22 protein-coding genes and 1 pseudogene (1 of these 23 running past the window's edge) are annotated in these 57,671 nt (G+C 47.2%); 17 read left to right on the top strand and 6 right to left on the bottom strand.

Annotation, left to right across the window (positions count from 1 at the left end; genetic code table 11):
* The 6 genes from DB520_RS24980 to DB520_RS25005 all read left to right on the top strand — a co-directional run.
* Positions 1-786: hypothetical protein (locus DB520_RS24980; RefSeq protein ID WP_157972246.1), on the top strand; the 786-nt coding region annotated here is incomplete at its 5' end.
* On the top strand, positions 776-1,696 hold the full coding sequence (locus tag DB520_RS24985) for a sulfotransferase family protein (RefSeq protein WP_114752524.1): 921 nt from the start codon (positions 776-778) through the stop codon (positions 1,694-1,696). The genes DB520_RS24980 and DB520_RS24985, both read left to right, overlap by 11 nt.
* The gene (locus DB520_RS24990; protein WP_114752525.1) at positions 1,693-2,805 is read left to right on the top strand and encodes a glycosyltransferase family 4 protein; all 1,113 of its coding nucleotides are present in this window, start codon (positions 1,693-1,695) and stop codon (positions 2,803-2,805) included. The genes DB520_RS24985 and DB520_RS24990 overlap by 4 nt, the downstream gene beginning before the upstream one ends.
* Positions 2,802-3,539, top strand: a complete 738-nt coding sequence (locus DB520_RS24995) for a sulfotransferase family 2 domain-containing protein (RefSeq protein ID WP_114752526.1) — start codon at positions 2,802-2,804, stop codon at positions 3,537-3,539. Before DB520_RS24990 ends, DB520_RS24995 begins: the two co-directional genes overlap by 4 nt.
* The gene (locus tag DB520_RS25000; protein ID WP_114752527.1) at positions 3,539-4,558 is read left to right on the top strand and encodes a DUF354 domain-containing protein; all 1,020 of its coding nucleotides are present in this window, start codon (positions 3,539-3,541) and stop codon (positions 4,556-4,558) included. Before DB520_RS24995 ends, DB520_RS25000 begins: the two co-directional genes overlap by 1 nt.
* A gap of 3 nt (positions 4,559-4,561) precedes the next feature.
* On the top strand, positions 4,562-5,869 hold the full coding sequence (locus DB520_RS25005) for a UDP-glucose dehydrogenase family protein (RefSeq protein WP_114752528.1): 1,308 nt from the start codon (positions 4,562-4,564) through the stop codon (positions 5,867-5,869).
* A gap of 1,207 nt (positions 5,870-7,076) precedes the next feature.
* Here DB520_RS25005 and DB520_RS25015 read toward each other — a convergent pair.
* A complete protein-coding gene (locus DB520_RS25015) occupies positions 7,077-8,783 on the bottom strand; it encodes a capsule assembly Wzi family protein (protein WP_114752530.1) in 1,707 nt (568 codons plus the stop codon).
* 53 nt (positions 8,784-8,836) lie between these two features.
* On the opposite strand from DB520_RS25015, the gene DB520_RS25020 reads away from it, so the two are divergent.
* From DB520_RS25020 to DB520_RS25035, 4 genes are all read left to right on the top strand, one after another.
* On the top strand, positions 8,837-10,894 hold the full coding sequence (locus DB520_RS25020; RefSeq protein WP_198675455.1) for a polysaccharide lyase family 8 super-sandwich domain-containing protein: 2,058 nt from the start codon (positions 8,837-8,839) through the stop codon (positions 10,892-10,894).
* A 595-nt stretch (positions 10,895-11,489) separates the two neighbouring features.
* Positions 11,490-29,879 (top strand): PKD domain-containing protein, encoded by an 18,390-nt coding sequence (locus DB520_RS25025; RefSeq protein ID WP_114752532.1) that lies wholly within the window; start codon positions 11,490-11,492, stop codon positions 29,877-29,879.
* Positions 29,880-30,166: 287 nt separating this feature from the next.
* On the top strand, positions 30,167-31,027 hold the full coding sequence (gene murB / locus DB520_RS25030; protein WP_114752533.1) for a UDP-N-acetylmuramate dehydrogenase: 861 nt from the start codon (positions 30,167-30,169) through the stop codon (positions 31,025-31,027).
* A gap of 25 nt (positions 31,028-31,052) precedes the next feature.
* Positions 31,053-32,357: an oligosaccharide flippase family protein gene (locus DB520_RS25035; RefSeq protein WP_114752534.1), complete on the top strand. Its 1,305-nt coding sequence runs from the start codon at positions 31,053-31,055 to the stop codon at positions 32,355-32,357.
* A gap of 271 nt (positions 32,358-32,628) precedes the next feature.
* On the opposite strand, the gene DB520_RS25040 is transcribed toward DB520_RS25035, so the two are convergent.
* Complete coding sequence (locus DB520_RS25040; protein WP_114752535.1) at positions 32,629-34,011, bottom strand: undecaprenyl-phosphate glucose phosphotransferase; 1,383 nt, start codon at positions 34,009-34,011, stop codon at positions 32,629-32,631.
* Positions 34,012-34,335: 324 nt separating this feature from the next.
* Here DB520_RS25040 and DB520_RS25045 point away from each other — a divergent pair, with 324 nt between their 5' ends.
* The 4 genes from DB520_RS25045 (at position 34,336) to DB520_RS25065 (ending at position 41,566) form a co-directional block, all read left to right on the top strand.
* Positions 34,336-35,724 (top strand): undecaprenyl-phosphate glucose phosphotransferase, encoded by a 1,389-nt coding sequence (locus tag DB520_RS25045; RefSeq protein WP_114752536.1) that lies wholly within the window; start codon positions 34,336-34,338, stop codon positions 35,722-35,724.
* Between the two features lie 184 nt (positions 35,725-35,908).
* Positions 35,909-37,306 (top strand): UDP-glucose 6-dehydrogenase, encoded by a 1,398-nt coding sequence (locus tag DB520_RS25050; protein WP_114752537.1) that lies wholly within the window; start codon positions 35,909-35,911, stop codon positions 37,304-37,306.
* A 459-nt stretch (positions 37,307-37,765) separates the two neighbouring features.
* Positions 37,766-39,601, top strand: coding sequence for a 3-keto-disaccharide hydrolase (locus tag DB520_RS26890; RefSeq protein WP_198675456.1), 1,836 nt, complete (start codon positions 37,766-37,768; stop codon positions 39,599-39,601).
* Between the two features lie 12 nt (positions 39,602-39,613).
* A complete protein-coding gene (locus DB520_RS25065) occupies positions 39,614-41,566 on the top strand; it encodes a c-type cytochrome (protein WP_114752539.1) in 1,953 nt (650 codons plus the stop codon).
* A 418-nt stretch (positions 41,567-41,984) separates the two neighbouring features.
* Here DB520_RS25065 and DB520_RS25070 read toward each other — a convergent pair whose 3' ends face one another.
* Positions 41,985-52,757, bottom strand: a complete 10,773-nt coding sequence (locus tag DB520_RS25070) for a non-ribosomal peptide synthetase/type I polyketide synthase (protein WP_114752540.1) — start codon at positions 52,755-52,757, stop codon at positions 41,985-41,987.
* Between the two features lie 89 nt (positions 52,758-52,846).
* Positions 52,847-53,533, bottom strand: coding sequence for a hypothetical protein (locus DB520_RS25075; protein WP_157972249.1), 687 nt, complete (start codon positions 53,531-53,533; stop codon positions 52,847-52,849).
* A 503-nt stretch (positions 53,534-54,036) separates the two neighbouring features.
* Between DB520_RS25075 and tnpA (DB520_RS25080) the strand changes: the two genes are divergently transcribed.
* The gene (tnpA, locus tag DB520_RS25080; protein ID WP_114752551.1) at positions 54,037-54,495 is read left to right on the top strand and encodes an IS200/IS605 family transposase; all 459 of its coding nucleotides are present in this window, start codon (positions 54,037-54,039) and stop codon (positions 54,493-54,495) included.
* 324 nt (positions 54,496-54,819) lie between these two features.
* Here the strand turns inward: tnpA (DB520_RS25080) and DB520_RS25085 are convergent, their stop codons facing one another.
* Both DB520_RS25085 and DB520_RS25090 read right to left on the bottom strand, forming a co-directional pair.
* Positions 54,820-55,224: a putative toxin-antitoxin system toxin component, PIN family gene (locus DB520_RS25085; RefSeq protein WP_114752542.1), complete on the bottom strand. Its 405-nt coding sequence runs from the start codon at positions 55,222-55,224 to the stop codon at positions 54,820-54,822.
* A gap of 1 nt (position 55,225) precedes the next feature.
* Positions 55,226-55,453 carry a hypothetical protein gene (locus DB520_RS25090; RefSeq protein WP_114752543.1) on the bottom strand — a complete coding sequence of 76 codons (228 nt, stop codon included), beginning with the start codon at positions 55,451-55,453 and terminating at the stop codon, positions 55,226-55,228.
* Positions 55,454-55,878: 425 nt separating this feature from the next.
* On the opposite strand from DB520_RS25090, the gene DB520_RS25095 reads away from it, so the two are divergent.
* Entirely contained in the window at positions 55,879-57,333 is a 1,455-nt protein-coding gene (locus DB520_RS25095; RefSeq protein ID WP_114752544.1) for a Gfo/Idh/MocA family protein, read from the top strand.
* A gap of 331 nt (positions 57,334-57,664) precedes the next feature.
* A pseudogene (tnpA, locus tag DB520_RS25100) lies at positions 57,665-57,671 on the top strand (IS200/IS605 family transposase); it runs 434 nt beyond the window's last position.

Below are 57,671 nucleotides of genomic sequence, written 5' to 3' on the forward strand. Positions count from 1 at the left end.
TCTCAATTTACTGTTGGATATTTAAGTGGTTTACGTTTATTTCAAGTTATAATACCTTTTTTCTTTCTTCCTTTTCTAACTAATCTCCAATTTAAAACATATTTTAGATATTTTATTATTTTTATATTTATTTTCTCTTTTTTTGCTTTACCTATTATTACATTAAGGAGAGGGCCTACTGTAGCTATATTTTTAGGATTGTTTGTTTATTTTATTTTTATTAAAAATAAGATTGTATTCGTAAAATACCTTTCTCTTTTGTTTTTTGTTTTAATAAGTTTTTATCTTTTTTTTAATGATATTATTTTAAGTCGATTTGAGCTAAGGCAAGATAAATTTGAAAGAACAATAGATATTGATTCTACCTTAAGTGAGGAAGATAGATTTAGGGAATATTCTGCAGTTTATAATTTAATTTCTAAAGATTTATATAGTCTTTTTTTTGGTACAAATGAATTATTCAATACTAGAAATAATTATGGTAGAGGCTTTTATGCTGATAGAAGGTTACATGTTGACTTTACTTTATTAGCGCATGGAAGTGGTATTTTAGGTTTATCTATGTATTTGTTTATTGTTATTTACCTGGTAAAAATTGGTAAAAAATTATCACATTTTAATAATAGTTTGTTTGGTAATAAATTGATTAGTGTTTATTATTCTTTGATTTTTGTTTCACTATTTGTTTCACTATCTGGTGGGATAGAGTCAATTTCATATAGATGTTTATTGTTTATGAGTTTAGGTGGTATATATGGAACTTTAAAAAGTTATTATGAAAATTAGAAAACCTAATTTATTTATTATTGGTTCTGTAAAGTGTGGGACCACTAGCTTATTCAATTTTTTGCAGGAATCTGAAGATGTTTTTTTTCCAAAACAAAAGGAACCGCATTTCTTTATCCAAAACTTTCAATGTTTTCCATTTTCAGGACCGGATGATTTATGTTTTTATGAAAGATATGCTAAGAATATCGAAGAATATGAAAAACTTTTCCTCAATGCAGGCAACAATAAGATCGTCGGTGAGGCTTCAACTATGTACTTATCAGTTCCTTCTACTGCCCATAGGATTAAAGAATACAACCCAGAGGCTAAAATCATAGCAGTGATTCGAGATCCCGTATCAAGGGCTTATTCTCATTTCTTACACCATGTTAGAGATGGAACGGCTTTTACCAAAGATTTTTCAAAATGGATTGAGATGGAAGAATCCGGTAAATTGAATGATTGGGCACCGCATAGGCGGTTGATTGAGATTGGTATGTATGGTAAACACCTTCGGCAGTATTTTGACTGCTTTGATAGAACTCAAATTCTGGTAATTAAATTTGATGACCTGATAGGGTCTCCTAGCTCTACACTAATTAATGTATGTGAGTTTTTGAATATTTCGTCGAAAATAGCACGTATTAAGCTCCAAAAGCACAATGCTTCTGGAATGCCCACAAATCCTGCCTTTCATAATGCTTATTTAGGTAGTTTAAGGTTCATCCGCAGGAATCTTCCATGGCTTTCCTATTCTCCTTTAGGGAAGCTTAGGAAAAAATTTGATCAATATTATAGAAATAAGTTTTTGTCTAAACCTGTGCTTCAGGGAGAATTGAAATCCAAGTTGGCCGAAATTTATAGTCATGATATTGATATTACGGAATCAATTACTGGGTTAGACTTAAGTAACTGGAAAATTAAATGAGGATTTGCATAATTACCAACAGTTTTCCTACAAAGGCCAATCCTTTTAACCAGATTTTTGTAAAAAAGTTTCAAGATGAACTTGTAAAGCAAGGCATGGATGTCCAACTTTTTTATAATCCTATATTTAGGATTTGGGGAAATGCCAATAAAGTTAAAAATTTTTTTGCTAATTTATTAAAGTACGTATTCTTTTTTTTTAGTTTCATCCCCTTCTTATTAAAAAATGGATTAAAGGTGGATGTATTTTTTACCCAGGGAATTATATTTTGTACTTTGGCTGCTGTTTTGTATAAAAAGATTTCTGGAACCCCTGTAGTTTGTTATGTTCATGGTGGTGATTTAAATCGGCTTTATAGAAAGAAAAACCTAAGCTTTAAAATTCTTAAGTATTCATTAGATAATTCTGATTATATAATAGTAAACAGTATAAATATTTATAATAAAACTATATTAGTTACAAATAATATAAATATCAAAATAATTTCTCCTGGTGTTGACTTATCTGTAATGAAACCACTTATGGACTTAAATTCCCTTAAAAAGAAATATTCAATCCCTTCAGACAAGAAATTTTTTCTTTTAGCTGGTAACGCAATCAAAAGAAAGGGTTTTGACTTATTTTTGGGAGCCATATCAAAATTAGAGCCATCAATAACTTCTCGGATCTTTGTAGTTATCTTAACAGATGGCCCGGAAAAAGAGTTATATAATAAGATTATTGCGGATAATGGGCTCTTAAAATTTACTTCATTACGAGGGAAAGTATTTCCTCAAGAGTTGAACGATTATTATAATATGGCTGATTTCTTTATTTTTCCTTCAAGACAAGAACCCCTTGGTTTAGTGGGGTTAGAAGCAATGACCTCAAAGACCATTGTAATAGGTTCAAATGTGGGTGGTATTCCGGAATTTGTTATTCCAGGTGTTACCGGACTATTGTTTGAAAATGGAAATGTTGATTCATTGGCAGATTGTATAATAAAAGTATTGAAACCCGAGTTCAATGCTTCCAACTATTTTGCTGAAATAGAAAAAATGATTTTTAAACATTCTCTTTCGAATAGTGTAAAATCTTTTATTCAAATTTTTAAGACTGTAAAGAAATGATCATCAGCCACGAACATAAATTTGTCTTTGTCTGCCTTCCCCGCACGGGTACCACGGCCATAAGAAAGGAACTTTGTGAGCAATACGGTGGCACTCCTATTCTTTATAAACATGCCTCCTATGATGTCTTCCTCAGACAAGCAAATAAGGCTGAAAAAAACTATAGGGTAATTGCCTCTGTACGTAACCCCATGGACCGTACCGTAAGTCTTTATTTTAAATATTTATCCAACCATGACCAGATTCAACAGGGCCAAATCAAAGAAATAGGAGATAAAAACCTTTTTCAGCGCTCCCTGCTTTTCCTTGCCAATAAAATCTTGGCCAAAAGAGCTTCTGCTGTGGCAAGTGGGGGGCTTGATTTTGCCACTTTTTTCCTGAAATTCTATTCTACTCCCTATTCCGATTGGCATTTTCTGTATTGGGATAGGTATGATCAAATAGTCCGCTTTGAACATCTTTCGGACGATTTTCATCAAGCATTGGAAAATATGGGTATCATCCCTAAAAGACCCCTTCCTATCGTCAATAGAACCAAAAAAGAAAACAAACCCTTTTGGGAATATTACCGGGGATTGGAACAAGAAGCGGTGAATACTTTTGACATGGCATTTCGTAAATTTGGCTATTCCTTCCCCCCTCATTACCCTTCTCCCAATTGGAGCAACATGGATAGCATCCGCCATCGGGTTTCCTTTCGTCTTAAAAAGTTTTATTGGAAATATATCCGCTGATGAAGATCCTTATTGATATCAAGCATCCTGCCCAGCTTAACCTTTTTAAGCATCTGGCCACCGCCCTGAAAGAAATAGGGTGGGAGGTGCTTATCTGTTATTTGCAGCGAGGAAAGTTGCCCAAGATCATAGAAAAGGAATACCCAGGGTTTGAGTGTATCCCGGTAGGGGCAAGCAGGGGCAGCAAATGGTCTATACTATGGGAAGGAAACATAGCCAGGGTAGGGACTTTCCTCTCCTTGATCCGGAAACACCGGCCCTGTATCTGTGTGGCGGCAAGCAGTGCCCCACTGGCATTGGCCTGTAGGCTTACCGGTACCCCTGTGATCCAGTTTTATGACGACCCGGAACGGAAGCGCATCAATGCCGTCAATGCCCGGCTTTCCAATCGCATCTTTTTCCCGCCCATTGTGGAGGAAACCTCCAAGGTGGGTATTTTTAATTGCCTTAAGGAATGGAGTTACCTAAGTCCTGCCCGGTTTAAGCCCGACCCTTCTGTTTTGGGGGAATATGGCCTTAGGCCGCATTCCTATATTTTTGTCCGGGAGGTCAGCAACCAATCCTTTAACTACTATGATCAGAAGGCCGATATTGTGGGTAGCTTTGCCGGGCAAATTACTCCCGATATGCCTGTGCTCCTTTCCCTGGAGGAAAAGGCCAAGTCCCACCTCTACCCCAAGGCTTGGATGCAATTGAAAGAGCCGGTTTCCGATATCCATTCCTTGATGTACTATGCCAGGCTGGTGGTTTCTTCCGGGGATAGCATGGCCCGGGAGGGGGCCATGTTGGGGGTGAGGAGCATCTACTGTGGGGTGCGCAGCATGAGGGCCAATGAGTTCCTGATGCCAAGGGGGCTATTGGAACACCATCCCGGGGAGCAGGCGCTTGCCCCTATCAACACCTATATCGCTTCCCCCTTTGACGCCGATGGTCAAGGAAAGGTGCGGCAGGCAATGAATAAGGAGTGGGACGATATGCTGGAGTTTATGTTGGAACAAATTGAAGCATTTAAAAAATAGAAAATGAAGATTTCCATTTTTGGATTAGGTTATGTGGGATGTGTAAGCCTGGGTTGCCTGGCCCAAAACGGCCACGAGGTAATCGGTGTGGACATTCACCCGCTCAAGGTGGACTTGATCAACCATGGTAAACCCACCATCGTAGAAAAAGATATCGATACCATCCTAAAGGAACAGCATACCCGGGGAAGGGTATCCGCTACTTTGGACGCCAATAAGGCGGTGCTGGCTACGGACATAAGTATCATCTGTGTGGGCACCCCTTCTTCTTCCAAGGGGCACCTTGACCTTGGCTATATCTTTAAGACCGCCGAGCAGATAGGGGAGGCCTTAAAGGAAAAGGCAGGCTTCCATACAGTGGTGATCCGGAGTACCGTGTTGCCTGGCACTAACCGGAAGTTCGGCGAAGTGATGGAGAAATCTTCCGAAAAAAAACGGGGGGAGGACTTTACCGTGGTTTCCAATCCCGAGTTCCTTCGGGAGGGTACGGCGGTGAAGGACTACTACCATCCTTCTGTTACTGTCCTTGGCGGGGATCACCAAGAGGCCCTTGCCCAGGTTGCGACCCTATACGAGGTGTTGGATGCACCCATAGAGATCACGGATATAGAGGTGGCAGAGGTCATCAAGTATGTGAACAACAGCTTCCATGCCCTTAAGATCACCTTTGCCAACGAGGTGGGGAATATCTCCAAATCCCTGGGAATAGATTCCCACAAGGTGATGGAATTGTTTTGCAAGGATACCCATCTGAATATCTCTCCTGCCTATTTCAAACCGGGTTTTGCCTATGGGGGCTCCTGTCTGCCCAAGGACCTTAAGGGGCTGGTCACCCTGGGTCATGACAACTATGTGGCCACGCCAGTCTTGAACGGGGTACATGAATCCAATGAATACCAGAAAAGGCAAGCCTTTGAGCTGATTGCCCGTACCGGCAAGCGTAAGGTCTGTTTCGTGGGGCTTTCCTTTAAGGAAGGCACGGACGACCTGCGGTACAGCCCCTCTGTGGATTTGGCCGAGAGGCTAATAGGAAAAGGGTACCAGATCCGCATCTACGACCCCAACGTACATCTGTCCAAATTGGTGGGTGCCAACAAGTCCTTTATCAATGAGCACCTGCCTCATCTCTCGGAACTGATTGTGGAAGATTTTAATGACGCCTTAGGGGATTCTGAGGTGGTGTTGGTAAACCACCGGAATTTCGATGCCAAACCCTATAAAGAGGCTCTGGCCCAAAAGGCGGCGGTCGTGGATTTGGTAAGGATAAGGGAGTTGGAGGATATGGCCAATTATCAAGGGTTGTGTTGGTAGAGACCATCCCCCAGCCCCCTCCTAAACAGGAGTGGGAGGTTGTTTTGCGTCTTGGAGAAGTAATTCCCTGGAGTGATTAGTTTAAAAATTCCATTGAGAAATCCGGTGCCGCTAGGCACCAAATGTGGGTAGAAAACATCAATAATTACAAAAGAGCCGTCCCAGTAGGGACGGAATTGGACATTGTTCCAATGGCGCATCCTCTCTGCTTTTTTTCTTCTCCCTAACCCACGGGTTAAAACCCAAAGTTATTACCCCGTGAGCTTTTTATACCCGTCCAGGTTGTGGTGTTTCGGTGCCAAACCCAATAATTGGAACAAGCGGTGTCTAACACAAAGATTCGGGTCTCCATGCCCCTAATCCTGAGCTGGTAATCAACCAAAAAACCCTCAATCAAAAACTTTGTGTCCTCCGAGCTTCTTCGCGTCCTACGCGACCAAAACCTCCCGAAGCCCTACCAAAATCTCGATCGTAAACCATCACCAAGTCCCTGCATCTTTCATCCACAATACCTCCTCTTCCCTCGCGTTTTTGCCCTCACCCCAACCCTCTTCCTTGAGGGAGATGGCGTTTGTAAACGTTAGGGATGTGGGTGCTTGGGTAAATTTTGTTTAGGAACCAATTGTGGCTAAGATTCTCCAAGGAATAGCAGAACATCCTTACATCAACCACCAAAGACCACGGCGGTGGCCAAACCTTTCAATAGATCTTGAGAAAAACAATGCCCCCGCAACTATGAAGTGGTTGAACTCCACTCCACTTGCTGATGGGTATAAACATAATTTTTTTTGCCTGACCTGTTTCCACCCTCGCTACCAACCTCTGGGAGTTTTTGCGCTTTGCGGAGAAATAATTCCCTGGAGTGATTAGTCCAAAATTCCATTGAGAAACCCGGTGCTGCCAGGCACCAAATGTGGGTAGAAAACATCAATTATTACAGAAGAGCCGTCCCATTAGGGACGGAATAGGCCATTGTTCCAATGGCAGGTCCTCTCCGCTTTTTTTCTTCTCCCCAACCCACGGGAAAACGGATGACCCCGAGCCTCAAATAAACTCCTTTTATAGCATCAATTCATGCGGTTCCCTCCCTGCCAGAGGCAGGTATGAGTGTAAAAAATCCACCGAAGCCCTACCAAAATCTCGATCTACCATCACCAAGTCCCTGTGTCTCTTGATCCCTAAGTCTCCCAAAAAAAGAGCCCCTGGATTATAAAATATATGCCATCCTAAAATCCAAATGCAAATTACTTTGCCGCAGGGATGGGGGTACTGGATTCCCCAGCTCCAAATCGGGGTTGTAAAAATGGTAGTTGAAGGATCGGATAAACTTGGCTCTGGCTTCCAATAGATAGCGCCCATAGCGCTCAGAAGCCCCTACCCCTATGCCCAGGTCCACCCAGGGCAATACTGCCACCCCGTCGGACTGCGCAAGACGGAAAAAATTCTGGTCCCTGGCTAGCCTTTCCAAGCTGAGCTCATACTTCCTATACTCCTTCACCAGACTAAATTCCATGATGGCCAGATTTCCGCTTATACCCAATCCTGATCCCAGGATTTGTCCCCTGTTGGTCAACCCGTGCCTCACTTGGTTGTTGTCATAAAGCCCTAGCCCAAAATTTGGCCTACCCCTCCATCTTACATTATTATTGATGGAGATTTGCGTCTGTGTCATCTCCCCCCTGATGCCCAGCCAATTCTTGTCCGGCATGGGCAGGTACTTGCTGAATCCCAGGGTATAGGCTCTGCTGTGTTCGGGGTTCAATACCACATCCCTCCAATTGAGGGCATGGTCGTTTCTCAGGTACTCCATATAGAACTCGAACTTGGCTGCCGGGATAACCCATCGGGCAAAGCCCGCCAGGTTTTGGTCTTCCCTCAGTTCTATATTTTCGATATTGCCCTCCCCCTCCTTCGGTAGGGGGGCAAATAAGGGGAAATAGGCCCTTACGTTGGAGCGCATGTCCTCCCTGTACACCTGGAAGGTCCTGCTGATGCCCAATGAAAAGCCTTCCAAAAAACTGGGGGAATAACTGACAGAAATGCCCGTAAAATACCGCCAAAGGTCATGGTTTTTTGGCTCGAAAATGTTGGAGTGGGCATTGTCACTGAAATGGGTAAAACCCGATCCCCCCAGCCTTCCCACAAAGTACTGCCCCTCAAAATCCCCCATAAAGGTTTTTGCGGGTTTTCGGGTTTGCAGGGTGAGGTGGGGAAATCCCTGTGCGTTGTCACTCATGAGCAGTGCATTGAACTGACCAGGGCCCCACCACATGTTTTCGGTGGACAGCCCTGCGGAGAAGCTGCCAAAATTGTAACGGATATGCGATTGCCCCCAGCCCATCCGGAAATGGGGGGTGTCCCCATGCCTCACCGGGGCATCCACACCGTTTACCCCCCTGTTCATCCTTTGGAAAAAGGGGTTAGGGGCATCCTCCGGATATTCAGGGAATGAAAGGTTCTGCGCATAAAACATTTGGGGATAAAACTGAAAGCTCCAGTTTCCTTTTTTTATATGTACCCCGGCACTGACCATCGTTTGCAAGCCCCTGGCAGGCAGCATCATGCCGTCACCCCAACCGTAGGGGTGCCCGGTGTTCACCCTGCTACGGTAATCGATGGGCAATAAGCTGGATTGGAAATTGCTAGTGTCCTTGAGAACCGGTAAATTCGGTATCAAAGAAGAGGGGGGATCGGTCAGAAATGGGGAATCTGCCTCTGGGTACAATTCCTCCAACCAAAGCGGGGAATAGTTAAAGCTGGGGCTTGTAGGAACTCTTCCCATGACCTGTTCCCTTCTAAGGTAATCTTGAAGGAGTGGGAAACCTAAGGGGAGGGTTTGGCCTAAGGCTTCTCCTGACAAGGAAATAGTACACACTAAAACGAGGAAGATGGATGAATTGGTAAAAGTGTTCATGGTTGATGGTATATAGGCCTAAACACCGCCTAAGGCAATATTCTAAAAAAATTATGGTAAAACAAACAGATGCATCGAATTCTTATAGGGGTAATTATAGGGTGATTATTGGCACCTTCTGGTTCCTTACACTGTCTTTTTTATTCCAGTGCAGTCCCAAGCCACTGAAAGGAGATTACTCCCATCATGAAGCCTTGGCTCTGGAGCGGTATGCCACCTTGGTGGACCAAAAGGTGAGTAATGCACAGGCAAGAAGGATAATGGACAGGTACGCAGGGGGGAGCTGGAAGGATATTGACTATACCCATAATGCCCGTACAGGATGGAAAACCATTATGCATCTCAACAGATGTGTACAATTGGCCAGAATCCATTACGGCAAAGCCTCTCAAGAAAGGGGAATGTCCAAGGAAGAAGCCAGGAAAATGCTGGAAGGAGCCCTTTATTATTGGAAGGAAAAGGATTTCCGCAACCCCAACTGGTTTCAGAATGACATAGGGGTTCCAGGTAAGTTAAGGGACGTACTGGTTTTGATGGAGGGGGAATTGGCGCCCGATCTGAGGGAATGGATCCTGGGCAGGCTAGCGGAAGATACCTATGGCAACAAGTCGGGAACCAACCTTATTTGGCTGGCGGATATCAAAATGCACTTGGGACTTTTTAGGTCTGACCCTGCCTTGATTGCAAAGAGCATGGAGTTAATAGCAGGGGAAATTCATGTAGGGGAGGGCTTGGGAATACAAGAAGATTACAGCTTTCTTTTCCATGATCGCAGGCTACAGATGTATTCCTATGGAAGGGGGTTTTTGGAAGTTACTGCGCAAATTGCTTGGCAAATGAGGGATACCCCTTGGGCCTTGGAGGAAGAAAAGGTACAGGTGTTGAGGAACTTTGCCCTTGAGGGGTACCAATGGATGGCCAGGGGGAGCTTTTCGGTGCCTTCCACCATGGACCGCTCTTCCAGCAGGCGAGGGGGATTGACACGCCCAAGGTCCATAGCAACTTTCGAGATGCTGGCAGAGTTGGATATGGAATTTAAAAACGAATACGGGAAGTTAATTGCAGCTCAGCGCTCTGTGGAAGCTTTTTCTCTAGTAGGGATCAAGTCTTTTCCCAAGGCCGATTTTCTGGTGAAGCATGGCAAGGAGGGCAGTTTCTTTGTAAAATGGCTTTCCGATCGCACGCTGCCCACAGAATCCATCAACAACGAAAACCTGAGGGGAAGGCTTTTGAATGCCGGCAATGTTTTCATACTCAGGGACGGAACCGAATATACCAATCTTATGCCCTTTTGGGACTGGGATCTATTACCTGGTTTTACCACTATAGAAGGTGTCGAAGCCATCAGGAGGGAGCCTTTTACTGGTGCTTTGGTACATAGGGAGACCGCCCTAATATATATAGACGTAAAATTACTGGGTACTGAAGACCAGCAAGTGTTAAATGCCAAAAAAGCCTGGTTCATACAAGGAAACACCTTGGTGGGATTGGTTAGTGACATACAAAAGAAGGGGGAGGGAATGGTTACCACAGCCCTTGACCAAAGCCGCTGGCAGGGGAAAACCACCTGGGTCAACCAAAAAAAGGAACTCGGAATGGGCAAGCATAAAATGGAAGGGGAGGCTTGGGTCTTGCATCATGGGGTGGCCTATTATTCCGTTGGAAAAGGGCAATATATGGAGGTAAGGCAAGAGGAGGTTAGTGCTTATTGGGAATCGGTCAACCTTAGGTATAGAGGGGAGGATCCGGTTTTTGACAAGGTTTTTCACCCCTTGGTCATAACCGATGGAACCGAAATAGAGTATGCCATACAGCTTATTCCCAATGGAGCAAAGCAACCAAAAAAGCATTGGAAGACCCTGCAAAATGATACTGATGCCCAGGTGATTGAATGGGAAAATGGGGTAATAGTAGGGGTGCTTCATGCCATGGAAAAACCATTAGAGATTATGGGCTGGAAACTGGAGGCAAATATGCCAGTCCTATTTTTGATCGAGGATGAGGTGCTATTGGCATCACGCCCGGATACCGGGATTAAGGGGTTGAACCTGAGGGTAAACGGTAAAAAATTGAATAAGACAGTTAATAATCAATTGGTGCTTGATCTTTAGGTTGGTAAGAAGGAATTCTTGTTAATTTTATATTTTTTAAAACGGTAAAATTACATTTTAAAATTATATTAACAACAGTCCTTAATAACCGGGGTTTTCATAAATGGTTTTTATTAAATTTTTTCTTAAAATAAGCATAGGTTTAATTTTTCAATTAACCGGAAGCACAGATATATCATCTCGGAGTAAGTAGCTACGTTCCTCCTAAAATTATCACAACTAATAAATTAAGAATTATTTATTTTTATGCTTTTCTGAATTTGAACGGAAAAAACTAAAAATCTTATTATTTACTAGTAAAAATTCGATTAAATATAATTAATCAGATAAAAAATAAACCTTAAAAGTGAGAAAAAGTTAAGTTATCAAACTTCTTTTTGAGGGAACAAGTGTTGGAAATCCGGAATGTAAATATTTTTCACATCAAAAAATTTGTTTTTTAAATAAACAAAATAGTCTTTTGGAACAGTAGAATTCTTTTTGTCAATTGTCGACTGCAGAGTTATTGGGATTCTTTAACAAGCAATAGGGGTATAATTGATTCTTAAAATTTTACAATTCATTAGTTACATTCTTTTGGTAAATCATTGTTCAGATGAAACATCTTTATGCGTTCAAAGTGTTGGGTCTGATGCTGGCTTTTTGGTTTTTGGCATCAGGCAACGTAGGCTTATCCTATTCCAACCCCGATAGGGCAGTACCGCCTTATCCGGAAAAAAGCAAAGACCTCGAAAACACCAGGGTCAAATCCCTTGGTTATGAGGTTTTCAGGAATTTATCGGCATGGGAACCCCCGTGCTCCCCACTCAGTCCCTTGGATTGCGAGGCCCTCGACGTAGGGCTGCCCATCCAATTGGCATTTGCCACGAGCAGCGGAGGGCTATCGGAGTCAGGCTTCCCCATGGTAATGGCCCCCAGTGCTCCACTGAGCCCGCCGAGCAATCCCGACGTACCCGGACATGAACCCTCACTGATCTCCAAGACCGGTGCGGGTTTGTCCATTACTAGTACCAAAGGATTATTTTTTAGTCAACCTAGCGGTACCCCGGTGTCAAGTCTGAACACAAATTCCCAGGTTAACGCCTTGGGCGCAGGTTTTCAGCCTGGATCAAAGGTTTACAACATTTCACTTACGCTCCAAAATCCCACCTTCTCTGTAAGTTCCGGCAGCAACTCGCAACAAGCCGGAATATGGATGGGGCTGGACGAAGACCACGTAGCTAAATTGGTAGTGGTCAAGAATGGAACTTCCAATCAACGAAGGATTCAACTTCATGTGGAAAACCTAAGTGCCTCTACTGCTCAAACGGCACTTCAAGAAATCAACTCCCCCAATATTGCTGAGGCTACCCAGGATCTGAGGCTCCGGTTGGAGGTGGATCCCCTGGCCCTTACGGTTAAGGGGTATTATGCCTTAGGCACGGGAGAAGAGGTGCTTGTACAGGAATCCGGCATTAGCTTTTTGCCTGTTCCGGCATTTTTCTTTGATGGGCAGTCCCCCGGCACTGGAGTGGCTGACCTCATGTATGCAGGTTTATTTGCCAGCCACAGAAATGCGGCAGAGAACCAACCTATTACAGTACTTTTCAATGCGTTTTCCGTGGAGGAACTTCCAGACCCTGATCAAGTCACCGCACCCGTACGATTTAATATCAACGGATCAGATTATGATAAGGATGGAGAAATGTTTTCGGCCGAAAACACCCTGTATTTGGTGGAAAACCAGCCTACACAGGTGAGTGCAACACCACCTGCCCAAAGTGATTACAACATTGACGGGCATGAGCCCCTTTACAATACCAGAAGATTTGGAGAGGAATTCGGCTATCGGTTCCCTATAGACAACGGCACCTATACGGTAGTCCTGCACATGATGGAAAATTTCCATACTGCAACCGGGGCAAGGGTGTTTGACATCCTCTTGGAAGGACAAGTGGTGGAGGATGACTTGGATTTGGCTGCTGCCTATGGTAGGGGCTTTTTGGCGTTAAAGAGCTATGAGGTGGAAATCTCCGATGGGGAGCTGAACCTTCAATTTTTGGCTTCCGAAAACAATGCCATCCTGCAGGCACTTGAAATTTTGCCGGCCGCGGATCCGGGAACTCCAAGTTCCCAAAGCGATATTCTTACTTTTGCTATAGATGGGCAACTGGGTGATGCCAGCATAGACGCCTCCAACCAATCCGTACTGATTTCCATGCCATCCGGCACAGATGTCAGTGAATTGGTGGCAAATTTCACCCTTTCTACGGCAGCAGGTATAGCTCCTGATCCCTCTGCGGCATTGGACTACTCTTCTCCGGTGGCCTTCACAGTGACTGCGGAAGATGGCAGTACACAGACTTGGACGGTGACGGTGGAAGTGGCCCAGGCACCTGTCTTTGGAGCCAAGTTCAACTTTCAAAATAATCCTTCGCAAACAGCGGTTCCTGAGGGGTATATTGCGGATTTCGGCAAAAACTTCGGGAACAGCTCATTGAGCTTTGAAGGTCAGGGGTATGCTTATGGCTGGAAGCTGAAAAGCAACGGACAACCCATAGATGTTTCTCACGAAGCCTCCAATAACGGTTCTGGCGCCACTGCAGGTGCTGGAAGGAACCGCTTGGGTTCAGGCTATGCCTCCGCCAGTACCCAGCAAAAACTGGAAGGGACCCTGATGCATTTCCAGGGAGACAACGTCATGAACAACACAGGTGGCACCCAAAGCTGGGCCGGCCAACCCAGAGGTAATGAGTTGATCTGGGAACTTGAGGTGCCCAATGGCGTCTACGAAGTTACCTTGGGACTCGGTGATAAAGACACCAACAATGTGGATAGCCGATACAGCGCCACGCTGGAAGGCATCACCATCATCCCTGCATTTGTGCCTACCCCCGGAGAAGTGAGGGTGGCCAGTATGGTGGTGGAAGTTTCCGATGGAGCCTTGACCATGACAGGTGTAGGAGGTTTTAACTCCAAAATCACCCATCTGGAGATCCAGGCCAGCAATGAGGCCCCAGAAAGCGGACAGCCATTGACGTTTGAACCACAGGAACTGCTCACTTATCTGGCTCCGGGAGCGCAGGGAGTTGCCATCAGCAACCTTAGCGGCGAGGGAGCTACAGAACTGGGTATCGTTATCGAGGATGTAGTAAATGCTGCGGACAAAAATTTAACCGGCAGCAACGAGTGGCTATCTCTTCCCGCATCCATCGCTTTGGGTGATGTGGAGTTGGGCAAGACAGCGGCAGGGTTGGCTCTTGGGGAAACCAAGAACAACACGGTGATTGCCACTGCTAAAGGATTTTTCCCGGCCTTGTTACAGGTTGGTCTGGAAGTGGGTACTCCACCGAGTGATGAAAAGAACATTACGGCATTTACCCTAAGTGGAATAGATGCACAAGTGGATATAGACGAGGCAAATTTTGCCATTGAGGTTCTCGTACCATTGGGTACGGATGTTAGCAGCTTGATCGCCGTCTTTGAACTCTCCGAACAAGCAAGTATCAGCCCTGACCCAAGCACTGCCCTGGATTACACTGACCCTGTAGTGTTTACCGTGACAGCCGCCGATGGCTCTCAACAGGAGTGGACGGTAACGGTGGTTTCCGAGGAGCTGGACCCTTGCTCTCCATTGAGTTTGCTGGATTGTAATGATATACCAAAAGCACTGCCACTCAATCTGACCTTTGATGGCAGTCAGGGTGGTTTGGTGGATGCCAATGGCATAGGTACCGGTTTTACCATGGTGGATCCGCATTCTGAAGCCAGGCTTACGGAGGATTTGCCCATCACTTATCCAAACGTGATTGGCTATGAACCTTCCAAGCTAGCTATCAATGGCGGAAATTTGGTCATTACAGCCACCAAGGGAATTGCTTACTTGGAACCTAGCGAGAGTGCAAATACCAATACCCAGGTGAACTCATTGGGGGTGGGTATCCAGGAATTAAGCCAACCATTCAGCATAGAAACAAAACTGCTGAACATAAATACCGGAGGAAGTGCTGCACAGGCAGGAATCTGGTTTGGTATTGACGAGGACAATTTTGTGAAAATCAATGTCAATGCCAACAATGTGGAGATCCGGAAAGAGGTGGGGGCAGTTTCCCTAAACGGAAACGACAGCCCCGACCATATTCAGGTTAACAACGTAGGGGTGAACGGAAACGATGTTCGGTTAAGGATGGATATAGATCCTATTGCCATGACCATCAAGGGCTTCTATGCCGTGGGTAACGGGGAATGGGTACAAGTCACTAAATCCGGACTTTCTGAGTTTACGCTTCCCAATGTTTACTTGCAAGGCAGGACTTTTGGGGAGGATATCTCCGCGAGTTTTGCAGGGGTTTATGCTACTTACCGAAATGGATCAGTATTTAACGCCACTTTTGATTACTTTGAAGTCATCCAAGAAGTACCGGAGTTGGCATTGACATTCAGTTCCCCAACCCTTTCTTTTACTGGGGAGGAAGGTCAGCCCATAGCTGCTCAGACGGTAACCTTGTCCGCAAGTACAGGCACTCCTAGCATCACTCTTTCCGACGATCCTGATTCCGCAGAGTGGCTCATACTACCTGGGAATCCAGAATTGGGTGAACTTAGTTTCGGTATTGTGGAAGGGCTACCTGCGGGTAGCTACAGCACCACGGTGTTTGGCATAGACCAACCCGACCTGGGCTATTCCAATGCGGAGTTGACAGTTCAGTTGCTCATTTCCCCGGCCTCTACAGGCCCTGTGGATCCAGATTTTGAATGGAATATCAATTTCTCTGACCCCGGTAGTGCCGCACCAGCCAATTACGAAAAAGACAGTGGCGATCCCTTTGGGAACAGAGGTAATGGATGGGTTTATGGATGGTTGGACGACGTTACGGATGCTCCTGCTGACCTTACCCTCAACGGTAGGAACAGGGAATTGTCTGGCGTGAGCCTATTACGCAATACCCTGATCCATATGCAGTACGGGAAGATTTCTACCAACGCTGCAATGGGTTACCTTCCCGATGCCAAATGGGAAATTGAAGTTCCCAATGGCTTTTACCAGGTCACCGTAGAGGTGGGCGACCCCAACGTGGACGGTTCACAGTCGGATGTTCCCTCTCATACCATTTTGGTAGAGGGAGTTTCGGCCATTAGCGGTTTTGTGCCATCAGGTACCGATGGCTCCGATACCAGGTTCACCTCTGCCACTGTTATAGCAAATGTGGCGGATGGTAGGTTGACCCTGAGTCCTTCCGGAGGGCATAATACCAAGATCAGCAGTGTTCAGATCAAAGCAGTGGAAGGCGGCGTTCAGGTGCCTAAGGTACTTGGGGTCAATCCCGAAGATGGGGCCGTCAATGTATCGGTAAATACCAGCATTTCTGCAAACAACCTGTTTTTGCCTAACCCGGATGGGAATGGCCTAACCAGCGTGGACAACACTACCATCACCAACAGCACGGTAAGGCTGTTTAAAGAGGGTAGCAACACCCAGGTGCCTGCTACTGTAAACGGTACTGGAGGTGGAGACGCCATCAGTTTGGTTCCCACCTTACCTTTGGAAGCCAATACCACCTATGTGTTTGAAGTAGAAGGTGTAAAAGATCTGGCAGGGGAGACTTTTGAGTTTTTCACCTCCAGCTTTACCACTGGCATGGGTGGAAGCACTGGTCCTACCACGGATTTGGATAATGTGTCCTTTACCCGACATGGTACGGTAGCAAGTGGGGCAAAATACACCACGGTCACTATAGGCCCTGATGGAAAGCTCTATGGCTTGCAGATTGGTGGAAACATAGACCGCTGGACCATCAACGCTGATGGGACACTTTCCAACAAAGAAACCCTTTCTGCATGGAAATCTGCATATGGTAATCGTTCAGCGGTTGGCTTGGAGTTTTCTCCAACCTCCACAGCTGGTAACCTTATCGCTTTTGTCACCCACAATTCTGCGGGCTTGAGCAATGCGCCTGACTGGGATGGAAAGCTATCCAGGCTTACTGGCGCCAATCTGGAGAATGAGGAGCTTTTGGTGACCAATCTTCCAAGATCCACCAGGGACCACCTTACCAACAGTATCGCCTTTAAACCCGGAGAGCCCAATGTGTTGTATTTCAACCAAGGCAGCAACAGCGCCGGAGGTGCACCTGACGGACCCTGGGGTAATCGGCCAGAAAGCTTATTGTCTGCAGCCACGCTTATGCTTGATTTGAATAAGCTGCCCCAGACCCTGCCTATAGATGCGGAAACGACTAGAAATATAGATGCCATTAAAGCCGCGGATGTAAATTCCCCAACCTTGGATGGAAAATACAATCCTTATTTTGTAGATGCACCTTTGACCCTATATGCCACGGGGGTGAGGAACGCCTACGATTTGGTATGGCATACCAATGGCCAATTATACATCCCCACCAATGGTACTGCTGGAGGAAGCAATTCTCCCGCGTCCATAGATGGGATGAGAAGGCCTGACGGCACTTTCTATAACCATTCTGACCCGAATTACCCTGTGATTCCGGCGGTCAACAATGCCAATGTGCAGCGGGACTTCCTGTTCCGGGTGAACCCCGGAGAGGGTATTCCTTATTTCGGGCACCCCAATCCCTTCAGGGGAGAATTTGTACATAACCGAGGTCAAATCGACGTCAGCAATGCGGCCTATAATGGGGTGCAACCTGATATCAACTATAGGGGTTTTGCCTTTGACTTCGAGTTTAACAAATCCGCTAACGGGGTAATCGAGTATAAGAGTGATGCCGAAAATGGCAACCTGAAAGGAGCCCTTTTGGTGACCAGATACAGTGGTGGAAGTGATATTATTGCCTTGGTGCCCGACGGCCCCAATGGAGATGTGCTTACTTCCAAGGTAGGCATACCAGGCTTCACCGGTTTCTCTGATCCTTTGGATCTTATCGAGGACGTCAACACCGGAAACCTCTATGTGTCTGATTACGGCAGCAGCACTATCGTATTGCTCAGGCCCAGCAATCAGGCCTCGCCAACTCCTCAGATCAATTTGGCTCAGGACAATGTGGTCCTTGATGCAGTGGTAACCAACACGGTTTCTAGGGAGCTGTTGATTTCCAACCTTGGAAATGCCAACCTTTCCAATATCAGTGTCAGCATCACAGGTGCGGATGCCAGTTTGTTTGAGGTGGTGAACCTTCCTGAGAACATTGCCCCACAAAACTCCGCTTCATTCCAGGTGACCTTCACCCCGGGTAATGCTGGGCCGAAAAATGCACAATTGTCAATCTCCGGCACAGGTGCACAGTCGGTAAACATAGCGTTGAAAGGGCTGGGTAAAACCGGTACAGGAGGAAGCAATGAGCCTTCCCTGCAATGGATCCTGGATACGTATTTTGGAACGGGTGCCATTGATGTGGGAGACCAAAACCCTGCCACTAACGTGTTGGATTTGGGTGGAGGACAATCCTACAATAACTTGTTGGGAGATGAATTGGATATTCAGCAATTTCAGCGTGCATCTGATGGTCCTGTGACCATGGAGGTGATCGGTGTTTTCGGTCCCGAGGCCAACAATCCTATAGTTGCCTTTGGCTATTACGAAAGTGGGGTTCCCACGGCCATGCAAGAGGTATTTACCGTGCAGAATAATGTGCCCGGCAACGGTCAGACCATGAATCCTGTCATTACCGGATCTTTGGAATTTGACCCTGGCGCTGGAAGCTTCGGGTTCTTTAGCAGATGGCCATTCTTTAACAACCGGGTGCTTTACGGTGAACATGCGTTGAACACCTTTACCGGAGCCATTCCTCGTCATGTAAGGGTATATGCTGTTCCTGGAGAGAATGATGCCTATATCATCGCATTTGAGGAACATATTTCCGGCTTTGATTATCAGGATGTGATCGTATTGGCAAGAAACCTGATGCCCACTATGGAAGAGGGTGCTGGATGCAGCCCTATCAGTTTATTGCCATGCGATCAACTGGAGGTGGCCTTGCCTTACAGCCTTTCCTTTAATGGTGCTGAGGGTGGTCTAGCCAATACCGGGTTTACCATGGTGGACAATCCATCTGCCAGGCTGGAGATAGATGGACCTACTACCTATCCATCTGTTCCAGGTTTTGAGCCAAACAGGCTGAGCTTCTCTAATGGCAACTTAATCATCAATGCTGCCAACGGAATTGCCTTCAGGACAAATGGCACCACAAATACTACCAGCACGGAGGTGAACTCACAGATCAATACCCTAGGTGCCGGGATTAATGTAGGGGCCACCGGGAATTTCAGTATAACTACCACTGTGGTAAATCCCTATTCGGATGGTTCCGACAATTCCGAGCAAGCTGGTATTTGGTTTGGCTTGAACGAAGACAACTTCGTGAAACTGGCCGTGGCCAATGGCGGTAAGCTGGAAATAATGAGGGAAATAAATGCCCTTGCTCCGAATGATATCGAAAACAACATCCAGGTTGCCAATGTGAGCGGCCTGCATAACAGTGCAGTTACCCTTAGGCTATACGTGGATGTGGAGAATAACCTTCTTATCGGTTATTACTCCCTGAACAACGGTGCTGAGGTAGAACTGGGTTCCGTGGCCCTACCTGCTGTATATGTTAATGGAAATCTTGCCTATGGTAACCTGAGTTTTGCGGGTATTTATACCTCCAAGCGAAGGGAGCTGCAGGCAGATGTTAATTATACCTTCACCAATTTTGCAATCACCCCTGAGCAGGTGGTTGATCCTGGTTTCGAATCCTTGAAAATCAACTTCTCCAGGGCTCAGGACAATGCTCCTTCGGGATGGTTGACGGATGCAGGAGCGGCCTATGGTGTAAGGGACAACGGAGAGACCTATGGATGGGTGAATTCCCAGACGCAGGCACCGCTTAACCTAGCAGCTAATACCCGAAACAGGGAATTGGCCAATGTGAGCTTGTTGTTGAATACCCTCAACCATATGCAATTCGGTGATGTGGGTGGTACCAATGGGGTGAATACGCAGGGATCATGGGAAATCGCAGTGCCTAACGGCACCTATGAAGTGACCGTGTATGTAGGTGACCCTGCGGTGGATACCCAAGAGGGCACCATTCCTTCACACAATGTAAATGTGGAAGGCGTCAATGCAGTAAATGCCTTTGTACCCACGGGCACCGCAGGTGCGGCTACCCGAATGACTACAGGCACTGTCACTGTGGTAGTGGCAGATGGAAAACTGACACTGGATGCCATAGGTGGGTTCAATACCAAGATTCAGGCAGTGGAGATTACAAGGACTTCAGAGACCATCGTGCCATTCTTCACGAATGTGACTCCTGCCAACAATGCCACCAATGTCTCCTTGAATGATTTCCAAATCAATGTGGAAATCCTTACGCCTTCCGGTTACGAATTGCTGGGAAGTACACTTGCCGGAAACGTAAACCTCTATGAGGTTACTCCGGGTGGTGAGGTAGTGGTTCCAAGTAACTCCAATGATACCGCCGGAGGTGATGCCATTACGCTCACCCCGCTGGAAACCTTGAAGGAAAGCACAGAATATGTGTTCCGTATTGAAAATGTGGAAGCCAATAAGGTGGGAGATGTGGACGACAGATTGGCATTCTTGCCCTTCGTGTCCAGGTTTACCACAGGGCTGCTTGCAGATATCCCGATCCCGATCAGGGATTTGGGTGGAGTAGAATTCACCAAGGTATTGGGTGGACCTGCCCTTGGGAACGGTACTGCCAATGAGCGATTTACCAGTCTGGCTATAGGCCCGGATGGCAAACTTTATGGTAGCACCATTGGGGATTTCCAGAGCGACGGTAAAATCCACCGTTGGGATATTGCCGAAGACGGTACCTTGACGAACCTGGAGGTATTGAGCCCGAATCTTACCGGCTCTCCCCATCCAGTGACCGGCGTACCTGCCAGCAATAACCGATTGATCGTTGGGTTTGTATTTGCTCCGGAAGCAACTGCAAATAACTTAGTGGCCTATGTCACGCACAGTGCAGCCTCCCTGACCAATGGTCCTGAGTGGGATGGCAAGCTGACTAAACTTAGCGGGCCAAACCTGAGTGTGGTAGAAGATGTGATCATCCACCTGCCCAGGTCCACTAAAGATCACTTGACCAATAGCATCATCTTCGATGAGGCAGGCATGATGTATATCAGCCAGGGTAGTAATTCTGCCGGTGGGGATCCTGATCCGGCCTGGAACAACCGACCTGAGCGCCTGCTTTCTGCGGCTGTGTTGAAGTTGGACTTGAACAAACTGCCCTCCAATCTACCCTTGAGCGTGCATACCACGGATAATATATCCGTGATCAATGCGGCTCCTTCGGCTGGACTCACCATGAGTGATGGTACGTATAACCCTTATGCCAGCAACTCCCCGTTGACTATTTATGCCACCGGTGTGAGAAATGCATATGACATGTTGTGGCATAGTAACGGTTGGATGTATGTGCCCACGAATGGTACGGCAGGAAACAATACCAACTCCCCGAATTCCCCTGGTACTGCCAATTACCCACTGGCAAGAAGGATAGATGGTTTGACCAGCATTCCTCCTGCACCTGCCCTTATTGGCGGTGAGACCCAGAAGGACTGGATGTTTAAGACCAAGGGAGGGACTTATCACGGGCATCCTAACCCCTACAGAGGCGAGTTTATCCTCAACCATGGCGGCATGCCTTACAGTGGCATACCCGGTCAGGTGGAGGCTTCCCATAGGGATGTGGCCAAGTACCCCATTAACCTGGGGCCTGATCCGAACTATTCAAGACCTGCCTATGACTTTGGCAACAACAAGTCGCCAAATGGGGTGATCGAGTATAAGAGTGATGCCTTCAATGGCAAGCTTCAAGGCTTGATCATGGTAGTGAGGTTTAGTGGACAAAATGACTTGTTAGTGATGGATCCATCCAACAATGGAGATATTGCTGAGGTATATAACACGATCCCAGGTCTTCAGGGATTTGATGATCCCCTGGATGTGGTGGAAGACCCACGTACAGGCAACATCTATATTTCCGAATACGACAGGGACAACAACGGTACGCCAAGGCTTACCTTGCTAAGGGCGGCCATACCGGCCACCCCTCAGCCTGACCTTGTGGCTGCACCTGAAGAACTGATTTTTGAGACCATAGTGGATTTCCACAGCTCAGGGGCAGGTTCCAGAACGGACGTGCAGGAAGTAACGGTGACCAATGAAGGGCTATCGGCGATCACCATCAACGGTGTGAGCATTGCGGGGCCATTTGCCGGTCAATTTGCCGGAGTGAGCCCAAATACTGCCAGCACCTTGGAACCAGGACAATCTTTGACTTACACAGTGACTTACGCTCCTGCGGTCAATAACAGTAACCTGGGTTACCAAGAAGCAGTATTGGTGTTGAATACCGATATGCCTAACCAGCCTACCCTTGAAATAGGACTCCATGCCCTGAAAAAGCAAGGCTTTGAAGGCGGTAAGGAACCTACGCTCGATGCGGTGGTGAAAACGCTTGGCATAGGCATCAACGTGGGATGGACTGGACTTACCTCTAATATAAATCCTTCCCCAATGGGCGAGGAAGTGGAGGTGCAGCAATGGGTGAAGGCCGGCCCTGGTCAGGTGAATATCATTCCTGTGGGTAGGTACTCTCCAGCGGAAAGCCTTCCATTCGGTTACTACACCCTTAGTGAGGGAAATGTAATCCTACATGAGGTAGGTGTACTGGCAGACGGTATTCTAAATGCCCAAACCTTGTACCCACCCATTGCAGAAGGGAATGACTTCTTTGATCCTCAAAACGGTATTTTCGGTATCTACGTGAAATCCGAGACCTTTAATAGGGTGAATTATACCCAGGATAGCCTGAACACCGGAGGCGTGGCCAGAAGGGTGAGGACCTATCCGATGAAGGACCGTCAGGGTAACTTGATTGAGAACAGCTACCTGGTCAACTTTGAGGATGCCACTAATGGGGATTACCAGGATTACATGTTTATCATTGACAATGTGATTCCCTATGAGGACGGTACCCTACGTTTGACCTTTGAACCTGCTTTCGCCAATGTGACTACCTCTGTGAATGAGGAAGGTGCGGTGACCCAGCAGGTGGTGTTGAATGCCGTAGGTGGTGTTACAGAGGATGAAGTGACATTGAGTGCTTCAGATCCAAGGGTGACCTTACCGGAAAGTTGGACCTTTGGAACGCCGTTCGAAATCAGTTTTGATAAGAGCGGATCCGGAGTTGGCAACAATAGGCTGGTGATCAGTGCTACTGCAGAAAACTACGTTCCGGGAGAATTCGTGTTCAACGTGACTGTGACCTCTGAGGCTGCTTTTGTGTACCAATTCAACTTCCAGGATGCAAATGCACTAGCTGCTTCTCCAGCAGGATGGATCGATGATGTAGGAAATGCCTTCGGGGAGAAAAATACCCACTTAGGTTTCTTGAACTATGGATGGGTGTTACCCAATACGACTTCACCTGCCAGTGCGGTTGCAAACGGCCGTAGCCGTATCACGGCTACCAATACGGATCCATTACTCCACACCTTTACTATCATTGGTCACAGGACTGCCGCTACCTACCCCTTGAGGGACTGGGTGGTGAATGTGCCCAATGGACTTTATAATGTGAATATCAGTGTGGGTGACGTAGATTTTACGGATAGCTATCATAAGTTGGATGTGAATGGGGTTACCATCATCGACTTCAACCAGCAGAGTATCAACCCCGACAACTTGGTGTTCTTTGAGGATACCGGATTGGTGGAGGTAACCGATGGTACCCTGAGGCTATCCTTGGGATCCGGGGGAGTAAACGCCAAGCCTAATTACATACGCCTGGCGCCGATCAACCTCGAAGAGCAGCCGCCAGTAGTGACTGCAAGCTTTGAAGGATTGCAATTCAGTGAGGATGTGTACAGGGGTGGAATCAGCATAGGCTTAAATGCCGAAGATGCCAGCCAGAGTGGAAGCATCACTAAACTGGTGTATAGTATCAATGGAGGTGCGTTTATTGACTACACGGGTCCGTTTGAAATCAGCGAGCCTGGAGCGTACACCGTGGTGGTGGAAGCCCAGGATGGTTTTGGCAACGTGGCTTTCCGTACCTATAATTTCACCATTGAAGAGCCTTCTGGAGCGGTATTGAGGATGGACAACATGGCCAAAATCCCTGGTACCAATCGTGGTTTCCCTGCCGAGGATTACTATACTTTCAACAGGATGCACAATGTTGGTAACACGGGAGCACGATTCCACGATACCAACGTGATGAGGATTACCAATGAAGGTACGGAGGACATGGTGATCGATAATATGAGCATTTCCGATCCCAATAGGTTCACCTTTACCCTGTTGCCAGAGTCCGGACCCCAAACGTTACCTGTGGTGATTCCTGCAGGGCAGTTTAAGGAGATCCTGTTCACCTTTACCGCTAATAATCAGAGCAATAAGATACTGATGAGAGAGACCTTTCAAATCGTGTCCAATGCGGATAACGGTGGGGTGATTACAGCAATACTGCATGGAGCTAACGCTTCTGCACCAGAAGGGAACAATGAGATTGATGCTCAACAGGTAAATGATGTGTTTGGATTCACCACCAACATGCGTTCTATTGTGAACGATGATGGTACCATCACTCCTCCAAACCCAATGCCTACGCGTCCAAGTTCTAACTTCCCAGTGATGGAGAACATAGATGCAGGTTACGAGGGAGATATGATCTTCTCTGCCAATTTTGTGCAGGCAGATCCTACTAAGCCTGTGCTTGGTCTGCAATTGGCTGCCCTTCATGGACCGGGTTCTAACGGTGCCAGGTTCGTTCAAGTGAATGGCACTGGCACAGTAGGAGGCATCAACTTCTCCCACGGTGCGGAATGGTACCAGTCCTTGCTGCCAAAAGCATCCAATAATGTCACACTTACCGCGGATATTGCAAATTCCATCAATCAGCCGTTCAGGATTGCCATCGCAAACTACCTGTCCAGCGGTGGAAACAACATCAACGGTGACCGACCTGATCTTTTGGGATTGCGGGTGTACAAGGCGATCGACCGCAATGGCGTGGTGATTCCTAATGAATATATTGTGGTACAGGACTTTATTGGAGGTGGATGTGGTGCAGGTTCGGCCAATTGTGATTGGAACGACAACACCTTCTACTTTATCAATATACGTCCTGAGGCGGTGCCAACGGCACAAGATATACCATCGGTAAATGTTATCCAGGATCAGCTATTTGAGTTTGATTTCGGGGCATTCTTTGACAAGGCTTATCCTGGCAACCAATTGAGGTTTGAGGCCAGCCTAGCCAACGGAGCTGCCCTTCCCAACTGGATGAGTGTAGATGCAGTGGGTAACTTGAGGGGTACTGCTCCAATGACCGCGGCGAATGCTTATGAGGTCACCATCTCGGCTACGGACCTGAACGGTCTTGAGGTTTCCTCAACCTTGGTAATGAATGTGACCAAAGGGCCCGAGGTAAGTATCACTGCGGATGTAAGTGAAGGAAGAGCACCATTGAGTGTGAACTTTAGTGGTACGGCTACCACTGAGGTGGAAGGTCCGTTGAACTACGAATGGTCATTCGGTGATGGAGCCTCAGGTTCCGAAGCCAATGTAGCTCATACCTTCGCTGAGGAAGGAGAGTACCAAGTGATCTTGAAGGTAACTGATAATCTGGGCTTGTCCGGTGCAGATACCTTGATCATTAATGTGCTGCCCGATATTGGACCTATTGCCAGGCCTTTGGCAGACATTCAGGGTGGCTTGTTGCCCTTGACGGTACAGTTTGACGGTTCCCAGTCCGATTCCGATGTGACGCTTGTTGCCTTTGATTGGGATTTTGGAGACGGAACTACCGCCACAGGCATGAATCCAAGCCATACATACACTAGTGCGGGTAACTTCACAGTGACCCTCACCGTGACGGATGCCAACGACCTGAGCGCAAGCAGTACCTTGGCAATTTTGGCTAGGGAAAACCAATTGCCGGTGGCAGTAGCGGAGGCCACTTCTACAGTGGGTGTGGCGCCGTTACTAGTTAGCTTTAGTGGTGAAAATAGTACCGATGACACCGGTATAGTAGCCTATCTATGGGATTTTGGAAATGGAAATACCTCTACTGAGGCCAACCCATCCTTTACCTTCCAAGAGGTAGGCACCTATGAAGTCACCCTTACCGTGACCGATGATGACGGTGCACAGAGCACTTCGGTGATCAGCATAGAAGTGACAGACGGTCCTGATTTCGAACTGAGGATCAATGCCGGTGGTCCTGAACTGACCTATGATGGCAAATTGTGGTTGGCTGATCAGTTCTTTGTGGGAGGCAAGTCCTACATCAATGGCAGTGCCCAGGTACCAGCCTTGTTCCAGACAGAACGAAGTGCCAACCCTCCGGTATTTGGTTACGAGATACCAGTGCCTAATGGTGATTACCAGGTGATCATGCACTTTGCGGAAATCTACTGGGGAGCCACAGGTGGTGGTCCGGGTGGAAACGCGGGGCAGCGTATATTCGATGTGAGCCTTAACGGGAACCTGGTATTGGATAACTTTGATATCAACGCTGAGGTGGGTCCACAGACCATGGTAACTAAAACCTTTGAGGTGCAGGTGACCAATGGTGTGATCAACATGGACTTCTCTGCACTCGCAGCAGTAGGTGGGGTTAACGAACCCAAGATATCGGCCTTCGAGATTCTGGGAGTAACCCAGGGTGGACAACCCGATGTGGGGTACAGCCTGTACCTAAATACAGGAAGTGACAGTGATGTAAGCTATGAGGGCAAGACCTTTATTGGTGACATCGGCCTAGCCCCCTACTATGATGTGGACCACGTCTACACCAATGCGAATGCCAGCAACGAACCGCTGTTCCAGTCCGAAAGGGGCTCCACAGCAAACTTGCTGACCTTAAACCTTGCCTTGCCCGTTCCGAACGGAAACTATAGGGTAAGCACCTACCACAATGAATTGTACTGGGGTAAGGTGGCCGGTCAGCCAGCTGCGGCAGGCACCAGGGTCTTCGATATCATCATCCAGGGCAACACGGTGAAGCAGAACTTCGACATCTTTGTGGAAGGCAGCAACAACCCGACGAAGTTTACCTTTGAGAATATCGTGGTGAGTGATGGGGTGCTGAACATCAGCATGCCTGCAAGTGCCAATAGACCGAGTATATCCGGGTTGGCTATAGAGCAGCTCGTGGAGCAGACGCCAAACGAGGCACCTGTGGCCGTGGCGAGTGTTAGCCCCGAGTCAGGCGTGACAATAGGGATGCAGGTTCAGTTTACAGGCAGCAATTCCACGGATGACAAGGGAATCGTAAGTTATGTCTGGAACTTTGGAGACGGCAACGGATCCAATGAAATAGATCCTGTTCACAGCTATGCTGAAGAAGGCACTTATACAGTGACCTTGACGGTGACCGATGAAGAAGGGATTTCAAATGCTACTACGCTAGCCGTAGTTGTCAATGCCCCTAGTTCCGGAGCTGCGGATACAGCTATCTACCTGAATACCGGTACCAATGTATCGGCTTTCTTTGAGGGCAAGACATTTGTAGGAGACGAAAGCACTGACCCTGTGTATTTCAATCAAACCAATAAGTTTAATGATGTAGGTTTGATCGATGAAGCCCTGTTCCAAACCTCCAGAACCATTCCCAATAGAAGTGATGAGGTGCTTACTTATAGTGTACCTGTACCAAATGGCAGCTACAGGGTAAGTACCTACCACATCGAAAGGAGATTTGGGGTATTGGTGGATGGAGTACCGGGCAGAAGGGTCTTTGACATCAGCCTACAGGGTATTGTGGTAAAATCCGGCCTTGACCTCTTTGTTGAAGCAGGGATTGCTCCACAGAAACTGGTGTTTGAAAATGTGGAAGTGGAAAATGGTGTCCTGGAGATCAGCATGGCGGCCAGTTCGGACAGGCCTACCATATCGGCAATAGCCATAGAGGGAGCAAACGTGGTAGCCAAGACGCCTATAGCCAGTTTCTCCTATGAGCCTAGTGATTACGTGGAGGCAGGAACCCTTGTGGAATTCAGCAGTGAATCCTCTTCAGGGCCTATCGCCACCTATAACTGGGATTTTGGAGACGGCAGCCAATCCACGGAGGCAAATCCGAACCATACCTTTGCAGGCAGTGGCAGCTACTTGGTGACCCTCACAGTTACCTCCCAAGAAGGCTTTATGGATAAAATGATCCTTCCAATAGAGGTATTCGAGGCACTAAATCCTGCTAATCTGGCCATGTACATCAATACGGGCAGCAACCTTAACACGGTATTTGAAGGCAAGGAATTTGTGGGAGACATCAATTTCGCCCCTGTAATTTTCAACCAGACAAATACCTTTAATGACGGGGCCTTAAGCCAAGTACCGATGTACCAAAGCTCCAGGACTGTTCCGAACGGAAGTGGAGCCTCCCTGACTTACAATATTCCGGTGCCCAACGGGGTTTATGTAGTGAGTACTTACCACATAGAGCGCAGGTTTGGTGTATTAGTTCCAGGATCACCGGGCAGAAGGGTGTTCAACATTAGCCTTCAGGGCAACGTGGTGAAATCCCAGGTGGACTTGTTTGCGGAAGCGGGCATAGATCCCATGAAACTGGTATTTGAGAATGTGGAAGTTACTAATGGCCTATTGGAGATCAGTATGGCATCTATAAATGATAGGCCCACCATATCTGGAATAGCCATAGAGGGACTCAATGTAGCGAACCTAATGCCAAGGGCCGTGGCCACCTTTGAGCCGAGTGACTTTGTGGATACCGAAACGCAAGTACAGTTTACCGGAAGCAACTCCGAAGGGGATATAGTAAGCTACGAATGGGAATTTGGGGATGGTACTACTTCTACGGAAGCCAATCCTACCCATATTTACCCTACAGCTGGGACATACACGGTGAAACTTAAGGTAAGTTCTGCACAAGGTTTTGAGGACATCAGCATCTTCTCTATAGAAGTGTTCGAATCGATCAACCCTGCGAACTTCGCAATGTACCTGAATACAGGCAGTGCAGCAAACACCGTCTATGAAGGCAAGGAGTATGTGGGCGATTTAAGTACCCCGGCTACCTACTTCAATCAGACTAACACCTTCACTGATCCTGACCTAAGTTCTGAACTGTTGCTTCAAAGCTCCAGGACAGTGCCAAACAGGACCTCTGAGAGCCTTGTTTACGAAATCCCGGTACCAAACGGCACTTATACCGTAAGCACTATCCATATAGAGCGAAGGTTTGGAGTGATAGTGGCCGGGGAGCCTGGTAGAAGGGTATTTGATATCGTCCTTCAGGGCCAGTTGGTGAAACCGAACCTGGATTTGTTTGCTGAGGTAGGAATTGTCCCCTTGAAGTTAACCTTTGAGGAGGTAGAGGTGACAAATGGCCTGCTGGTCTTGAGTATGACAGCAAGTAAGGACAGGCCCACCATCTCCGGTATCGCCATAGAAGGCAGCAATATTGCCGGAGGAATGGGCAGTGTAGGGGCAAGGATGCTTCAGGGTGAACAACAGCCAATGGTAATGGCTTCTCCGCTGGAAGGAGATGGGCCGCTCGAGGTAAGCTTCTATGGAGACCTGCTCGGACAGGCCGGGGACAAGCTGGCTTACCAGTGGAACTTCGGTGACGGCATCAGCTCCACTTCCGTGAACCCGATACACACCTACGAGCAGCCCGGCATCTACAACGTCAATGTGACGGTGAGCCGAGGCAGGGAAGTGGTGAGCAGGGAATCCCTGCAGATCAGGGTGAATGCGGCAGCCTTACCGGGTACGATTCCAGAAAAAGCAAGCATCAAGCTCTATCCGAACCCCGCCCAGGTACAGGTAACCCTGAAAGTGGAACATCCAAGTGCCTTGATGGAGGAGATACGGATCTTTGATCTTAGAGGCAGGCTGGTATCCACCTATGTCCCTGAAAACGAGCAAAGGGGCAGGGTATATGAAATCCCTGTCAGTCACCTGGCTGCAGGCGTGTACTTCGTGACCACCATCACGGATACAGGTGCAAGGGACATGCAGCGCCTGATCATCGTAAAATAATAAAGTTGTTAAATCATATCTATAAAAAGGGAGCCGGGTTTCTGGCTCCCTTTTTTTATGTTTGCCGAACAGTCTCCTACCATAAACGTTCTTCCCCAAAATTTCCTACCATTGACTGGCCTGCCTTATGGAATAACTATTTTTTCCAAAAAACGGACTTCACAGTATTCCCCAAAAGCTTCCAGAAAGGGATTTTAGCTCCCACATGGATCAAACAATTTTTACACCTTGCATGAAAAGTGGCAAAATGAATTTACCTTTGCACTTTAATCTATGAAATCATCCGAATGAAGGTATTTCCGCATTTTGACTTGACGGAGTATAACTCGTACAAAATTCAGTCCCATTGCAGGCAGGCTGTTTTTCCGGAATCCGAACAGGATTTGATCGAAGTTTACCAAAAGCATGGGGAAAACATCGTCCTTTTGGGCAGCGGCCATAATGTGATTTTGTCCAAACCCTACTATGAGGAGACGTTTGTGATATTCAACGGAAACTTCAGTAAAGTGGAAGTGGATGAGTCCAGCGCTTCCCTTGAAGCAGAGTCCGGGGCGTCCATGCTTGCCTTAAGTGAGTTGGCTTTGGAACATGGACTAAGTGGGCTGGAAATTTTTTATGACATTCCCAGCTCCTTGGGCGGTGCCGTGGTGATGAATGCCGGGGCAAGTGGAGAGGAGATCAAAGACGTGCTGGTAAGGGTGCGCTATCTGGATCTGGAGGACATGCAAATAAAGACCATAGAAAAATCCGAAATAGGCTTTGAATATAGAAACAGTTTCTTTCAACGAAATCGGGACAAATTGGTATTATCAACCCTCCTGCAACTAAAAAAGGGGAATCGAGACTGCATCAGGGAAAAAATGGAAACCATCAAAGCCCAGCGCTGGGCCAAGCAGCCCAAGGATTTTCCCAATGCAGGAAGTGTGTTTAAGAGGCCTAAGGGTTATTTTGTGGGCGCTATCATGGATGAACTGAAATTGAAGGGCTATACGGTGGGAGGAGCAAAGGTCTCCGAAAAACACGGAGGCTTTATCATCAATCATGACAATGCCCAAGGAAAGGATATTTTAGGCATCATTGACCATGTGCAGCAGAAAGTGAAGGAAAGGTATGGGTTCTTTTTGGAGGTGGAACAGCGGGTGATTTGATGTACAGCCCGATACAAGTGAGGTTATGAAAGGTTTTCTGGATGATTTGTTGAGTGTGGTCTTTAGCAAGGCAGGGATCATCACCTTTGGTTTGCTGAAGTCCGTCATACTGGCAAGGTGGCTGGGGCCTGAACTCAATGGTACCATAGCTTCCCTTATTGTTTTCCCAAGCTTATTTATGGCCATCGGTTCCTTGGGCATACGGCAGTCCACCGCCTATTTTGTGGGTAAGGGCATATATCCGGAGGCGGAAATCAAAAGGTCGGTGGTGCAAATTTGGATGCTGAGCACGGTGCTAAGCTTGTTCACCTGCTTTGTGCTGATTCGTTATTTTTCAACTTCTGGAGACAATATGACCCTTGTGGTTCTGGCCATTTCTCCCATACCTTTCTCCTTGTTTAACACTTATAATTCCGGCTATTTCTTGGGCAAAAACCAAATCAAGAAATTCAACAAAGTAAATTGGATTCCTCCTTTGATATCCCTGTTGGGAGCCTTGCTATTGGTGGTGGTATTGGATTTGTCTATCATAGGAGCCATGTTTTCCATGATATTTGGGCCGTTCTTCATGTCACTCATTATGCTCAGGTCTAATGGGTTTATAAATGGATTTTCATTCAGGGTAGAAATTAAAGTGATTAAGTCCCTTTTGTCCCTTGGTGTGATTTACGCAATTGCCTTGTTGATGATGAACCTAAATTATAAAGTGGATATTATCTTGCTCAATAGGCTTTCCTCCGATTATGAGACAGGCATCTATTCCAAAGGATCGGGATTGATCCAGCATCTTTGGCAAATCCCCATGATGCTGAGCACCATTATTTTTGCAAGGAGTGCCACCTCCAAAAACAGCTACGCCTTCTCCCTGTCCGTGGTTAAACTGTTGAGGATATCCATCATTGCCATCGGGCTCGCCAGTTTGGTAATGGCCATTGGAGCGGAGTGGCTGATCCAGCTCCTTTTTGGAGAGGCCTTTATCCCTAGTGCATCTGTGTTGATGTACCTTCTGCCGGGGGTACTGCTACTTACTTTTTACAAAGTATTAAACATGGACATGGCGGGAAGGGGGAAACCCTGGATTTCCTTGAAGTCTATGGTTCCGGCCCTGATTGTCAACGTCATCTTGAATATTTGGTTAATTCCAGGTATGGGGGCCAACGGTGCTGCGATTGCATCCACAATCAGCTATTCCCTGGCAGCACTGATATTTCTTTGGGTCTATTCCTTGGAAGTGGGTATTCCCATACGGGAGATATTGCATTTCAAGTCCTCGGATTTCAAATTCATAAAAGACATTCAAAAAAAACGGAAGGCAAATATCCAGTCGTGATAAAACAATCGCCGGATTAGGGACAGAGGAACTTTGTGACTGAGAGACAGAGGGAAGGTGCTTGTTCGGGATTTGGTCGTTCTCCGAAAGGTTTTTGATTCACCTGCCTCTAGCAGGTTGGCGTACATAGGGAATCTAAGTAAACGGAAGTTTTTTGATTTGGGACTTTTGCTTATTTCTCAGAATTAGGACTGGGAGCCCGGAATTTTAGAGAGGACCGCTTCTGATCCGGGGAGTTTATTCGAAAAACCTCCAAGGTTTGAAAACCTAACTAAAACGCTTTTTCGTGTACTTTTTTGCTGAACACGGTAAGAAAGATGATCTTGAAATCTAACCAAAGGGACCAGTTTTCCAAGTACCAGAGGTCGTGCCGGGTGCGCTGCTGCCGTTGTTCCTCTGTTTCGGTAGGACCTCTCCATCCGTTTACCTGTGCCCATCCCGTGATACCGGGCTTAAGGTAATGTCGGATCATGTATCCGGGCACTTCCTTTTGCATGCGTTCGTTGAGATGGCTTCTATGTGGCCTAGGCCCTACTACAGACATGTCCCCTATCAGCACATTAAAGAATTGGGGGAGTTCATCCAGGCTGTATTTGCGCAGGAATTTCCCGAATTCCGTGATTCTGGGGTCATTCTTTGTGGTGGAATTATACCCGTTATAGATGTCGTCGCATTGGTACATGGTCCGGAACTTAAACACCTTGATGGCTTTTCCAGACCTCCCTACCCGAATAGGAGCATAAATCAACGGACCTGGACTTTCCCTTTTGATCCGATACGCAATCCAGGCAACCACCGGCATCAATACGATAAGTGCACCCAGGGAAAAAAGAATATCGAAAGCCCTTTTGAAAAAAGAGGCATAGATTTCATCCAAGGATATCTGTCGCATATTGAGTACATCCAAGTCACCGTATCTGGTCATTTTGAACCTTCCCCCAAACAGGCCTTCATAATCGGGTATATACTTGACCCTAATACCATGGTAATCGGCTGCTTGGGTTACCTTTTTTATTTTTTTGGAGGAATTGTAGGGCAAGGCAATGATTACTTCATCCAGATCATATTCGCTGATTAGTTGGTTGATCTCTTGAAGGCTTCCGATGATATGTTGCGATTTTACCTCTAGGTGTTCCTCTTCATCATAAATAAAGCCCAGGATCTGGTAGCCGAAATCTTTGTTCTGTTGGAAATAACAGTCTATTTTACTGGCTAAGCTCCCCACCCCCACAATTGCTGTTTTACGGATATTGAGTCCTTTTTTCCTCAAGTTGCTGATCAGGTGGATGATGATCAGGTTCCCCCCTAGGTTAACGATGGGAAAACCCACAATAAAGGCAGTCACCACATCCCTTTCATAATCCGGGATATTGATAAAGAGATATGAGATGGACAAACAACCCAATAATATGAAATAGGATTTCAGGTAATTGACCATCCTGAACTTAAAGCTGTTGTGCAGGTGTATAAGATAAAGTTTTCTCCAATACCCGATTACAATCCACATCAGCACTAATCCGCTTAACACGGTAATTTCTAGTTTTTCAATCCTGGAATGGCTAAACAATAGATTAGAAACAATGAAACAGGCCACCAGGACCAGTAAATCTACCGTGAAATAAAGGGAGGCCAGTTGTTGATCTGATTTGGTCATTACCCGAAAAGGCAATTATTAGGTTGGTGAAGTGATTAACTGCTTACAAATATATCCTTTTACAAGTTATAAAATAGGTTTCACATTAATTTTTATGTATTATATCCTACACAGAAAAAAGGGTCCTTCCCAAAAAAACCAAAAGGGTATTAATATCATAAAAATTATATATAAAACAGAATTAGTCATAAAAAACTTTATTCTTAGAAAGATAATTCTTCATTTATTAGTTCGTCAATAAGTATTTTTCATTAAATTGCTGATTGTAAACTAACTTTGTGGATCAAAATTGAATGATTCCGTAGAAAAAGTATCACCGACTTTATGAACAAATCAGACCAGCATTTGGCGCTCCTGTACAAAACGGTAGATGTACTTGTTTTTGCGATTTGCTTCTTTTGGGTGAGGACTAGCTTTGGGGAAAGCGCAACATTAAGCAAATATGACTTCGGCGTATTTTTGCTTTTTTTGGTCATTTGGCAGTTGATTGGTTACAGGAATAAGCTTTATTTCATTCACTTGCACAACAACCATTACTTTAGGTTCAGAAACTTGCTGAATAGCCATTTTATGTTTATGGTGGGCATCTCCATGCTGGTACTTTTATTTGATTTCCCAGCATTTACCAGAGAAGTTGTTGGCGGAATATTGGGGGCTAATGTAATAGCATCCCTTTTGGGTAATACCGGGCTTTCCATTTTGATACGATATAATAGAAAAAGGGGTGGAAACGCAAGAAAGGTGCTGATTGTGGGTTTAGGTAAGCCTGCGAGGAAGATGGCTGAATATTACAAGGAAAATCCGGAGCTTGGGTATCAGGTGTTGGGTTTCGTTTCTCCTAAGAAAACTACTTCTAATAAACAGGGAAATTTCAAGGTGTTGGGCTGCGTAAAAGACCTGGGCAACGTAATCATCAGCTTGGGAGTGCAGGAACTTATCCTTTCTCTTCCCATGGAAAAGCATAAGGTGATTCAAGAAGTGGTTGGTATCGCAGACTTTTACGGCCTTAGACTAAAATATGTGGATAGTTTTGGGGGCTTACAGGGCATCTCCTATAAATCGGCAAGATATGGTGACAATTACTATTTAAGCATGCGGCAAATTTCCCTTGACCAATTATATATGGCATGGGCAAAGCGGTGCTTCGATGTGGTTTTTGCCTCTGTGCTTTTGGTGTTGGGAACTCCACTGATGCTTCTGATAGCAGTGGGCATCAAACTTGAAAGCAGAGGGCCTGTGATGTACTGTCCCCGTCGAATAGGCCAATATGGGAAGGCCTTCCGACTTTATAAGTTCAGGAGCATGTATGAAAATGACGATAGCACCGCGGGGGTTTTTTCTACCCGGAAAAATGACCCAAGGGTCACCCCATTTGGAAAATTCCTTCGGAAATATAGTTTGGACGAACTTCCTCAGTTTTTCAATGTGCTTCAGGGCAATATGTCCGTAGTAGGTCCCCGGCCACACAGAAAGGTGCTGGAGGAGCAATTTCAGGCTTCGGTGAGCAATTACAAGCTCCGGCAATTTGTGAAGCCGGGCATCACGGGATGGGCACAGGTCAATGGCTGGAGGGGACCCACAGAAACCTCCGAGCAGAAGGAACAAAGAACAGCGCATGACCTTTGGTACATCCATCACTGGTCGGTGGCCCTAGATATCAAAATCATCTATTTAACCGCTTTCGGCAAGAAAACACACGAGATGGCTTTTTAACCTGCACAAAATCCAAAGATTCACCATCTTATATTCTGCCTATTACTTTTGATTTTGGGTTGTTTGCCTTAGTTTTGCCCTCGAATTTCATTATTCCTCAAAACTCAAAATAGGCATTAGTTAAAGTTTTTTATTCATTTTCAAACTGTTTTAATAAGTTAAATAATCACTTATAATTTAAAAGATGAGCATTAAAAGCATTTGTTGTATTGGTGCGGGATATGTTGGAGGGCCTACTATGGCTGTTATAGCCAAAAAATGTCCTCAGATAAAAGTCACCGTAGTGGATATTAATGAGAAGAGAATTGCGGCTTGGAATGACCCGGATGTTGACAACATTCCCGTTTATGAGCCCGGCCTAGGTGAAATCGTAGCGGATGCCAGGGATAAAAACCTGTTTTTTTCCACAGATGTGGACAGGGCAATTGACGAAGCCGAGATGATTTTTATTTCGGTGAACACACCCACCAAGACATATGGGGAAGGCAAAGGCCAAGCTGCAGATTTAAAGTGGATAGAGCTTTGCGCCAGGCAAATCGCCAAGGTGGCAAAGGGGGATAAAATCGTGGTGGAAAAGTCCACCTTGCCTGTCCGTACTGCCAGTACCCTTAAGGATATCCTTACCCATACGGGCAATGGGCTGAACTTCCAAATCCTTTCCAATCCCGAATTTTTGGCTGAAGGTACTGCTGTAGAGGATTTGCTTGACCCGGACAGGGTTTTGATTGGCGGTGAGCAGTCTCCGGAGGGAGAAAAAGCCATTCAGGCACTAGTGGATATCTACGCACAGTGGGTGTCTAGGGATAAAATCCTCACTACCAATGTTTGGTCCTCAGAACTCTCCAAACTTACTGCCAACGCCTACTTGGCACAGCGGGTATCCTCCATCAATGCCCTATCTGAGCTTTGTGAACATACCGAGGCAGATATCAATGAAGTGGCCAGGGCAATTGGTGCAGACAGCAGGATTGGCCCCAAGTTCCTTAAGGCCTCTGTGGGATTTGGGGGCTCATGCTTCCAAAAGGACATCTTAAACCTGGTGTATATTTCCAGGTCTTATGGCCTTAATGAGGTGGCCGACTACTGGGAACAGGTGATCATCATGAACGACCACCAAAAGAGGCGTTTTGCCAAAAAAATAATCCGCACGCTCTATAATACAGTAAGCGGCAAAAAAATAACTTTCTTGGGTTGGGCCTTTAAAAAAGACACCAACGACACCAGGGAATCCGCCGCCATCTATGTGGCAGATCATTTGTTGAACGAGCAATCCAGCTTGTCGGTATACGACCCTAAGGTAACGGAGGAGCAAGTATTTACCGATCTGGATTACCTAGATACCAGGTCACCGGAAGAAAACCGAAAGGCCTTAAAGGTGATAAAGGACCCCTATAAGGCTTGTGAAAACTCACATGCTGTGGCCATCCTTACAGAATGGGATGAATTCAAGGACTACGATTGGCAAAGGATTTATGACTCCATGCTCAAACCTGCTCATATCTTTGACGGAAGAAACCTGCTGGACAAAGAGGCCTTGAGAAAGATCGGCTTCCAGGTACATGCCATAGGAACGGCTGATTAATAAGGGCAAAGGTTTTTCCATACGGGATTGCCTTTTGGCTAAAAATATCATCCGTGGGAAATGGTTGCTATTACTAACCGAGGGATTGTTTTTTTTCTGATTTTTATGAAAAATTATAATCTCTCGGTTTGCTTCTTTTTCTACGTCTAGACTGTACGCAAAATCCTGTAAAAGGCGGAGTGGGAACCAAAATTCCTATCCCGGAGGTAAAGTTGCTACCAATAGTTCTTTTGGATTTCCTCCCTTTTCCCCAGTTTGCCACTTGGGATTTCCAAGTAGCAGGAGGAACAGTAGAAGTTGGTAATAACAGCTAAGCTTGGAAGCAAAAATTAACTGGTGTAGCAAACACTTTAATACAGAAAGGGTTTTTTTATTAAGTAAAAAACCCTTTTTTTACAACCCAAAAAAGCCCGTGGCCACCTATCCACGGCAACTTTAACATTCTAACCTACATTGGAAGTGAATTTATACCAAACAAAAGTGAAATGTGATTGGCTCAGGTTGATTGGCTGCGGATTGCTGTTGGTTGTACTACCTCAAATTGGGCATTCCCAAAAAAAGGTGGATTTCGGTCAACTTGATTTTTTTGATTCTCCCGGCAAGACCTGGAGTCTGGTGTCGGATGTTTTTGCAGATCTGGAAAACCAGGAACAACTAAAGGCCAGCAAGGGAGTGGGAATCCTGCTTAACCAACCCACCAAAAGGAACCAGGGCAAGGATCTGCTCAGTAAGGAACACTACGGGGATATGGACCTGGAGTTGGAATACATGACCTTCCGGGGATCCAATTCGGGAATCTACCTACAGGGAAGGTATGAAGTCCAAATTTTGGACTCCTGGACAAAGCTTAATCCCGGATCCGGAGACAACGGGGGTATCTATGAAAGATGGGACGAAAACAGGCCAGAGGGGCAAAAGGGGTACCAAGGCTATGCACCCAGGTACAATGTAAGCAAGGCACCCGGGCTTTGGCAGAAGGTGAAAATCTCCTTTCAGGCACCCAGGTTTGATGACTCCGGCAATAAAATTTCCAACGCCAAAATGCTCAGCGTGGAACTAAACGGGGTGACTATACATGAAAATGTAGAATTGTTGGGTCCTACCCGCAGTGCCTATTCCCAGGAAGAAACCGCTAGGGGCCCTTTGATGATACAGGGGGACCATGGCCCCGTGGCCATCCGAAACCTGGTAATAACCCCATTTGACAATCCCACTCCTAGCCTAAGTGAACTCACTTACAAGCTGTATGAAGGAGCCTTCGAGCAAAAGCCCGACCTGGGCTCCCTGGAAGCGGACTTGAGCGGAGAACTCACTGCTTTGGGGTCTGACTTTAAGACCGAGGCCAACCAATATTTGGCGGTGTACCATGGCAACCTAAGTGTGCCGGAAACCGGAAAATACAAAATGCGTGTCCAAACCCCTGGCGGAGAGGGGCACTTGGTAATAGGAGGTAAAGAAGTACTGGACTACAATGCCAGCAACCGAAATATAGAAGTGGAGTTGGAAAAAGGAGAGCATGAGGTGGAACTGGGGTTTTCCAAAAGGACCACTTGGATGCCTGCGGCTTTGGGTTGGAGCATTTCCGGACCTGGGGTTAGGGAAAAGCAGCTCAGCCAAAGTGCCAGCGAAGGAGCTAGTGGCGTAGGGGCCATACTTGTAAACCAACAAGAAAGGCCTGTACTAAGAAGCTTTATGGATGTCCCTGGCCATGGCAGGCTAACCCATGCGGTATCGGTGGGATCCCCCCAAAATGTGCATTATACCTATGACCTGCTATCCGGAAACCTGGTGCAGGTATGGAGAGGGGGGTTTTTGGACGCCACACCCATGTGGAACTCCAGGGGTGACGGTTCCTCCAGGCCCTCCGGAGCGGTAAGCCGTTTAGGCAAGCCCTCCTTTGCACTGGCCAAACTCAGCCAGGATCAAGATGCCTGGCCCAGCGACAGTACGGGTACAGCTTTCAGAAGCCATGGATATCGAACAATGGGTCAGGAGTACCAGTTGGTATACCAGTATGAATTACACGGGGCTCATGTTGCCGATGAGCTGGAAGTGCTTGCTGAGGGAAAGGGACTGAGTCGAAAAATCACGGTTTCCGATGCTCCAGAGGGTTTTTCACTACGTCTTGCCGCTGGGGCTCAGATTCAGGATTTGGGAGATGGCCTGTATGCCGTCGATGACAAAACCTACTACATCCAGCTGCACCAGGGCAATGCCGGTATTATCGATGCCGGAGAAGGCCAGGAACTTAGAATGCCCATTACCGGAGAGGCCAGCTATTCCTTACTATTTTAATTTACAGCAACCATGAAATCGAGTTTCTATATATCCAGCTTATTTGTTCTCCTTTTTTCGGTGAGCACCTTGGCACAGGAGTCCCCCATGGAAGAGGACTATTTTCGTATCAAAAGAGTCACCCCGCCAGAGGGTACCCTGCTGGAAGTGGGTGGCCTCACCACTCTTCCCAATGGTAACATTGCCCTCTGTACCCGAAGGGGCGAGGTGTACGTGGTGGAGAACCCCAGCAGTGCAAGACCCTATTTCAGGAAATTTGCCTCCGGCTTGCATGAGCCTTTGGGTTTAAGGTACCATGAAGGTTCCCTATACTGCGCCCAACGTGGGGAACTCACCAAACTCACCGACACCAACCACGATGGCAAGGCCGATCGCTATGAGACCGTGTATGCCTGGCCATTGACAGGAAACTACCATGAGTACAGTTATGGCCCCACTATGGACGAGGAAGGCAATTTCTACGTGTCCACCAACCTGGGTTTTTTCAGTGAGGAATGGTGGAGGGGAGAGAGTAAGGTTCCCTTTAGGGGATGGATGTTAAAAATCAGTCCGGAAGGACAACTGGAGCCACTAGCGGTAGGCATGCGTTCCCCTGCCGGGCTGGGGATGATAGATGGACAGTTGTTCTACACCGAAAATCAGGGGGATTATATGGCCTCCGGAGGTGTTTGGCATGTACAGAAGGGGGATTTTGTAGGCAACCCAGCAGGCCTGGAGTGGTCTTCCCATCCAGGTTCCCCGGTGAAGACAGAGAGAGCGGCCTTCAACCAAGTAGTGAACCCAAGGAAGGAAAAGAATGAACTGGGCCGCTACATCAAACCGGAAAACGTGCAAAACGAGGAATACCAGACCATGTATCAGGTAAAGGAAAGCTTCCCTGAATTAAAGCTTCCTGCGGTGTGGTTCCCATACGGCGTTCACGGGATTTCTACCTCCGAGCCCATCAAGATACCCAAGGGGCATTTTGGACCCTTTGAGGAGCAGTTGCTGGTAGGGGACCAGGGACAGAGTAAAATCATGCGTGTGGTGCTGGAAGAGGTAAAAGGAGAACTGCAGGGCGTGGCATTCGATTTCAGGAGTAATTTCAATTCCGGGGTGCTAAGAATGACCTGGGGCAACGACGGTTCTCTTTTTGTGGGGGAAACCAACCGGGGCTGGGGCTCTGCCGGAGATGCAGACGAAGGCCTGGAACGACTGGTATGGAACGGGCAAGTGCCCTTCGAAATGAGTACCGTAAAAGCCATGCCGGATGGGTTCGAAATCGAGTTTACCAAGCCGGTGGACAGAAAATCCGCAGAGGACCTGGCTTCCTATTCCATACAGACTTTTATCTACAAGTACCATCCCGTCTATGGCAGCCCACCAGTGGACATGGATATGGCGGAGGTAAAAGGAGTCCAAGTGTCTTCCGACAGGCTGAAGGTAAGGGTCAAAGTGGATGGGCTGAAGCAATATTACCTGCACCATATCCGCCTGGACGGGGTAAGGGAAGAGGGCAGCAGCTATTCGCTGGTGCATCCTTCCGCCTATTACACCCTCAACAATATCCCGGAAGGCCCGGAATTGGCCAGTGCCGAAATGAGCACCTATAATTCAGCCCTTCCCAAGGAGGAGCCGAAGCAAGAGGAGCCAAAGAATGTGACTCCCAAGGCCGTGGCAGCGGCCAGCCCCAGCACTGAGGCCAGCCCCGCACCCGCCCAGGAAGAGGCAATCGATGCGGAGGTGGTAAAGGGCCTGCTTACCAAACACACCTGTATCGCCTGCCACCAGGAGGACAGCAAGCAGGTAGGGCCGGCATATAAGGATATTGCCAAAAGAAAGTACAGTCCGGAAAGGATGGTGGAACTTATCTACACCCCTGAACCCCAGAACTGGCCGGATTATGCCACTCCCATGCCGCCCATGCCCCATGTGCCAGAAGAGGATGCCCTAAAAATCGCCAAATGGATTAATAGTTTGAACTAGAAGGGGAGGGAGAGAAGTTGAGGTAGTGACTAAGAGACGGAGTGAGTTGTTTTAGGGGGAATTGATGGATTGGTCTCCGGAATGTTTTAACCACAGAGTACACGAAGGAGGCACTGAGGGCACAAAGGTTTTTGATTGAAAAAAGTAGAAAAGTACCCCGACTGGGTGTAGTATCCACTACACCCCAAAATCGCTGCTCTTCAATAGAAACGCAAACTTCCATAGGCCCTTTGCAATGGCCCGAAGTTAATCCTCCATGGGGGAATCCTGTCCTTCCAGCATCGCTAATCCCTTTCAAAAATCGGAAGTCCCTATGAGACTGAAAACAAGACAATCCATTTCCATATCCCTCTGTCCCCCTTTTGGGTGGGTGACACCCAGCACAGGTTGTGGTTGGCTTAGCATACCAAAAATTTTTTCAGGTTTCTACCCGTTTGGTTTCCGCATGTTCTTCAAGCATACAAGCCAGTTTTTTCACAGTACCGTTTTCCACTAGTACGGAGACCGGAAGTTGGGTGCCAAACTCCCGGTTAACGGCGGAAATATACCGCATCGCCATCAGGGAGTGGCCGCCGATTTCAAAGAAGTCCTCGGTAATCCCAATGGGTTTTTTGTCCAGCAAGTTCTCCAAAATCCCGATGAGTCGCTTTTCCATCTTATTTTTAGGAGGGGTATAGCCTCTACCGGTTTCCGCATCAGCAGCACCTCCCGCCTTGAGTGCTTGCAGGTCCAACTTGCCACTTGCTAACCTTGGGAGCTCATTTAGGAAACGAATACCCGAGGGTCTCATATAGGAGGGCAGCTGTTGGTCGAGGTAATCCTTAAGGGCTTCGACAGGGGGGGATTGGTTCTTCTTGCCTACCAAATAGGCGAGCAGTCGCTTTTCTCCATTATTCCCTTTCTCGGTGACAATGGCAGCCTCCCGTACCTCCGGATGTTGTTTAAGTGCTGCGGCGACCTCCCCGGGTTCCACACGAAACCCCCTGATTTTTATCTGTTCATCCATTCTACCCAGCCACTCAATGTTGCCATCCGGCAGGTACCTGGCCAGGTCTCCACTGCGGTAAAGTCGTGCCTCTGGCGTTTCTACGATAGGATGGGGGATGAACTTTTCCGCAGTGAGTTCCTCTCGGTTCCGATATCCCCTTGCCAGACCTGCACCTCCAATGCAGAGTTCACCCGGTATTCCCGGAGGTAGCAGCTTGTTGTCTTGGCTCAAGATATATACCGCAACATTTGCTATGGGTTTTCCAATGGGTGCATATCTACGTTGTTGCTTGGGTTTGCAAGCCCAGTAGGTGCAATCTATGGCCGCCTCAGCAGGCCCATAAAGGTTATACAGCTCGGCATTTGACTGCTGGAAAAATTTTTCCATCAACTGCGAAGCCATGGGTTCTCCTCCACAAAACACCCTTCTCAGATGTTGGCATTCCACAAAAGAGGCTTCTTCTAGAAGGGCCTCCAGTAGCCCAGGGGTAAGTTGTAGATGGGTGATTTTTTGTAGGGCGATAAGCTGAGTTAGGCGTAAGGCATCCGTTTCGGTTCCCGATTCCGGAATCACCAGCCGGGCACCTGCCGATAAGGGTCCGAAAAATTCCCATACGGCAGGGTCAAAAGAGAGTGCCGTGCGTTGTAAAACGGCATCTTCCTCTTTCAGGGGGAATGTGCTTTGACGCCAATGTACCTGATTGCAGATGGCACTGTGAGATACCATCACCCCTTTGGGCCTGCCGGTAGAACCGGAGGTATAGACCACATAGGCCAGGTGCTCGGGTTTCACGCCATTGTTCGTGTTAGGGAAATCCATGGAATTGGTGTCTTCCACTACTTTCTCCTTGTCCATCATCAGAAGCTTGTATCCCCCTTTGGGGAGGGTCTTGTATAAACCTTCCCGGGCAATAAGTACCGTCGGATTTGCGTCTGCTATCATCCATGCTAGGTGTTGTGGCGGCAGGCTAGGTTCCAACAATAGGAATGCCCCACCGGCTTTCAGCACTGCCAATAGAGACAGGACCAACTCAGGGGATTTTTCCAGGTGAATTCCAACAATGGAGTCGGATCTAACACCTAGTTTGCGTAGCTTATAGGCAAGCTTGTCGGCTCGTAGGTTCAACTCTTGGTAGGTAAGTTGGTTTTCTCCGCATACCACGGCTATACTTTCAGGTGTCCTGCTGACTTGCGCCTCCACTAGTTGATGCAGGCATTTTTCTACAGGGAAACCGGCAAATGTGGCGTTGTTTTGGGCATAGAAGTGCTCCTGCTCCTTGTCGTTCATTAGTGGGATAGAATCAATTTTTTGATCAGGAGCTGTTCCTATTTCTTCCAGGAAATGCAGGAGATGACTCAGCATTAGCTTTGCAGTGGCTTCCTCGAAAAGGTCGGTATTGTATTCAAGGGAACCTTGAAGCTGTTCTTTGTCGTCCATCAGTAGGGTGAAGTCCGATACGGCTGCCCCGGTTTCCACAGGCACAGGTTTTACGGACAATTTCCCCATTTCAAGTTTGGGGTATTGCAGAGTATGTAGAATCAGCATATTCGAAAACAAGGGGGAGTGCCCGGGTTCTCGTTTTGGACGGAGTTCTTCCACCACTTTCTGGAAGGGTACGTCTTGATGTTCAAATGCTTCAAGGCTTACCTTCCTGATGCGATTCAGGAGTTCTCGGAACCTGGGGTTGCCGGACAGGTTGCTGCGCAAAACTACTGTGTTCATACAGCAGCCCAGCAAATCCTCTGTGCCAGCCCGGCTTTTTGTGGCCATTGGGGTGCCTGTGCTGATGTCGGTAGTGTTGGAATAACGATGTAACAGCGTCTGAAAGGAGGCAAGCAAGGTAACGAAAAGCGTCACTCCCTCCTCCTTACTCAACCTTCGCAATTTGTCGGAAAGCTCCTTTGACAGTTCAAAAGGAATATGGGATCCACGTATTCTTTTACAGGCTTTTTTTGGAAAGTCGGTTGGAATGGCTAACCCTCCTGAAGGCAATTCACGAAGTTGCTGTTTCCAATAGTCAAGTTGTTTGTTGATGAGTGCCGGGGTCAAGAGCTCCTTTTGCCGGGTCACATAATCTTTATACTGGAGTGCAGGTTCCGGAAGTGGGGATGGTTTTCCATCTGAATAGGCAGCGTAAAGGGCCATTACTTCCTTGGCGATTAAGGCCATGGTCCAGCTATCGGCAGCGATATGGTGTACCATCAACAAAAGTAGGTACTCCTTTTCCTCCGTTTGGATCAGCAGGGAGCGCAGTAGTGGCGGTTTGTCCAGATGAAAAGGTTTTTGGATTTCCTCCTTGGCAATTCTTTGCTTTTCAGCGGCTCTTTTGCCTAAGGGTACATCCCGGAGATCCCGGTAGGGCATGGGGATGTCCATGGGAGGTGCTATATACTGCTTGGGGTTTTCGTCCTCAAAAGTAACTACCGTGCGTAAGGCCTCATGTCGGCGTACTACCTCTTGGACGCTCTTTTGTAAGGAGGCCTTATCAAGAGGGCCGGTCAGCTTTGCCGCCACCACAAGATGAAGGGCTGGGTCTCCCGGGGAGGCTTGTTCGAGGTACCAAAAGCGGCTTTGTTCTGCTGAAAGGGGCATTGCAGTATTGGAAATCTGTTCCATTTCTTGCTGCTCAGGAACCTCCTCAGTTTCGGAATGGGGAAGGATTTTCTCAAGTAGGGTATTCCCCAAGGCATGGCCATTCACCCCCTGAAGGATTTTTACTACCGGCAGTTTAATCCCCAGGTCGGAATTTAGGGCGGTGGTGAGCTCCACTGCCATCAGGGAATCGAAGCCCATTTCGGTAAGGGGCCTGTCCATATCGATCTTATCCGGTTTGCTGCCGCTCACACGGGCGAGTTTTCCTTTGAGGTAGGTATTCATGGCTTCCTGCCGTAGTTCAGGAGCCGTGCTGCGAAAGGTCTCCAATGGGGAATCGCTTTCCTTGTCCTCTTCTTGGCTGCTGGCACTGGCCTCTTCCAGCACATTTCGAAAACGGGTGGAGGTGGCCATCACGGAATGGGTGTTTACCCAACGGTGCCAGTCAATTTTGGCAATCAAAACATGGGCCTTATCCGTGCCCAAAAGTTTTTCCATGGTATCTAGGGCGTCCACAGGGGAGAATCCCTCAAGCCCGGCCCGGTTGAGGTAGTTCACCACCTCCGGATGCCGGGAAACATACCCTGCACCCGCCACTGCGCCCCAGCCTATGGACTGTGCAGGTAAGCCCAGTTGCTGTCGATAACCAGCCAGGGAATCCAGAAAGGAGTTGGCCGCTGAATAGTTTCCCTGCATGGGATGACCCAGTGGCGAAGCCATGGAGGAAAACAGGATAAAGTGATCCAACTCATCCTCCAGGGTGAGGCGATGCAGGTTCCATGCACCGGCCATCTTGGGCGACATGACTTCCAGTAACCGCTTATTGTCAAGGTCTTTTAAGGCAGCATCATTCAAGGTCATAGCTGCATGCACAACTCCCTTCAGAGGGGGAAGTTGCTTACGGATAAATTCCAGCACCCGCTTTACCTCTTTTTCCTTACTTACATCCGCGGAAAAGACGGTTATTTGGGTTCCTGATTTCTTTAATTTTTCCAGCAATTTGCCATTCTCTTTGGGCTTTCCAGAACGACTCATCAATACGAGGCTTTTCACCCCTCTTTGTGCCAACCATTGGGCGGTGGCAAGACCAAATCCCCCAAGACCTCCGGTTACCAGATAGGTTTCCTCCTTTTGCCCTATGGTCGGTTTGGAGGCTAGGTGTACTGGGTAACTGGGATGATCAAGGGTCAAGACAATCTTGCCAATATGCTTGGCTTGGGCCATATAGCGAAAGGCATTTTCTGCCTCGGCAAGGTCAAAGGTGGTGTTGGGGATGCCTTCCCACCTGCCATTCCCTACTTCTTCCACCACTTGGCTGATCATGCAGTTGGCGAAATCCGGTCGGTCAATGGCCATCTGCTGCAAATCCACAGCCGAGTAAGAGAGATTTCTTCGGAAGGGCAACAAACCTAGGACCGAATTCTCATAAATATCCCGTTTTCCCAGCTCCACAAAGCGCCCATAGGGACGCAGCAAGTTCAGGCTTTCTTCCATAGCTTCCCCGGCAAGGGAATTCAACACTACATCCACTCCCTCCCCATTGGTGAGGTTTCGCACTTGATCGACGAAGGATAAGGTGCGGGAGTCCATTACATGGTTGATGCCAAGGGAACGGAGGTAATCCCTTTTTTGCTCCGAACCTGCCGTGGTAAAGATCTCTGCCCCTATTTCCTCGCAAAGCTGGATAGCAGCCAAACCCACCCCGCCTGTGGCCGAATGGATAAGTACCCGTTCCCCCTTAGTGACTTTTGCCACCTGATGAAGACTATAATAGGCGGTTACATAGGCATTGACCACTGAGGCTGCTTGTACAAAGGAAAGGGACTTGGGTTTGTGTGCGACAAGATGGGATTGTGCTATTGCCCTAGAGCCATGTGCTGCCCTGGCAAGTGCGATGACCTTATCCCCCGGTTTGAAATCGGTGACTTTCTCCCCGCATTCCACTACAATACCTGCACATTCAAGCCCAAGGGCAGAATTATCCAACTCTGTAGGCAATGCCTCCCTTGGCAACATCCCGAGGGCAAGCAAAACCTCCTGGAAATTAAGCCCGGAAGCATGCACTCGGATGATTAGTTCTTCTTTACCGAGTTCAGGGGATTCAGTTTCACGCAGTTTCAGGTTCTCCAATGCCCCTGGCTCGGCTAGTTCTAGCCGAAAGCTATCGGTTTCGGGCGACATGCTACGAATATTCTCTTTTGGTTGGATACCTTCAGTAGATAGGCGGTGCAGACGTCTAACATAACACTTTTCACCCCTTAAGGCAGTTTCCTCATCCTCCCATTCACCCAACAACAAGTCCACTAAGTTATGGATCTCCGGCATGGATGGTACTGCACCCAAATCCACCATTTTACAGGTGATTTCCTCGAATTCATTGGACACCACCCTACCCATTCCCCAAAGCGTGGACTGCGCTATGTGAGTCAATTCAGATGCTGCACCATTAGTGAGGTTCTGGGCACCGGAAGTTACCAGCCAAAGCTTCCGGATTAGGTTTTCAGGCTGTTGTTGCAGGAGGTTTAGCAGCCCCCCACACACGAATTGCTGAGACTCCAACAGCAATTGGCTGCTAAGGCTGTCCCCTGTAGGTGCATTAGTTGGCCAAAGGTAAATGACTCCCTTACAACCCTCTTCTATTATGCCGCCTTCGGCAAAAAGCCGTTTCATTGATTCCGGTTCATCCACTGGAAGTTGAAAATGATTCTTATCTTTTTGCAGGTATGATTTCCCACAGTGGGCAAGTATACAGCGGTCACCCTTTTTGCCTAAACCTTCGGCTATTCTTTGGGCTAATCCCCGCTCGTCTGCTAATAGAAGCCAGGTTCCCTGCTGGTTCTTGGTTGAATCTGCTTTGCCATTATCTTCTTTTTTGGCCGAAGAAAGGGAAGTAGAATTGCTATTGGAATGGGTAATAGTGATGGTTTGAAGGGTCTCCTTTCCGTTTGAGCTAGTGAATAAGGATCTGGTATCCCCAAAACCATAATCCGAGAGCAGGTCTTTCCATTCCTGGCGGCCAATGATGGGGGAATCCTTCCGTACCTCGAAATCGGTGAAACGCCACCAACCATCCAATAAGCCAAAAACCAAGTTGAACCAATCGGCCTTACGCGTAATTTCAAGAATGACCAAAAGACCTCCGGGCTTTAATAAATGATGTACATGGCTCAGGCTGTTTTTTAGTTCTTGGGTAGTGTGCAGCACATTTGCCGCCACTACCATATCGAAGGAATGGGGCTGGTAGCCTTGTGAAATTGGGTCTTTTTCAATATCCAGTACTGAAAACTCATGCTTGCTTGCCCTACCCAGTCTTTGCCTGGCCTCGGTCGCGAAATAAGCAGAGATATCGGTAAAAACATACTGGGCATTTTCGGGTAATCGCGGTAAAATTTCCACGGATGCTGCACCTGTTCCCGCACCAATTTCAAGGATTTTTGGGGCGATATGGTTTTTGGCATCCACAAATGAAGACGCCACTACTTCTGCAAGTGCCTCGTGATAACTTCGGCAGGCAGGGCTATTGTGGTACATGCTGGACAACACTTCCAAGGAAGATACAGTCAGCAGTACTTCCCGCACATCTGTACTCCCGATAAGGATCCCTGCCAAGTTCTTACCCCCCATTCTTACAAGTTCACATTCAGCAGAGTAGGCAGGTACCCTTTGTTGGAGATCATCCAGTAATTGACCAGGATTTTCCAAGGTATTGCCTTTCTCCTCGAGTTGGGAAAGCGCCATTTTGTATAATTCCTTAAATAAGGGTTTATACTCCTTTTTCACCCCGAGTTTGTCCGAGAGGGTTGCTGCATTCTCTTCTTTTTGTGCAAAGTAATCCCACCCCAGCTCTTCCAATGCATTAGCGGCATAAATCCCGGCAACACGATTCATCCCAGGCACCACCACCTCATAATAGAGACGCACATCTGCATTATCCTCCGGAGGTTGGGCATTTGACTCTGCCAGGTTTTGAATCTTTTCGCTTTCCCTTACCAGCAGTTGCTCTTTGCTTGTGGAGGAAATTCCCTCTCTTTGTTCCCATTTGAATGCATAGGACCAGCCCTTGTTCATCCGCATCTTTTTTTCCCCGGTCTCTTCCAGAAGCTTTGCCTTTAAGCCTTCTACACCAATTTTCACCTCTCCTGCCTGATCCATTAGCATTACATCCCCTTCCAGCAAAGCTCCTGATCCTTTTCGGACTCGAATGTATGCCAGGAAATTCCCCGTAGCGGGTGCCTGATAACTAACTTGCCCTATGGAAATAGGAAAAATCGGGCCGGACAACTCCTCACTTTCCAGTCTATCGGATGCCAACACCACAAGCACCTGAAAAGCGGCATCTAGCAAAGCGGGGTGAACACGGTAGGGTTCAGCATTAAGTCCCGGGGGAAGGGCAATTTGTGCAATAGCTTCCTCCTCTCCCGCATGAATGCTACGGACCCCCCGGAATGCACTGCCATAGTTGAACCCTATGGATGCTATAATGCGAAAATGCTCCTCCACAGGCACTTCCCTGCCGCAGCGCTTCAATATAGCTGCAAGGTCAACCTTTTCGGGTGCCATGCCGTTTTGTTGTTCCTTTATCCTTGCACTGGCATGATACATCCAGTGATCACCATTCTCCGAGGGACTGTAAATTTCCATGGATTTGCTCTCTTGCTGGTGAAAACATTGCAGCAACTGATCTCTGGAGGCTCCCAAAAAGAGCAGCTTCTGAAACTGTATATTTTTAAGAGTAACGGGTGTTCCCTTCCAAATCTCTCCGGCAGCGGAAAGCATCATTTCTACATACCCTGCGCCAGGGAAGACAATGCTGTCTTCCACTAAATGCGCATTGAGGAATTCGGTTCGCGGATCGTTAAGGTTTACCTCCCATAGCGGGAGTGCACTGTGTATCCGGTGGCCGAGTAAGGGGTGGCCGGTATCCACACCCGAAGAAAAAGACATTTGCTTTGGCATTGGTTCTATCCAGTGCCGCTCCCGCTGCCAGGGATAGGAGGGTAGGGGAACATAATTCCTACCTGGGTAAAGTCCCTGCCAATTGACCGGATACCCCTGCACATAAAGTTGGGCGAGGGAGCGGAGCATCATTCTCCGCTCCTTTTCTTTGCGCCGTAGGGAGGGCAAAATACTTGCTTGACTATTATGGTCTGACAAACATTCCATAAGATAGGTGGCCAATACGGGGTGGGGGCCAATTTCGAGGAAAACTGTGTAGTCCTCTTCCAGCAATACCTTCACGGCTTTATCAAAACGCACCGGTTTACGCACATTCTGCCACCAGTATTCCCGATTAAACTCTTCCCCCCTGATATAGCTTCCCCTTACGCTAGAAACTACAGGTATGGAAGCTGCTTTAGGTTTAATTTCCCGGAGCACATCAAGGAGTTCTTCCTGTATATGCTTCATCTGCGGGGCGTGATAGGGGACATCCACCTGCAGGATCCGGCAGAATCGGTTCTCCTGCTCTAATTTTTTTGCAATATGTTTTAATAGTGAAATATCTCCCGATAGTGTGACGGAGTTCTTGCTATTAACTGCGGCCAGCGAGACCTTGTCTTCCTTTCCTTTCATTAAGGATTGGGCTTCCTGCTCAGAAACTGCAGCAGCAAGCATGCCTCCAAATCCTGCCATGGTATGCTGCAGGCGACCACGATGGTAAGCCAGGAAAAGTGCATCCTCCAGGGAGAGTGCCCCAGCCACATAGGATGCGGCGATTTCCCCTGAGCTGTGGCCGAACACCACGTCAGGCTTTACTCCCCAAGCCTCCCACAATGCCGTCAGTGCAACCTGTACGGCAAAATTGGCCACATGGGCCAGTTCGGCCTGGGCTATTCGAGAATCATGCTCCTCCTTGTTGAGTTCATCGATAAGGGACCAGCCTGCTATGGGGCGGAGAATATGGTCGCATTTGGTCAAGGTATCCCTGTAGGCAGGTTCGGAGGCAAATAGTTCTCTGCCCATGGCCCACCACTGTGGCCCCATGCCTGAGAAAGCAAAGGCTAACCGTATAGACGATGCTGGCTTTGCTTTGCCTACTATCACATCTGCTCTTTCCTCCTTATGCTGGAATGCTTGCAGCCCCCCAACCATCTCTTCAAGATTGTTGCCCAAAACAGCCATTCTATACTCGTAATGGCTTTGCCTGTTGGCTGCTGCATTACATAGATTTCTTAAGGTGTTGGTAAACCCCTCTTTCAGACGCTGTTTATATCCTGCTACATAATCAGCCAGGGCTCCGGGTGCCCTGGCAGAAATGCTGAGAAATTCCGTCTGTGAGGATAAAGGCTCTTCCGGTTTTTCCACCTGTGGAGGTTCTTCCAGAATAACGTGGGCGTTTGTACCCCCAAAACCAAAAGAGTTTACCCCAGCCCTGGCAGGTCGGAGAGTTTTAGGCCATTGCAGCAGGGCTGTGGCTACTTTCAGGTGGTATTGGTCAAAGGGAATTTCGGGATTTGGGGCAGAAAAATGCAGGCTTGGGGGGATTTTGCGATGCTTGAGCGCAAGTGCCGTTTTGATCAGTCCTGTGATACCTGCACCTGCTTCTAGGTGGCCCACATTGGTTTTTACCGAACCTATATAACAGGGTTTTTCCGAATTCCTTGATGCACCAAACACCCTGCCCAAGGCGCCTGCTTCTATGGGGTCACCCGCTGAGGTCCCGGTGCCATGTGCCTCCACATACTGGATATCATTGGCGGCACACCCTGCAATTTTCAGGGTTTCTCGTATGAGCTTTTCCTGTGCATCCCCGTTGGGCAGGCTGATACCTGCGGTGCGCCCATCTTCATTGATGGCACTGCCCTTTATGACGGCATAGATAGGGTCGCCTTCTTCCAGTGCCTTTTTCATTGGTTTAAGAAGGACCACACCTGCCCCTTCACTGCGCACATATCCGTTGGCACTCTCATCGAAGGCCCTACATCTACCGTCTGGGGAGATCATTCCTGCTTTACAGAAGCCAACGGAGAGTTCTGGGGAAAGGATAAGGTTCACTCCCCCCACGATTGCCTGATCGGACTCCCCTCTATCCATACTTTGACAGGCCAGGTGAAGAGCGGTAAGGGACGAAGAGCAAGCAGATTCAATGGCGAAACTCGGGCCCTTCAAATCCAGGAGGTAAGAGATGCGGTTTGCCGCCACAGAAAGGGCATTGCCAATGTTGATATGGGAGTCAAGGAGTTTTCTCCTGCCAGGATGCACATGCATATCGGCATAATCATGGGTGGAAATACCAATAAATACACCGGTAGCTGTACCTGCCAAGGCATCAGGAACCTGACCCCCGTCTGCTATGGCTTCCCAGGTTACCTCCAACAACAGGCGGTGTTGGGGATCCATCCTTTTGGCCTCCCTAGGGGAAATCCCAAAGAAGTCGGCATCAAAGCCATCCACTTGTTCCAAAAAACCTCCCCATTTGGAATAGATTTTCCCGGGTGTTTCGGGGTCAGGATCGAATACCTCGTCCAAGTTAAAACGATCCCCGGGAACCTGGGTGATGGCATCTACCCCATTGCATAGAAGATCCCAGAATTGCTGGGGAGTGTTGGCTCCACCGGGAAAGCGGCACCCAATGCCAATGATGGCGATATCGTCATTTGTTGTCCTTCGCATGTCCGATTACATTAGTGTTACCCTTAGCCATTTTACTGGGGGGTCAGGGAAAGCCTCCAATAACCTATTTTGGTATTGGAACAAACAAATCAGTAGCCTTGGCCTCCGAATGTGATGGTTCCGCCAGGCACCACCGTGGCCTGGTCCATCACAAAGCGATTTTCATCGAAGTCGAAGCGGGTGATGGTATGGGTTACGAAATTCCCTGTGGCATTTTGGAACCGGCCGGTTCCGCCTTCTATATCCACCCTGGCAAAAGTTTCGACACCATCTCCTTCCATCACGAAATCGAGGCGATGGGTTTCGCCTCCTTCCACCATTCCAAAGATGGTATCCCCGTCATCGGCGGTTAGGGTCATTTCTCCCGTGGCACTCACTACCGTTTCGCACTGACCTGTAAAGGGGCTGAACATAAAGTCGTAAGGATATTCGTGCTTTTCAAAAACCCTGGCAACAGGCCCTCCCGCAGGTCCTTCTGGCTCAAAAACCACATCCGCGGGATCCAGTTGATTTTCTATATCCCACACCGAGGATAATTCTAAATGAAACCCGCCTAAATCCGCGAAAGTCACACTGCCGCTGATTTCACCGCCTCCCACTTCATCCCCACCACAAGGCATTTCATGTTCACGGGTGATGGCCCAGTCCAGCTCCAAGTCGGCAGCTACCATATCTAGGGAAATGGTCTGCGGACCGGGATCGGGACTATCATCGGAAGAACAGGAAGTGAAATACAGGAAACTTGAAAGGACGATTGTAGGAAATAGATACTTCATAGTTACAATATGTTTTGGGTTCAACAAGAATTTGTCCTATGGCAGAAAGTTGGTATTTCTTTGTTCCTTCAAGTCCTTTGACCGGAGATTCTGTTCAAAACATTATTGGTTTCTGAATCTAAGTCACTGAGGACTTGTGGTCTAAGTTAGCGGATTTCGGGTGCAAAATCAAAAAAATCAAGTACAAACTGAAATTGTATAAATGTTTTGGCTATAGCCGCTGGAGCTGATAATCTCCTTATTGCCTCCTGATAAAGCAGGAGGCAATTCAAGGAACCCATGTGTTAAAAAGGATGTAGATTCAGCCAACATCTCAATAGGAATGCGGCTTTGGCTTTCATGATGGAACAAATCAGGGCTTTAAAGAAGAAATCTCCCTAAATTGGAGCAGTGAGCCAAGAAGCAAAATAATTTGGTACCGAAGATATATTTTATTATTAACATTTAACTTGGGTTAGATACATATTGAGAATAATTCGTTAAATTTGATTATACCTTTTTTTATTCTTCAGAGGCCATTTGTCAAGGTTTATATTCACTTTGTCTGGAGCACCAAAAACAGGGTTCCATTCCTTGATTCGAGAGAATTGAGGACTATGGTTTGGAACCATATAAGAGAAAATGCAGTGAAGAAAGATATCTTTATTGATCACGTAAACGGGTATTCGGATCACTGCCATTGTCTTATATCTTTAGGGATAGATCAAACCATTCAAAAAACAATGCAATTGGTTAAGGGCGAATCATCTTTTTGGATCAACAAAAACAGGCTTACCCGCGAGAAATTTGAATGGCAGGATGAATATTTTGCTGTTTCTGTTTCTGAATCCATGATAGATGTGGTCAGGGGGTATATCAGGAATCAAGAAGAACATCACAAGGAAATAAACTTTCAAGAGGAGTATCAAAAATATATTGTTAAATATGGATTTGAGAGGTTCAAGGATGGAAGGTTTGGCTAAAGCCAATGGTGTGGATAAGCATCCATTAGCCTCCAGCTAGAGCAGGAGGCAAATCAAGGAGCCGGGTTTTAAAAAGGATAGAGCATCATCCACCATCTCAATAGGGATGCCCATTTCCCTCAATTGACCTCTTTCGGGAGCTAAAAATTCAATTGGAATGCGGCTTTAGCCCATTCGATAATAAAATCCCTAATGAGGATGGGCTTTAGCCAAAATTAATGGAATGTAAAGCCAAACTTCAAAGATCATGTATAAAGAAAGCACAGCCCTGATCAAAGCAACGGTGTCTTCGTCAATAAATCTTTCCTTTTGGGGAATCAGCTTTCAAAAATCCTTTTGAAAATCAGCCACATTCAAAATGGGAATGCCTTGGAAAGGATGCAGTTCCAGTAGGTGTATATCCCCTGAAACTATGCAGGAGGCTTTGGCAGATACTGCCAGCTCGAGGAATTTATTGTCTTTCGGGTCGCGGCAAACGTTGATTTCAAAACTAGGCTCTATAATCAGCGGACTTTTAAAAGTCAGTACGGTAAGGATTTCTTCTCTTTCGACTTCAACAAAATACCTATCCAGCTTTTTTCGATATAAAACTTCTGCAAATTCGTTAATTGTTGAATCTGAAAATACAAGTTTTCCAATTCGTAAAGCCCTGTTTAGGGCCTCGGCACTCACCGAATTTTTGATAAGATGTGCACTGATCAGTGCACTGGTGTCAAAGACGAAAACCAAATTATTCGTCTTTCAGAATTTCATCCAATATTTCCTGCGTAAGACCGCGTTGAGCCATTTTTTCCCGTAGTTCCTCCAAAAATTGGATATAATCCTCAGTGCTGTCTTTCATTAATTGCTTGCATACCTGCGCTTCAACTGCTATGCTAATTTCTTTTTTCTTTTTCGAGGACGCAGCCTTCCAAGCCTTTGCCACCATGTCATCCACTTCCAATACGATACGTTCCATGGGTGTTCTGTTTGAGTCATATAAATGTACGAAAATCCCAAGGTATAAGATACAGGCTGTCTAAAGGGATTGGAAAAATCCCGGATAAACCGAAAAATGATACTGCTATATCATTGGATGTTTATTGCTAATTAAGGGTTTGAGAGGTTCAGGGATGGAAGGTTTGGCTAAAGCCAATTTTGCGGATAAACATCCATTAGCCTTTAGCTTGAGCAGGAGACAATCCAAGGAACCCAGGTTTTACAATGATGGAGAATAAGCCAAAAATCTCATAAGGGTTGTCCGATCCTTAAATTGGTGCTTTCCGAGTCAAAGGCCCAAATATCCTTCCCCTAAAAGGCATTGATTATAAAATAGATGAATGACTTTATAGAATTGTCAAAAAAAATCGTCAATTTATTGCTGATTAACCATAAACAGAAATAATGAAAAACAGTAACCGCAGAAATTTCCTGAAACTAACAGGATTAGGTTCTTTGGGACTATTTGGCAGTGCTAACCTTGCAGGATGCAGTACCAAGGAAAAAGACCAGACCCAAAAAAACCAAGGCAATGACATCAGCAGTCGAGAATATACCCAGCAATTCAATATGCACGGGTATGCTGCCCCGGCACTGGATGTGGTAAGAATGGGAATTACAGGCATTGGAAACAGGGGGTCAGGAACGGTGATGAGGTTTGCAAGCATAGAAGGCGTTGAAATTGTTGCCATTAACGATTTGGAAAAGGACAGGGTGGATGCTGCCATAAAATCCATTGCAGAAACCCATGATCCTGTTGGATATTCCGACGGAGAAGAGGATTGGAAGAGAATGTGCGAACGCGACGATATCGATCTGATCGCCATTGCCACCCCCTGGCATTTGCATACCGATCAGGCAGTCTTTGCAATGGAACATGGCAAACATGTTTTTACGGAATTGCCGGCAGCCCAGACGGTTGAGGAATGCTGGAGGCTGGTAGAGGCATCGGAGCGAACAAAGAAGCACTGCGTGCAGATGTCGGGATCCTGCCATGAAGGGGATTCAGCATTTGTACTAAATATGATCCGTAAAGGGTTATTTGGGGAAATTATTCATGGAGAAGGCGGCTATATCCATGATCTGATGAACCAATATAATTTTTCGAAAACCATGTACCACAACATGTGGAGGCTGAATGAAAACATTGACAGGCATGGGAACTTATATCCACAACATGCCTTGACGCCCATGGCCCAGATGATGGATCTAAATTACGGGGACCAGATGAGTCATTTGGTTTCCATGTCCTCGAATGATTTTATGATGGGGGAAAGGGCGAAGGAACTGGCGGCAGATGACGAATTCTGGATGTCTTATGTAGGCAAGGATTACCGCGGAAACATGAATTCCACCATGATCCGTACCCACAAGGGCCGCACTATTTTAATCCAACATGATGTGACCACCCCCCGTCCCGGAATCCGGTTTAACCTGATCGCCGGAACGAAAGCATCTTACCTTGCCAGGCCAGGCAGGATTGGGTATAGTTACAATGATGGTTGGATCTCTCAGGAAGAATACGATGCTCTAGTAGAAGAACATACCCCTGAAATTACCAAGAGGTTTAATGCGTTGGTAGAGGCAGCGAATAGGCCCGGTCGGGCCCAGCGTTCCTATGAAAGAGTAAGTGCTACCGATTGGCGCTTGATTGATTGCCTCAGAAATGGATTGCCCGTAGAAATGGATGTCTATGATGCCGCACTTACCAGTTCGGTGATTCCATTGAGTGAATGGTCTGTGGCAAACAAGTCTGCCCCGGTGGATGTGCCTGATTTTACATCAGGAGCTTGGAAAAACAACCAGCGGGGAATGGATGTGGCACTTAAAAATGGAGGAGGAACGACCAGGATACTGTAGCTTGCCTTTCAGAAATGGACTGTTTTTTGGCAAGATTAATATGGGTTTGAGAGGTTCAGTGATAAATGATTGGGCTAAAGCCAATGATGCTGATAATCTCCTTATGGCCTCCAGCTAAAGCAGGAGGCAATTTAAGGCAACTAAAGTAGGAGGCAATTTAAGGCAACTAAAGCAGGAGGCACTTTAAGGCCTATAGCAAAAGTAGGAGGCAATTTAGGGGACAAATGATTTCTCAAGATTGCAGAATCAGGTAGCATCTCAATAGGAATGCGGCTTTAGCCTGGGTTAGGAATATTTTGTATATTTGGTTATACCTTCATCAATTATTCTAATGCCAT

It is taken from the genome of Pleomorphovibrio marinus, assembly GCF_003347495.1.
In the GTDB taxonomy this organism is placed as follows: Bacteria; Bacteroidota; Bacteroidia; order Cytophagales; family Cyclobacteriaceae; genus Pleomorphovibrio; species Pleomorphovibrio marinus.

Coding starts and splice junctions, on each gene's coding strand:
- DB520_RS24985 (WP_114752524.1), top strand. CDS start 776: ATGAAAATTAGAAAACCTAATTTATTTATTATTGGTTCTGTAAAGTGT.
- DB520_RS24990 (WP_114752525.1), top strand. CDS start 1,693: ATGAGGATTTGCATAATTACCAACAGTTTTCCTACAAAGGCCAATCCT.
- DB520_RS24995 (WP_114752526.1), top strand. CDS start 2,802: ATGATCATCAGCCACGAACATAAATTTGTCTTTGTCTGCCTTCCCCGC.
- DB520_RS25000 (WP_114752527.1), top strand. CDS start 3,539: ATGAAGATCCTTATTGATATCAAGCATCCTGCCCAGCTTAACCTTTTT.
- DB520_RS25005 (WP_114752528.1), top strand. CDS start 4,562: ATGAAGATTTCCATTTTTGGATTAGGTTATGTGGGATGTGTAAGCCTG.
- DB520_RS25015 (WP_114752530.1), bottom strand. CDS start 8,783: ATGAACACTTTTACCAATTCATCCATCTTCCTCGTTTTAGTGTGTACT.
- DB520_RS25020 (WP_198675455.1), top strand. CDS start 8,837: ATGGTAAAACAAACAGATGCATCGAATTCTTATAGGGGTAATTATAGG.
- DB520_RS25025 (WP_114752532.1), top strand. CDS start 11,490: ATGAAACATCTTTATGCGTTCAAAGTGTTGGGTCTGATGCTGGCTTTT.
- murB (WP_114752533.1), top strand. CDS start 30,167: ATGAAGGTATTTCCGCATTTTGACTTGACGGAGTATAACTCGTACAAA.
- DB520_RS25035 (WP_114752534.1), top strand. CDS start 31,053: ATGAAAGGTTTTCTGGATGATTTGTTGAGTGTGGTCTTTAGCAAGGCA.
- DB520_RS25040 (WP_114752535.1), bottom strand. CDS start 34,011: ATGACCAAATCAGATCAACAACTGGCCTCCCTTTATTTCACGGTAGAT.
- DB520_RS25045 (WP_114752536.1), top strand. CDS start 34,336: ATGAACAAATCAGACCAGCATTTGGCGCTCCTGTACAAAACGGTAGAT.
- DB520_RS25050 (WP_114752537.1), top strand. CDS start 35,909: ATGAGCATTAAAAGCATTTGTTGTATTGGTGCGGGATATGTTGGAGGG.
- DB520_RS25065 (WP_114752539.1), top strand. CDS start 39,614: ATGAAATCGAGTTTCTATATATCCAGCTTATTTGTTCTCCTTTTTTCG.
- DB520_RS25070 (WP_114752540.1), bottom strand. CDS start 52,757: ATGCGAAGGACAACAAATGACGATATCGCCATCATTGGCATTGGGTGC.
- DB520_RS25075 (WP_157972249.1), bottom strand. CDS start 53,533: ATGAAGTATCTATTTCCTACAATCGTCCTTTCAAGTTTCCTGTATTTC.
- DB520_RS25090 (WP_114752543.1), bottom strand. CDS start 55,453: ATGGAACGTATCGTATTGGAAGTGGATGACATGGTGGCAAAGGCTTGG.
- DB520_RS25095 (WP_114752544.1), top strand. CDS start 55,879: ATGAAAAACAGTAACCGCAGAAATTTCCTGAAACTAACAGGATTAGGT.